The 57,671-nt window shown below is 72.5% G+C and carries 45 protein-coding genes, 1 tRNA gene and 1 pseudogene (2 of these 47 only partly in view); 23 read left to right on the forward strand and 24 right to left on the reverse strand.

The features are described from left to right. The 4 genes from nadE to asnB form a co-directional block, all read left to right on the forward strand. On the forward strand, nt 1–772 hold the 3' portion of the coding sequence (nadE, locus tag WMF17_RS19695) for an NAD(+) synthase (RefSeq protein ID WP_437650716.1). Its footprint begins 203 nt before the window's first position; the window shows 772 of its 975 coding nt (coding positions 204–975); the start codon falls outside the window, past its left edge; it ends in the stop codon at nt 770–772. Between the two features lie 307 nt (nt 773–1,079). Further along, complete coding sequence (locus tag WMF17_RS19700; RefSeq protein ID WP_061625355.1) at nt 1,080–1,340, forward strand: acyl carrier protein; 261 nt, start codon at nt 1,080–1,082, stop codon at nt 1,338–1,340. Nucleotides 1,341–1,361: 21 nt separating this feature from the next. Then, nucleotides 1,362–2,954, forward strand: a complete 1,593-nt coding sequence (locus tag WMF17_RS19705) for a class I adenylate-forming enzyme family protein (protein ID WP_437650717.1) — start codon at nt 1,362–1,364, stop codon at nt 2,952–2,954. A 1-nt stretch (nt 2,955) separates the two neighbouring features. Then, nucleotides 2,956–4,968, forward strand: coding sequence for an asparagine synthase (glutamine-hydrolyzing) (asnB, locus tag WMF17_RS19710; RefSeq protein ID WP_437603616.1), 2,013 nt, complete (start codon nt 2,956–2,958; stop codon nt 4,966–4,968). Nucleotides 4,969–5,016: 48 nt separating this feature from the next. Here asnB and WMF17_RS19715 read toward each other — a convergent pair whose 3' ends face one another. The 11 genes from WMF17_RS19715 to WMF17_RS19765 all read right to left on the reverse strand — a co-directional run bounded on the left by WMF17_RS19715 (nt 5,017) and on the right by WMF17_RS19765 (nt 18,283). Continuing rightward, nucleotides 5,017–6,237 carry a lipoprotein receptor gene (locus tag WMF17_RS19715; RefSeq protein WP_437603617.1) on the reverse strand — a complete coding sequence of 407 codons (1,221 nt, stop codon included), beginning with the start codon at nt 6,235–6,237 and terminating at the stop codon, nt 5,017–5,019. Beyond that, nucleotides 6,237–7,223 carry a PEGA domain-containing protein gene (locus WMF17_RS19720; protein WP_437603618.1) on the reverse strand — a complete coding sequence of 329 codons (987 nt, stop codon included), beginning with the start codon at nt 7,221–7,223 and terminating at the stop codon, nt 6,237–6,239. Before WMF17_RS19720 ends, WMF17_RS19715 begins: the two co-directional genes overlap by 1 nt. Before the next feature lie 36 nt (nt 7,224–7,259). Further along, nucleotides 7,260–8,813, reverse strand: a complete 1,554-nt coding sequence (locus tag WMF17_RS19725) for a protein kinase domain-containing protein (protein ID WP_437603619.1) — start codon at nt 8,811–8,813, stop codon at nt 7,260–7,262. Between the two features lie 236 nt (nt 8,814–9,049). Then, the gene (locus WMF17_RS19730; RefSeq protein ID WP_437650718.1) at nt 9,050–10,423 is read right to left on the reverse strand and encodes a tetratricopeptide repeat protein; all 1,374 of its coding nucleotides are present in this window, start codon (nt 10,421–10,423) and stop codon (nt 9,050–9,052) included. A gap of 83 nt (nt 10,424–10,506) precedes the next feature. Next, nucleotides 10,507–11,031, reverse strand: coding sequence for a hypothetical protein (locus tag WMF17_RS19735; RefSeq protein ID WP_437603621.1), 525 nt, complete (start codon nt 11,029–11,031; stop codon nt 10,507–10,509). Between the two features lie 66 nt (nt 11,032–11,097). Beyond that, complete coding sequence (locus WMF17_RS19740) at nt 11,098–12,093, reverse strand: collagen-like protein (RefSeq protein ID WP_437603622.1); 996 nt, start codon at nt 12,091–12,093, stop codon at nt 11,098–11,100. 365 nt (nt 12,094–12,458) lie between these two features. Continuing rightward, nucleotides 12,459–13,823 (reverse strand): M16 family metallopeptidase, encoded by a 1,365-nt coding sequence (locus tag WMF17_RS19745; RefSeq protein WP_437603623.1) that lies wholly within the window; start codon nt 13,821–13,823, stop codon nt 12,459–12,461. Beyond that, on the reverse strand, nt 13,820–15,262 hold the full coding sequence (locus tag WMF17_RS19750; RefSeq protein ID WP_437603624.1) for a M16 family metallopeptidase: 1,443 nt from the start codon (nt 15,260–15,262) through the stop codon (nt 13,820–13,822). Before WMF17_RS19750 ends, WMF17_RS19745 begins: the two co-directional genes overlap by 4 nt. A gap of 23 nt (nt 15,263–15,285) precedes the next feature. After that, nucleotides 15,286–15,933, reverse strand: coding sequence for a hypothetical protein (locus WMF17_RS19755; protein WP_437603625.1), 648 nt, complete (start codon nt 15,931–15,933; stop codon nt 15,286–15,288). A gap of 68 nt (nt 15,934–16,001) precedes the next feature. Then, nucleotides 16,002–17,804: a translation elongation factor 4 gene (gene lepA / locus WMF17_RS19760; protein WP_437603626.1), complete on the reverse strand. Its 1,803-nt coding sequence runs from the start codon at nt 17,802–17,804 to the stop codon at nt 16,002–16,004. 269 nt (nt 17,805–18,073) lie between these two features. Next, entirely contained in the window at nt 18,074–18,283 is a 210-nt protein-coding gene (locus WMF17_RS19765) for a ribbon-helix-helix domain-containing protein (protein ID WP_437493169.1), read from the reverse strand. 313 nt (nt 18,284–18,596) lie between these two features. Here WMF17_RS19765 and WMF17_RS19770 point away from each other — a divergent pair, with 313 nt between their 5' ends. The 3 genes from WMF17_RS19770 to WMF17_RS19780 all read left to right on the forward strand — a co-directional run bounded on the left by WMF17_RS19770 (nt 18,597) and on the right by WMF17_RS19780 (nt 21,656). Beyond that, nucleotides 18,597–19,364, forward strand: a complete 768-nt coding sequence (locus WMF17_RS19770) for a hypothetical protein (RefSeq protein WP_437603627.1) — start codon at nt 18,597–18,599, stop codon at nt 19,362–19,364. Nucleotide 19,365: 1 nt separating this feature from the next. Next, the gene (locus WMF17_RS19775) at nt 19,366–20,130 is read left to right on the forward strand and encodes a hypothetical protein (protein ID WP_437603628.1); all 765 of its coding nucleotides are present in this window, start codon (nt 19,366–19,368) and stop codon (nt 20,128–20,130) included. Between the two features lie 257 nt (nt 20,131–20,387). Next, entirely contained in the window at nt 20,388–21,656 is a 1,269-nt protein-coding gene (locus tag WMF17_RS19780; protein WP_437603629.1) for a pseudouridine synthase, read from the forward strand. Here the strand turns inward: WMF17_RS19780 and WMF17_RS19785 are convergent. Together WMF17_RS19785 and WMF17_RS19790 are read right to left on the reverse strand one after the other, a co-directional pair. Continuing rightward, nucleotides 21,568–22,731, reverse strand: coding sequence for an AAA family ATPase (locus WMF17_RS19785; protein WP_437603630.1), 1,164 nt, complete (start codon nt 22,729–22,731; stop codon nt 21,568–21,570). The genes WMF17_RS19780 and WMF17_RS19785 overlap by 89 nt on opposite strands. A 161-nt stretch (nt 22,732–22,892) precedes the next feature. Then, a tRNA-Gly gene (locus tag WMF17_RS19790) sits at nt 22,893–22,967 on the reverse strand. Nucleotides 22,968–23,380: 413 nt separating this feature from the next. Here WMF17_RS19790 and WMF17_RS19795 point away from each other — a divergent pair. Beyond that, nucleotides 23,381–24,610, forward strand: coding sequence for an FHA domain-containing protein (locus WMF17_RS19795; RefSeq protein WP_437581274.1), 1,230 nt, complete (start codon nt 23,381–23,383; stop codon nt 24,608–24,610). A 107-nt stretch (nt 24,611–24,717) separates the two neighbouring features. Here the strand turns inward: WMF17_RS19795 and amrB are convergent, their stop codons facing one another. After that, nucleotides 24,718–25,977: an AmmeMemoRadiSam system protein B gene (gene amrB / locus WMF17_RS19800; RefSeq protein ID WP_437603631.1), complete on the reverse strand. Its 1,260-nt coding sequence runs from the start codon at nt 25,975–25,977 to the stop codon at nt 24,718–24,720. A gap of 273 nt (nt 25,978–26,250) precedes the next feature. Between amrB and WMF17_RS19805 the strand changes: the two genes are divergently transcribed. Continuing rightward, nucleotides 26,251–26,853, forward strand: a complete 603-nt coding sequence (locus WMF17_RS19805; RefSeq protein ID WP_437603632.1) for a YkgJ family cysteine cluster protein — start codon at nt 26,251–26,253, stop codon at nt 26,851–26,853. A gap of 9 nt (nt 26,854–26,862) precedes the next feature. On the opposite strand, the gene WMF17_RS19810 is transcribed toward WMF17_RS19805, so the two are convergent. Further along, nucleotides 26,863–29,037 (reverse strand): RelA/SpoT family protein, encoded by a 2,175-nt coding sequence (locus tag WMF17_RS19810; protein WP_437603633.1) that lies wholly within the window; start codon nt 29,035–29,037, stop codon nt 26,863–26,865. A gap of 280 nt (nt 29,038–29,317) precedes the next feature. Between WMF17_RS19810 and hemW the strand changes: the two genes are divergently transcribed. Further along, nucleotides 29,318–30,562: a radical SAM family heme chaperone HemW gene (hemW, locus tag WMF17_RS19815; protein WP_437603634.1), complete on the forward strand. Its 1,245-nt coding sequence runs from the start codon at nt 29,318–29,320 to the stop codon at nt 30,560–30,562. Nucleotides 30,563–30,645: 83 nt separating this feature from the next. After that, nucleotides 30,646–31,587, forward strand: coding sequence for a pyridoxal-phosphate dependent enzyme (locus WMF17_RS19820; protein ID WP_437603635.1), 942 nt, complete (start codon nt 30,646–30,648; stop codon nt 31,585–31,587). A 123-nt stretch (nt 31,588–31,710) separates the two neighbouring features. Here the strand turns inward: WMF17_RS19820 and WMF17_RS19825 are convergent, their stop codons facing one another. Next, nucleotides 31,711–32,130, reverse strand: a complete 420-nt coding sequence (locus tag WMF17_RS19825; protein WP_437603636.1) for a response regulator — start codon at nt 32,128–32,130, stop codon at nt 31,711–31,713. 283 nt (nt 32,131–32,413) lie between these two features. Between WMF17_RS19825 and WMF17_RS19830 the strand changes: the two genes are divergently transcribed. Continuing rightward, complete coding sequence (locus WMF17_RS19830) at nt 32,414–36,829, forward strand: protein kinase domain-containing protein (protein WP_437603637.1); 4,416 nt, start codon at nt 32,414–32,416, stop codon at nt 36,827–36,829. A gap of 78 nt (nt 36,830–36,907) precedes the next feature. Here the strand turns inward: WMF17_RS19830 and WMF17_RS19835 are convergent, their stop codons facing one another. Then, nucleotides 36,908–38,098 (reverse strand): hypothetical protein, encoded by a 1,191-nt coding sequence (locus WMF17_RS19835; protein ID WP_437603638.1) that lies wholly within the window; start codon nt 38,096–38,098, stop codon nt 36,908–36,910. Between the two features lie 410 nt (nt 38,099–38,508). Beyond that, complete coding sequence (locus tag WMF17_RS19840; RefSeq protein ID WP_437650719.1) at nt 38,509–41,262, reverse strand: transglycosylase SLT domain-containing protein; 2,754 nt, start codon at nt 41,260–41,262, stop codon at nt 38,509–38,511. A 280-nt stretch (nt 41,263–41,542) separates the two neighbouring features. Between WMF17_RS19840 and WMF17_RS19845 the strand changes: the two genes are divergently transcribed. The 4 genes and pseudogenes from WMF17_RS19845 to WMF17_RS19860 all read left to right on the forward strand — a co-directional run. Continuing rightward, nucleotides 41,543–42,025 carry a MarR family winged helix-turn-helix transcriptional regulator gene (locus WMF17_RS19845; RefSeq protein ID WP_437603640.1) on the forward strand — a complete coding sequence of 161 codons (483 nt, stop codon included), beginning with the start codon at nt 41,543–41,545 and terminating at the stop codon, nt 42,023–42,025. 346 nt (nt 42,026–42,371) lie between these two features. Beyond that, the gene (locus WMF17_RS19850; protein WP_437603641.1) at nt 42,372–43,538 is read left to right on the forward strand and encodes a hypothetical protein; all 1,167 of its coding nucleotides are present in this window, start codon (nt 42,372–42,374) and stop codon (nt 43,536–43,538) included. A 189-nt stretch (nt 43,539–43,727) separates the two neighbouring features. After that, entirely contained in the window at nt 43,728–44,525 is a 798-nt protein-coding gene (locus tag WMF17_RS19855) for a CDP-alcohol phosphatidyltransferase family protein (RefSeq protein WP_437603642.1), read from the forward strand. 221 nt (nt 44,526–44,746) lie between these two features. Then, nucleotides 44,747–45,379 (forward strand): annotated as a pseudogene (locus WMF17_RS19860) (phosphatase PAP2 family protein); the annotation flags it as partial. A gap of 47 nt (nt 45,380–45,426) precedes the next feature. Here the strand turns inward: WMF17_RS19860 and WMF17_RS19865 are convergent. After that, on the reverse strand, nt 45,427–46,137 hold the full coding sequence (locus tag WMF17_RS19865; protein WP_437603643.1) for a cob(I)yrinic acid a,c-diamide adenosyltransferase: 711 nt from the start codon (nt 46,135–46,137) through the stop codon (nt 45,427–45,429). Between the two features lie 99 nt (nt 46,138–46,236). On the opposite strand from WMF17_RS19865, the gene WMF17_RS19870 reads away from it, so the two are divergent. After that, the gene (locus tag WMF17_RS19870) at nt 46,237–47,814 is read left to right on the forward strand and encodes a hypothetical protein (RefSeq protein WP_437650720.1); all 1,578 of its coding nucleotides are present in this window, start codon (nt 46,237–46,239) and stop codon (nt 47,812–47,814) included. A 75-nt stretch (nt 47,815–47,889) separates the two neighbouring features. Then, entirely contained in the window at nt 47,890–49,053 is a 1,164-nt protein-coding gene (moeB, locus tag WMF17_RS19875) for a molybdopterin-synthase adenylyltransferase MoeB (RefSeq protein ID WP_437603645.1), read from the forward strand. Nucleotides 49,054–49,144: 91 nt separating this feature from the next. On the opposite strand, the gene WMF17_RS19880 is transcribed toward moeB, so the two are convergent. Next, complete coding sequence (locus WMF17_RS19880; protein ID WP_437603646.1) at nt 49,145–49,477, reverse strand: hypothetical protein; 333 nt, start codon at nt 49,475–49,477, stop codon at nt 49,145–49,147. 267 nt (nt 49,478–49,744) lie between these two features. On the opposite strand from WMF17_RS19880, the gene WMF17_RS19885 reads away from it, so the two are divergent. The 5 genes from WMF17_RS19885 to WMF17_RS19905 all read left to right on the forward strand — a co-directional run bounded on the left by WMF17_RS19885 (nt 49,745) and on the right by WMF17_RS19905 (nt 54,208). Beyond that, nucleotides 49,745–50,113 (forward strand): hypothetical protein, encoded by a 369-nt coding sequence (locus WMF17_RS19885; RefSeq protein WP_437603647.1) that lies wholly within the window; start codon nt 49,745–49,747, stop codon nt 50,111–50,113. Nucleotides 50,114–50,312: 199 nt separating this feature from the next. Then, nucleotides 50,313–51,329 carry a tetratricopeptide repeat protein gene (locus WMF17_RS19890; RefSeq protein ID WP_437603648.1) on the forward strand — a complete coding sequence of 339 codons (1,017 nt, stop codon included), beginning with the start codon at nt 50,313–50,315 and terminating at the stop codon, nt 51,327–51,329. A 56-nt stretch (nt 51,330–51,385) separates the two neighbouring features. After that, nucleotides 51,386–52,405, forward strand: a complete 1,020-nt coding sequence (locus tag WMF17_RS19895; protein WP_437650721.1) for a hypothetical protein — start codon at nt 51,386–51,388, stop codon at nt 52,403–52,405. A 49-nt stretch (nt 52,406–52,454) separates the two neighbouring features. Then, nucleotides 52,455–52,670: a hypothetical protein gene (locus tag WMF17_RS19900; protein ID WP_437603650.1), complete on the forward strand. Its 216-nt coding sequence runs from the start codon at nt 52,455–52,457 to the stop codon at nt 52,668–52,670. A gap of 62 nt (nt 52,671–52,732) precedes the next feature. Beyond that, nucleotides 52,733–54,208 (forward strand): hypothetical protein, encoded by a 1,476-nt coding sequence (locus tag WMF17_RS19905; RefSeq protein ID WP_437603651.1) that lies wholly within the window; start codon nt 52,733–52,735, stop codon nt 54,206–54,208. A 6-nt stretch (nt 54,209–54,214) separates the two neighbouring features. Here WMF17_RS19905 and WMF17_RS19910 read toward each other — a convergent pair whose 3' ends face one another. The 4 genes in view from WMF17_RS19910 to WMF17_RS19925 are tightly spaced (at most 51 nt apart) and all read right to left on the reverse strand, a layout consistent with a single transcriptional unit that may run on beyond the window. Beyond that, complete coding sequence (locus WMF17_RS19910) at nt 54,215–56,089, reverse strand: ArnT family glycosyltransferase (protein WP_437650722.1); 1,875 nt, start codon at nt 56,087–56,089, stop codon at nt 54,215–54,217. Beyond that, nucleotides 56,086–57,072, reverse strand: a complete 987-nt coding sequence (locus WMF17_RS19915) for a hypothetical protein (RefSeq protein ID WP_437650723.1) — start codon at nt 57,070–57,072, stop codon at nt 56,086–56,088. The genes WMF17_RS19910 and WMF17_RS19915 overlap by 4 nt, the downstream gene beginning before the upstream one ends. 51 nt (nt 57,073–57,123) lie before the next feature. Next, a complete protein-coding gene (locus WMF17_RS19920) occupies nt 57,124–57,582 on the reverse strand; it encodes a hypothetical protein (RefSeq protein WP_437650724.1) in 459 nt (152 codons plus the stop codon). Next, nucleotides 57,582–57,671: the end of a hypothetical protein gene (locus WMF17_RS19925; protein ID WP_437650725.1), read on the reverse strand. Its footprint extends 840 nt past the window's final position; only the last 90 of its 930 coding nucleotides appear in the window; the start codon falls outside the window, past its right edge — the gene reads right to left on this strand; the stop codon is at nt 57,582–57,584. Before WMF17_RS19925 ends, WMF17_RS19920 begins: the two co-directional genes overlap by 1 nt.

The following is a 57,671-nucleotide window of genomic DNA, read 5'->3' on the forward strand; positions in this document are numbered from 1 at the left end:
GCGCGACACCTCGGACGACGCGCTCCGGCTCGGCAAGCTGCTCGCCGAGCAGCTCGGCATCGAGGCGGTCATCGAGAACATCAAGCCCGCGCTGACCGGCCTCCGTTGCTACGAGCGGCAGGACGAGGCGATCCGGATGGTCTACCCGGACTACAACGAGAGCTGGAAGTTCAAGATCACCCTGCCCTCCATCCTCGAGAGCGACCGGCTGAACGTCTCGCAGCTGACGGCACAGCCGCCCGGCGAGGAGCCGCGCGTGAAGCGGATGCCGCTGAACGCGTACCTGCAGCTCGTCGCCGCGACGAACTTCAAGCAGCGCATCCGCAAGATGATGGAGTACTACCACGCGGACAGGCTCAATTACGCCGCCGCCGGTACGCCGAACCTGCTCGAGTACGATCAGGGCTTCTTCGTGAAGCAGGGAGACGGCGCCGCGGACTTCAAGCCGATCGCGCACCTGTACAAGAGCCAGGTCTACGCGCTCGCCGAGTACATCGGCGTCCCCGCCGACATCTGCAGGCGCGCGCCGACCACCGACACGTTCTCGCTGCCTCAGGGGCAGGACGAGTTCTACTTCGCGCTCCCCTACGACAAGATGGACCTCTGCCTCTACGCCTACAACAACAAGGTCCCGGCCGCGGAGGCGGCGTCCGCCGTCGGCATCAAGCCGGAGCAGATCGAGCGCGTGTTCAAGGACATCGAGGCGAAGCGCCGGGTAGCGCAGTACCTCCACGCGCAGCCGCTGCTCGTCCGCGATCAGAGCCACGCCTGACGATCCGCGCCCCTCGCGCCACCCGGGCCAGCGTCGACGCCCGGCGGCGCTGCCCCGGGCGTGAAACCGGCCGGAAACAGCGCAGCCCGCGTCGACGATGAAACGTGAGATGCGGGACGCGCTCGCGCGAGACCGCTCCACGACGGACTCGCGACGAGACCGCGAGACCGCGAGTCGCGACTCTCACCTCGGCAGCGTCCCCCCGAGGGCGGACAGCGCCCTGCGGCGGTCTGCACACCGCAACGCCGCTCCGCCGAGTGTTCTCGACAGGAAAGCCTGGAGGGTGATAGACGTAGGAATTAACTCCATGAGCACTTCCAGCATCGAATCGACGATTCGCAACTTCCTGGTCGCCTCGTTCGGATACAGGGGCGCTACCGCCGATCTTGGGGCCGAGGTCCCTTTGCTCGATCAAGGGATCCTGGACTCGACGGCCGTCCTCGAGATCGTCCAGTTCCTCGAGCAGGACCTCGGCATCCAGGTCGCTGACGAGGAGATGGTGCCGGAGAATTTCGGCTCGATCGCCCGGCTCGTGACCTACGTCAACGGGAAGAAGAGCAGCAACTAGCCCGAACACCCCGGGGGGCGCATGAGCACGCAGCACACCGCTCGTCGCGATCCGCGCTCGGATCGCTTTCTCATCGACTCAGCGCTGCGATCGTTCGCGGCTTCACGCCCCGACCACGTCGCGCTGGTCTCCGAGGGGCGGCGGCTCACGTACCGCGAGCTCGACGCGCTCGCCGACCGCTGCGCCGCCCTCTTCCGCGAGTCGGGCGTGCAGCGCGGCGATCGCGTCATGATCGCGCTCGACAACGGCGTGGACGCGGTCGTCGCCTATTACGGCACGCTCCGGGCCGACGGGGTGCCGTCGCTGCTCGGCACCGCGATGCGACCCCGGCGCCTCGCCCAGGTGATGGAGCTCGCCGAGCCGCGCGTGCTCGTGGCGGCGCGCGGCATGCGCGACGGCCTCGCCGCCATGGCGGAGCTCCCGCCCGCCGCGAGGCCGGCGGCGACGTTCCTGAGCGGCACGGCGCCCCCGGCCGCGGCGGCCGGCCCCTCGCCCGAGGGGCGCGACCTGGAGGAGGCGCTGGCCGGCGCGCCGAGCGACGCCCCCGAGCGCCGCGCCATCGAGCTCGACCTCGCGACGCTCTGCTGGACGAGCGGCAGCACGGGCGAGTCGAAGGGGGTCATGCTGACGCACCAGAACCTCCGCAACAGCACCGCGGCGATCGGCGCGTACCTCGAGCACACGGCGGACGACGTGATCCTCTGCGTGCTGCCGCTGTCGCACACCTACGGGCTCTTCCAGCTGCTCGTGACGCACGCGTTCGGCGGGGCCGTCGTGCTGGAGAAGGGCTTCTCCATGCCGTGGCCCATCGTCCAGAAGATGGCCGAGGAGCGCGCCACCGGCTTCGCGGGCGTGCCGACGATCTTCGCCTCGATGCTGTCGCTCAAGAACTTCGCGAAGGCCGACCTGTCGGCGCTCCGCTACATGACGAACGCCGCGTACGGGCTCCCGGCGCCGCAGCTCCTGCGCCTCCGCGAGCTTTTGCCCAACGTCTCGTTCGTCGCGATGTACGGCCAGACCGAGTGCACGCGCGTCTGCTACCTGCCGCCATCGCTGGCGCTGGAGCGACCGTCCTCCGTGGGCATCGCGATGCCGAACGAGGAGCTCTGGATCGAGCGGGAGGACGGCACGCGGGCGGAGCCGGGCGAGGTGGGCGAGCTCGTCGTGCGCGGGCCGAACGTGATGCGCGGTTACTGGAAGAACCCCGACGCGACCGCGCGCGCGCTCCGGCCAGGGCCCCTCCCGGGCGAGGTCGTGCTCCACACCGGCGATCTCTTCAAGATGGATGAGGAGCGATACCTCTACTTCGTCGCGCGCAAGGACGACATCATCAAGACCCGCGGCGAGAAGGTGAGCCCCCTCGAGGTCGAGTCGGTGATCTGCAAGGTCCCTGGCGTGATCGAGGCGGCGGTCGTCGGTGTGCCGGATCAGGTGCTCGGCGTCGCGGTGAAGGCCGCCGTCGTGAAGGCCCCCGATGCCGCGGTGACGGCCGACGACGTCCGCAAGAAGGTGCGGTCCGAGCTCGACGAGTTCGCCGTGCCCAAGTTCGTCGAGTTCATGGATACGCTCCCTAAGACGGCGAGCGGCAAAGTCAAGAAGAGCGAGCTCATCTGATATGTGCGGTATCGCCGGCCTGATCAACCTCCGCTCCGACGCGCCGAACCCCGACCGCGACCTGGCCCTCAAGATGGCTCGAGCGCTGCGCCACCGCGGCCCCGACGGCTTCGGCATCTACCGCGATCGCCACGTCGCGCTGGCCCACGCCCGCCTGTCGATCATCGACCTCGACGGCGGGTGGCAGCCCATGGCCAACGCCGAGGAGACGCTCTGGGTCTGCTTCAACGGCGAGATCTTCAACTACATCGAGCTCCGCGAGGAGCTCACGGCGAAGGGCCACCACTTCCGGACCAAGAGCGACACCGAGGCGCTGATCCACGCCTACGCCGAGTACGGCGAGGCCATGGTCGATCGGCTGAACGGCCAGTGGGCGTTCGTCCTCTGGGACGTCAAGCGGAGGCGCGCGTTCTTCTCGCGCGACCGCGTCGGCATCAACCCGCTCTTCTGGACGGTCCACCGCGGCGTCCTCCGGTTCGCCAGCGAGGTGAAGTCGCTCTTCCAGGACCCCACCATCCCCCGCGCGATCTCCCGCGAGGGCCTCGACGAGGCCCTGACGTTCTGGGCGCCAGTCGCCCCGCTCACCTCGTACGAAGGCATCCAGCAGATCCCGCCGGGCGCTGTGGCGACGCTCGATCTCGATCGCGACGTGGCGCCGCGCGTCTCGATCCGCTTCCGGCCCGAGTTCCCCCACGGGCGCGCGCCTGGCGGCGACGAGGTCTCGCTCGTCTCGAGCGTGCGCGAGGCGGTCCGCGGCGGCTCGACGATCCGCCTGCGCGCCGACGTCCCCGTCGGCAGCTACCTGAGCGGCGGGCTCGACTCCACGATCGTCGCGGCGCTGATCGCGTCGAACCGCGAGGTTCCGCTGCGCACCTTCTCGGTCGAGTTCGCCGAGCGCGAGTTCGACGAGGCCGAGTACCAGCGCGCCGCCGTCGCGCACCTCGGCACGTCCCACGCCTCGATCCAGTGCAGTGACGCCGACATCGCCGGCGTCTTTCCGGATGTCGTCTACCACGCCGAGGCCCCGCTCCTGCGCACCGCCCCGGCGCCGTTGTTCATCCTGGCGCGCCTCGTCCGGCAGAGCGGGTACCGCGTGGTGTTGACGGGCGAAGGCGCCGACGAGTTCTTCGCCGGCTACGACATCTTCCGCGAGGACCGGGTCCGCCGCTTCTGGGCGCGCCACCCGGACAGCAAGCTCCGGCCCCAGCTCCTCCTCCGGCTCTACCCTTACCTGCAGCGGTCGCCGGTCGCGCAGGTCGAGATGGCCAAGGCCTTCTTCGGGCGGAACCTCGCGCAGACGGGCGACCCGTTCTACTCCCATCGCCCGCGCTGGGACGCCACGAGCCGCATCAAGCTGATGCTCGACCCCGCGATGCGCGAGGGCGTCAGCGACACCGCGGCCGCCGATCGCCTGAGGGAGCAGCTGCCCGCCGACTTCATGCGCTGGACGCCGCTCGCGCGCGCGCAGTACCTGGAGATCACGACCCTGCTCTCCGGCTACCTGCTCTCCTCCCAGGGCGAGCGCATGATGATGGCGAACTCGGTCGAGGGGCGCTTCCCGTTCCTCGATCCCAACGTGATGGACGTGGCGGACGCGCTGCCGGACGCGCTCAAGCTCCGCACCCTCGACGAGAAGCACGTGCTGAAGCGCGCGATGGGCGATCTGTTGCCGCCCGGCGTCCTCGCGCGGAAGAAGCAGCCGTACCGCGCGCCCGTCGTGCAGCCGTTCTTCGGGAGCGGGACGCCGGACTACGTGGAGATGTGCCTCTCGCCGGACGCCATCAAGGACGCGGGCATCTGGCAGGCGCAGCCCGTCGCGTCGCTCATCGCGAAGTGCCGCAAGACCGGCGGCAAGTCGATGAGCAACACCGACGACATGGCGTTCTGCGCGATCCTCTCCACGCAGCTCATGGCGCGGGACATCATCCAGGGTGCGCGGGTCGTCGCGGCCGCCGACGACATGTCGGGCCGGCTGGGCGTCGACGTCGACCGGCTGCGCGACGCCGCGGGCTGATCCAGCGCGCTCGACGTCGAGGCGAGGCTGCGCCGGGCGCGCTCCTTCTCAGCGGGGCAGCTTGCGCACCCCGCCGGCGCCCTTCTCCTCCACCCAGAAGACGAGCCCGCCGTGGAGCGCGATCCCGCGCGGCGCGCCGCCTCTGTACAGCACCTGCGGCCTCCCGCGGCCGTCCTTGCGCTTCCGCAGGACGCGGGGCGTCCCTTGATCGGTCCAGTAGACGTAGTCGTCGTTCCCATCCACGGCGATGCAGTCGGGGGACGGGTGCTCCACGTTGTCGTCCTCGGAAGGCTTCCAGATCGCCATCGCCTCCCGCGAGCCGTCCTTCGGCGCCCTCATCACGGCGGCTTGCAGGTCGGTGTCGTTGCTGCGCGGGCTGTTGGTCCAGTAGACGAACGCGTCGTCGACGGCGATGGCGTACGGGAACGGCTGCTCGTCCGCCAGCTCGACCGTGTCGCCGGTGTCTCGTCGCGTCCGGTTCACCGTGCCGCGCGCGCTCCGATCGACCCAGTACACGTGCTCCGCGTCGAGCGCGACGAGGTGCGGCGACGCCTCATCGTCCTCGTGGAACTCGTCGTTCGCCCCCTCGTCGTTCGGCCACGCGTCGAGCATCGCGATCTGGCCGATGAGGCTGCCTTTCCCGGGCACGCCGATGCCGCCCGCGCGCTGCGCCCAGAACACGTCGCTCTCGTCCGCCGCGACGCCGAGGGTCGCGTGGTTCGAGTCGTAGATCACCTTCGGCGTCTCCTGTCCCTCGCGGTCCACCCACATGATGTTCGTGTCGTTGAGGTTGGACCAGAAGACGCCTTGCTGGTTGACGGCGATCCCGTACGGAGCGTTCTGCCCGGCGGCGAGCAGCGTGACCGGCCCGCCGAGGGCCGGCACCTTCTGCACGCTGCCGTTCGCGCCCACGCCGGCCGTCCAGTAGACCTCGTCCTGGTAGATGACGAGGAGCCTCGCGTTCGCGCCCGCCGGGGTCGGGAACCCGCGCGCGATCTCGGTGACCCCGCTGCAGCCGCTCTCGCTGCACATCCCCTCGTCCAGGCACACCGCGCCGCAAGCGCCGCAATTCTGGGGGTCGTCATGCAGGTTCACCTCGCAGAACGTGTCGCCGTTGCAGTCCGCCATGCCCGTCGGGCACCCGGAGGACCCACCGGACGAGCTCGCGCCGGGCTCTCCCATCGTGAAGTCGCCGAGCACGCTTGTGCATGCAGAGGCGATCGCGACGGCAACGCTGAGCATCAAGCCGACCTGGAGCGCCTGGCGCATCAAAAACTCCCCTTCGCTCCCGCGGAGCCGAGCCCGATCACGGGTGTGATCGATATCCCGGCGCGCTGCGGCGACCTCGGCGCTGTCAGGAGAAGGAACGCCCCCGCGCCGACGCCCACGGCGCCGATCGCGAACCCGATCGTCGAGAGCGTGCCCATCGCGTGGTAGCTGTCGACCTCGCCCTGGAGCGACGGGTCGCACCGGCCGGCGGGGCAGCGCTCCGAGAGGTCGCCGTGCTTGCCGATCGCGAGCACGCCGCCCACCGCGCCGGCCGCGAGGCCGACGCCGCCGAGCCCCAGCGCGGTGATCCCGAGGACGGTGCGGCTGCTGCCGCCCGAAGGCGCGCCAGGGCCCGTGTCGGGCGACGGCGCGACCGGCGGAGGCGACGCGACCGACGGCGGCAACGCGACCGGCTTGAGCTCGAGCGCGACGGTCTCGCTGGCGCCCTCCGCCAGGGTCACCTTCACCTCGGCCGGAGCGAACCCCGCCGCCTCCGCGCGGACGGTGTGGTCGCCCGGATCGACCGGCCGCCGGACCCCGAGGGCGGCGCGCGGCACGGGCTCGCCATCGATCGTGACGGCGGCGGTGTCCGGCCCGCGCACCGAGATGAGCACCTGCGGGATCCGGGGCGCGAGCGCGTCGAGCTCCCGTTGAGCGTCCGCGATCGCCTCGAAGAACTGCTCGGGCGACTTCTCCGGCGCCCCCTCGCGGACGATGCGGCTGTACGACTCCTGGGCCGCGATCCACTGGCCCACGCCCACCTGGGCTCGAGCGACGCCGAGCAGCAGCGTCGGGGCGTGGATGATGGCGTCGGCGCGGCCGAACCGATCGAGCGCGGCGGAGAAGTCCTTCCGTTCGAGGGCCTCCTGACCCTCCACGGCGAGCGAGCGCGCCGTCGCGCGATCGGCGTCCGAGACCTGTGCCAGCGCGGCGGGCGCGCAGGTCAGCGCGAGCAGCAAGGAAGCGATCCCTAGTCGACGAGCCATACGAACAAGGTCTGTGCGAGATGCTGCGGGTGAACTTCAGATGCCGAAATCCGTCGGCTTCGGCTTGCGGCGCACGCTACCGGCCGGCGCCGGAGCACGCGGCTTCGCCTGAGCGGGGTGCCCCGCGGGAGCGCGCAGGCCGCTCCGGGGCGCCGCCGACGAGGCCGCGGGCGCCGACGAGGCCGCGGGCGCCGGCGCGGCGGCGCTGGCCGCCGAGGCGGGCGGCTCGGGCGCCGGCACCGGCGCGGAGGATGACGCCGCGACGTCGGGGCCCCGCGGCACACCGGACGCCGACGCCGTGGGAGCCGGCTGCGCGAGCGGCTGCGCCGGGGCGCCGGGGCTCGCTCCGCGCAGGACGAAGAACCCGATGGCGACGAGGACGACCGCGGAGGCCCCTGCAGCGGCGAGCACGCGCCCGACGACGGGCCGCCGGATCGGGGGAGACACCACCGAGACCAGCGCGCTGGCGGTCTGCGACCGCATCTGGCGGCCCGACATCGCGGACGCCGTCTGCGCCTCTCCCGGCGAGGCCACCGTCACGCCGGAGCTCGTCGAGATCCGCTCGGCCTCGGCCTCCGACGAGGCGACCAGCGTGGCCGCGTCGCCGAGCGACGGCGCGGCGCTGTCGGGCCCGGCGTCGAGGGGCGTCGCGCTCCCCCTCGAGCGCGGGGCGAACCCGAGCTCCACCGAGGCGCGCTCGCCGGGCGCGCGGAACGGGACGAGGCTCATCCTCGACTCGAAGCTGTCGCTCGCGATGTCGAGGGCGATCGCGAGCGCGTCGCAGAACTCCTTCGCGCTCTGGAAGCGGCCCTCCGGCTCGCGCGACGCCGCGCGGGCCCACCAGGCGTCGAAGCCGGGCGGCACGGGGGCGAGCTGCGACGGCACGGGCAGCGGCTTGACCATGATCTTGAGGAGCAGATCGCCGAACGCCTCGCTGTTGAACGGGAGATTGCCGGTCAGGCACTCGAACACCACGACGGCGAGCGACCAGAGGTCCGAGCGGTGATCGATGCGCTTGGTCCCTTGCGCCTGCTCCGGGCTCATGTACGCGGGGGTCCCGAGCAGCGAGCCGGTCTTCGTCGTGGAGGTGACGCGCGGCGTGCTGTCCTTTGCGATGCCGAAGTCGAGCACCTTGGCGATCTCCCGGTCGTCGTCCCGGACGAGGAAGATGTTGGCCGGCTTGAGATCGCGATGGACCAGGCCGGCCGCGTGGGCCCGCGTGAGGGCGCGCGCCACCTGCGCCGTGATCGCCATCGTGTCGTACGGGTCGAGCCGCCCCACCCGCTGGATGCGGGTGTCGAGGTCCTCCCCATCGAGGTACTCCATCGCGATGTACGGCGTCCCTTGCCACACACCGTGGTCCAGGATCTGCACGACGTGGGGGCTGCGGATCTGCGCTGCGACCTTCGCCTCCCGCTCGAAGCGGAGCCGCACCTCCTTCGAGACGCCCTGCGCGTGCATGAACTTGATCGCACACGGGATGTCGAGGCCCATGTGCTGAGCGAGCCACACCGAGCCCATCCCGCCTTGCCTGAGCGGACGCACGAGGCGAAAGCGATCGGCAACGGTGGTCCCCGCGGCGGGTGTCACGCAGCCTCCCAGACCTTCGGGAATATCACAGGTGGACGTCCAGGGTCACCTTTGCGCCGTGCAAAAAGGAACTGCTGGCCAGCGCAATTCGGTCGAGGCGCGCGTCGTTTGCTGCTGGTTGCCGTCGGTTCCGTCGATTGCCGTCGGTTCCGTCAGCTCGCCCGCATCGGAGGGCGCTATGCGATCGCGGCTTGTGCCACGCGTCACGAACCTCGCAGGACCTCGGGCGCGCGGCGCTAGCGAGAGCCCGAGCTCGCCGCGGGCGCCTGCGGGGACCGCCGCGCGCCGGACCGGGACGGAAGCGCGCTGCCGCCCCCCGCGGCGCCGAGCGGCGTGCCCGTCGTCTGCGCGAGCTGGCTGCCGCGCGGATCGTCCGGGAACGTGTCGAGGAACTTGCGCGCGTGGTGGCGCGACTCCTCGACGATGCCCGCGCGGTACGTCAGGAGCGCGACGTTGTAGCGCGCCTCGGCGTTCCTCGGATCGGCCTTCAGGGCGGCGAGGTAGCCCTGGCGGGCGCCGTTGTAGTCGCCGCGTTTGTCGGCGATGAGCGCGAGGTTGTACAGCACCTCGGCGTCGGAGGGATCCTGCTCGGCGAGCGGCGCGAGGTGCGCCTTCGCCCCGTCGAGATCGCCGGCGAGGATGGCCAGCGCGCCCGCGAGCAGCCGCGCCTTCCGGCCGGCGCCGGCCTCGATCGCGCGCTCCGCCTCGGCCCTGGCGTCCGGTAGGCGGCCTGCGCGCTCGTGCGCGAGGGCGAGCGCGTAGCGGAGCCGCGCCGGGTCGCCGCCCTCTTCGAGCGCGGCCCGCGCCTCGGCCTCTGCGCGCTCGGGGCGGCCGGCGACGGCGAGCGCCTCCGCCAGGACGGCGCGCGTGCTCTGCTGATCCGGGCATCGCTCGCGCGCTGCCTCCGCGTCGCGGAGGGCGGCGACGGCGTTCCTGGCGTGCAGCCTCGCCTCGGCGCGGAGCGCCAGGCAGGCGCACGTGGCCGGCGCTGCGGGCGCGGCGGCGACGGGGTGCATCTTCAGGCAGCGCGCCGCGACCCCGTCGAGCTCGTCGAGCTTGCGCCGCTCGAGGAGCGGTCTCGCGACCTCGTCGACCGCGCGCAGGTGCGCACCGTCGCGGCGCAGCGCCGCCCACCACATCCGCTCGCGCGACCCGAGCAGGGGCGCGGCCCCGAGCAGCTGGACGGCGCCGAGGCCGATCACGACGATCGCGGCCCCCATCCGCCGGTGCTTGAAGCTCGATCCGAGCCAGTGCTCCGCCGCGGCCGCGGCGAGCGTCGCGAGCGCCGCCCACAGCGGCACGCCGACGAGCGCGACCCCCTGCGCGAGCGGCGCGCGAGGCCCGCGGTAGTAGAGCGCGGCCGCGAGCGCCGCGGCGATCGCGAGCCACAGCAGCGCCGCTCCGTTCCTGGCGAGCCGCGTCTCGATCCGCGCGGCGAACCACGCCGACAGGCCGAGCGCCGCCGCGAGCGCGGCCGCCGAGAGCGCGCCCGAGAGCGCGAGCGCGGCCGATGGCAGCGGCTCGGGCGAGAGCCACGTGGGCGCGATGGCGAGGACCGCGAGGTGCAGCACGCGGCTCAGGTGCAGGGCGAGCTCAGCGAGCCAGGGCACGGCGTGACCTTAGCCCAGCGCCCGGCGCGGACCAAACGGCGGCGGAGCGGCGTCGCTGCTGCGAGGCCGCGGCGGCGGCGCGCTCACGGCAGGATCATCTCGACCTCGACGGCGACGCGCGTCCCGGGCGGCGGCACGCCGATCCCGAGCGGGATCAGCCGGAGGCACTGCGCTGCGTCGGGGCGCTCCATCCCTCGCACCTCGCTGATGCCGCGGGCGATCTCCTTCCCGGACTCGTCGAAGGTCATGTTGAAGAGGTATTTGGCGCGCGCCGGCGTTGGGCTCTTGCTGAGCGAAGGCTCCCAGCACTGCTTCACGAAGAGCGGCCGCCGCGCTTCGAGGGCCCTGATGGCGTCCGCCTGGACGCGCTTGTAGAGCGCGCCCGGCTGCTCCGGCGGGGCCGCGGCCGGCGCCGGGCGAGGCCGTGAGGGAGACGGCGCGTCCGCCGCCGGTACCGGTGGCGCCCTCATGGAGGCTGCCGCAGCCTCCACGCTGGCCGGAGGGGCCCCGGCGGAGGGCGCCGGGCGCTGGAGACCCAGGTAGAGACCCACCGCGATGAAGAGGCTGCCGAGCAGGATCGCCGCGGGGGTCATCAGCTCCTTCTGCATGGTGGAAATCGCGGGGCAGGCGCCGCGCAGGCCGTGGTGCGCGAGGCTGGGCTCCCAGCCCGGACCTTACTCCATGGTGACGACAGCGGAGGTGTACGAATAATCGTTGTTGGTCCAGAAGGGGCTCTCCGAGCTCCCGCAGAGACCGACGTTGTGCTGGCCGGGGGGCAGCAAGAGCACCGCGCTCAGCCCCATGCTGATGCTGGTGTTCGCCGGGACGCGGAGCGCATAGACGCCGGTCCCGGTCCGCTGGATATCGCCGAGCGGCACGAGCTGCTGGGAACAGATCCAGAGAAAGAGCCGATCCGCAGGGGACGCCGCGGCGCCGAGCGCCTTGTTCGACACGACGAAGACGCGCTGCCCCAGGTCGGTCACGTTCACGGTGGCAGGTGCAGCCAGGAACTGAAGCGTTGACCGGGGGTCGGCGCCCACGCCGGAGACGGAGGTGCTCGAGAGCACGCCGGGAGGCCCCTGTGCGCCGGCCGCCCCGGGCTCACCGGGCGACCCCGGCTCACCGGGCGGCCCCGGCTCACCGGGCGGCCCCGGCTCACCAGGCGGCCCCACAGGCCCGATCGGACCTTGCGCGCCCTGCAGACCCACGGGATCGCCGACCCACACGCCGCTGCTGTCGATGACGAGGCGGCCGCCGACAGCGATGGAGTTCGGCGTGATGTCGCCGGCGACGTTGCTGGCCTGGAGCGCGTACGGAACGCTCGCGATCCTGGCGCGCGGGCGCATCTCGGGGTCTTCCCCCACGGTGATCCCCAGGTAGCGTGCCGTGCCGTTGAAGACCGGCTTGTCGACGGGCGCGAGATCGCCGAGGTCGGCCGAGAAGTACCCGTGGTCGAACGTGATGGAGTGGACCTCGCTCCAGATGGGCACGGTGGCGTCGAGCGCATCGTAGAAAGCGAACACCACCTCGAGCGTGTCGTCGATGGGCTGGCCTGCCGCATCGAACAGGCGCCCCTGATGGGTGATCGTGATCGGGACCGCCGCAGCGGCGGTCCCGCTCAGCGCGGTCGCCGCCGCGAGGACCAGCGGGTTGATCGTTCGTGCCTTCATCGCGAGCTCCCGTCGTTCGCCCTCGCGAGCCGGCGCCGGGGAGCGCCGGGGCGCCCATCGAATGTCGCGTGCGGAACGATCGCGGCCGAAGGCGCCGAAAATCCTCGATCGCAGCGCGATCTCTGCCCTGATCTCGCGAAGAAGCAGCGCCTTCGATGCCGGCGGTCATGCGACGGTTGCGATCGCGCTCGCGGTCGCTCCGCCTTCGTCCGAACCGGCCACCCGGCGTCGCCATCGCCTGGGCCGCGCCGCCTCGGATCGGGCGTCCGCAACGGGCGTGCGCCCGGCGCTGCGGGGGCGCGCCCGTCGCGGGTGCGCCCCAGCTCCGTGCGTCGGCGATCCCGCCTGGGATCGACGACGCTCCGCTACTCGAGGTCGTGCGGCTCGACTTTCACCTCGGTCAGCCTCGGGATGGCCGCGGCGACCGCCTCCCCGATCTCCTCGTGCGTCCCGACGACGCCGATCACGAGATCGTCCTCCGAGATCCGGCGCCGCACGGCGGCGTTCGCGTCCGCGAGCGTGACCTCCTCGACCCGCTTCAGGTAGGTCTCGTGGTACCCCGCTGGCAGGTCGTACAGGATCTCCTCGAGCCTCTGGTGCACGCGCTTCCTCGCGGTGTCGATCTCGAACGCGTGGGAGCGGACGAGGTAGCGCTTCACGAACGTGAGCTCGTCCTCGGTGATCCCGTCGCGCCGCAGCGCCTCGAGCAGCCCGAGCTGCAGGGAGAGGCACGCGGCGGCGTCCTGCGCCGCGGGCGCGGTCCACATGGTGAAGGCGTCGCGGTGCCGATCGAAGCCCGCCCGCGACGAGGCGCCGTAGGACCAGCCACGCTTCGCGCGCACCTCCTGCATCAGCCGCGACGAGAAGGTGCCCCCGAAGACGGTGTTCGCGACCAGGAGCGCCATGTGATCCGGGTCGTGGGCGTCGGTGCCGAGCCCGCCGATGACCATCTGCGTCTGCGTCCGCTCGGACTTGTCGACGAACACGAGGCACCGCCCCGGCCTTGGGCTCGGCTCCGTCACCGGATCGGCGATCGCCTCGCCCTCGGCCAGGCCGGACAGGAGGCGCTCCGCGACCCGGTGCGCCTCGCTGGGCTCGATGTCGCCCGAGATGGCCACGATCGCGTTGCGCCGGGTGTAGTGCCGCGCATAGAAGGCCGCGACGTCGTCGCGCGTGATCTCCCGCAGCGTCGGGATGGTGCCCGCGATGCGGCGGCCGTAGGGGTGCCCCGCGAACAGCGTGCGCCGGAAGGCGCGGCTGCAGAGTGAGCGATCGCTGTCGCGCGCCTCGATGAGCTCGGCCTCGGCCTCGCGCAGGAGCCGCGCGAGCTCGGGCGGCGAGAACGTCGGGCGCGCGAGGAGCGTGGCCCCGAGCTCGATGAACCGATCGAGCGAGCGCTTGATCACCTCGAAGTGGACCGTCGTCGCGCTCGTCGCCACGTCGGCGCCGAACTCCCCGCCGAGCGCGTCGATCGTCTCCTCGATCTCGTTCGCGCTGTGGCCCTCCGCCCCGCGGCGGAGCATGCGCGCCGTGATCCGGGCGAGCCCCTCGCGCCCGACCGGGTCGTGCGCCGCGCCGGAGCCGAACGCGACAACGATGCTGACGATGGGGAGCGCGTGGCTCGTCTCCACGAGCACCGCCCCGTCGCGAGGCAGAACGCGCCCGGCCGACGCTCCCCTGCCCTGTCCCTCGGCGCCCCACGCGAGGCCGCTCTTCACGCTCTGGCTCACGATGCCTCCTCGCTCTCCGCGTCCGCCTCGTCCCCGTCGTCGTCGGTGCTCGATCCGTCCGGGATCACGTGGACCACGGTCCGCGCCGAGCTCACGAGGTAGCGCCGCGCCACGCGCAGGAGGTCCCCCACGGTGGCCCGCCGGTAGGCGGCGAGCCGCTCGAACAGGGCCGCGGGATCGCCGAGCACCGTCTCGTAGAAGCCGATCTGCTCGGCCTTGCCGGCGACCGTCTCGAGCCCTTGCAGGATCGAGAGCTCGATGCGCGCCTTCGCCCGGTCGAGCTCCGCCTCGCTGACCGGGGCGCGGCTCACCGCCTCCAGGAGCGGATCGAGGGCCGCGAGCAGCGCCTCGCCGGTGTGGGCGCCGCGGGCGCAGAGATAGATGTCGTACAGCGCGGGGTCGCGGAACGAGCCGACCCAGCCGCGGATCTCGCTCGCGATCTCCTGCTCCTGCACGAGCGCGCGGTGCACGCGCGACGACCGCCCGGCGAAGAGGATCTCGTTCAGCAGCACGAGGGGCGCGTGGTCGAAGTCCCCGAGCGCCGGCGAGCGGTAGCCCATCGCGATCTTGTGCGTGGCGGTCGGCTTCGCCACCTCGGCGCGGCGCTCCGCGACCTGCGGCGGCTCGGGGCACACGTCCTCCACCGGGAGCTTCGACGGCTCCTGCGTGCCGTAGTGGTCCTGCACTACCCGCAGCGCCTGCTCGAGCGCGACGTCGCCGACGACGACCAGCGCCGCGTTGTTGGGGGCGTAGTACGTCCGGTAGAACTCGAGGCAGTCCTCGGTCGTGAAGCCCTTGATGTCCTCCATCCAGCCGATGGTCGGCCACCCGTAGGCGTGCTCGCTGAACGCCTCTTTATAGAGCAGCTCGCTCACCGCCCCGTCGACGTCGTCCTCGACCCGCTGCCGCCGCTCGTTGGCGACGACCTCTTTCTCGCTCGACACCTGGGGGTCGCGGAGGACGAGCCGCGCCATGCGCTCCGCCTCGAGGCGGAGGGTGAGCTCGAGCGCGTCCTTCGGCAGGTTCGTGTGGTAGTAGGTCCAGTCGAGGAACGTCGCCGCGTTCGTCTCGGCGCCGGCCTCCTCGAGCATCCGGTCGAACGAGCCGTGGGCGACGCTCTCCGTCTCGCCGAACATGAGGTGCTCGAACAGGTGAGCGATGCCCGTCTTGCCCACGCGCTCGTGGCGCGAGCCGACGCCGAACCAGGTCTGCAGACAGACCACGGGCGCCGTGGCGTCGGCGAGCACGAGCACCTTGAGCCCGTTGCCCAGGACGAAGCGCTCGACGCGCATCGCGGGACCGAACGCGATGGTGGCGTCATGGCGCAGCCGGGCGAGCGGCGGGCGGTCGCGGTTCAGCTCGTCGAGCATGTCGGCGAGCGGATCCAGTCGAGGGAGCGCGTTGGCGCCGGGGACCGAGTAGGCAAGCGTCTCCTGCATGGCAGACGCAGCCCATACCACGCTCAGCGCCGCGGCGCTGCGTGGCATAGGACGTCGCTCGGATCTCGTGTCGACTGGTGGCACTCCCACAGGGCGTCGTGGCAGGAGACGACGAGGACCCCCGCGTCGTACGCCTCCCTGAGAGACGAGCCTGCCCGCTGCGCGAGCAGGTTCGACGGGGTACGCTCGGTGCACCCCTTGCCCATGTCGACCTCGATCTTCCTGTTCCCCTTGGCCGGCTTCACGGGGCTCGGCGGGGTCTTGCCTTTGTCCGCGGTGCGCACCGCCGTGGCGAGCTTCGGCAGGATCCGCTCGAGGTAGGCCTTGTCCACGAGGGGATCGGTCGGCTGCGGCGACACCATGGCGAGCGTGTACTGGATCGCCATCATCTGCTGCTCGGCCGGGGCGCTCGGCTGGATCGGCCCGCTCGACCCGATCGGGACCGGCCGCGGCGGCATCTCTCGCTTCGCGGTCTCCGTGGCCGCGGGGGGCGCCGCGGCGCTCTGGGCCGGCGCGGCGCTCGGCGCGGCCGGCGGCGCGGAAGCTGAGGCGGACGCCCCCGGCGCCGGGGCGCGCGGCTCGTCGCACGCGACGACGGCGAGGCCGAGGGCAAGGGCGAGGACAGGGTGCGCCGCGCGGCGATCGCGCGGACGGACGGGGGCGGGCTGCATGGGCGGCTTATACGGGCGGGGCGCGCGCGCCGCCACGCCCGCGTGCCGCCAGCGCCCTGCCCCGCGCCTCAGTCGATCTTCAGGATGGCGAGGAACGCCTCCTGCGGGATCTCGACGCTCCCGACCATCTTCATCCGCTTCTTGCCCTCTTTCTGCTTCTCGAGGAGCTTGCGCTTCCGGCTGATGTCGCCGCCGTAGCACTTGGCGGTCACGTCCTTGCGCATCGCCTTCACGGTCGTCCGCGCGATGATCTTCGACCCGATCGCCGCCTGGATGGCGACCTCGTACTGCTGGCGCGGCACGATGTCCTTGAGCTTCACCGCGAGGTCCCGGCCCCGGGCGTAGGCCTTGTCCCGGTGCACGATGACGCTCAGGGCGTCGAGCGGGTCGCCGTTCACCATCATGTCGAGCTTGATGAGGTCGTCGGCGCGGTACCCGACGAGCTCGTAGTCCATCGACGCGTAGCCGCGCGACACGCTCTTCAGCTTGTCGTGGAAGTCGAAGAGCACCTCGCTGAGGGGCATGTCGTAGGTGATGATCACGCGGTCGGACGAGGCGTACTGGATCGACTTCTGCTCCCCGCGCCGCTCCTGGCACAGGGCGAGGACGGCGCCGACGTACGTCGACGGCACGTGGACGGTCATCCGGAAGATCGGCTCCTCGATGCGCTCGATGAGGTTCGGCGGCGGGAGCTTCGCCGGGTTCTCGATCGACTTCATCGAGCCGTCGCCCAGGAAGCAGTGATAGACGACGCTCGGCGCGGTCGTGATGAGGTCGAGGTTGTACTCGCGCTCGAGCCGCTCCTGGATGATCTCCATGTGGAGCAGGCCGAGGAAGCCGCACCGGAAGCCGAACCCGAGCGCCTCGGACGTGTCGGGCTCGAAGACGAACGCCGCGTCGTTCATGTGGAGCTTCGACAGGGCGTCGCGGAGGTCCTCGTACTGGGCCGAGTCCGTCGGGAAGATCCCGGCGAAGACCATCGGCTTGACCTCCTTGAAGCCGGGCAGCGGGACCGTCGCGGGGTGGACCGCGTCGGTCACCGTGTCGCCGATCTTTGTGTCGACGACGCTCTTGATGTTGCCGACGAGGAAGCCGACCTCCCCTGGCCCGAGCTCGGTGAGGGCGGTCGCGTGGGGCGTGAACACGCCCATCTCCGTGACCTCGTAGTCGCGGCCGGTCGCCATGAAGCGGACCTTCTGCCCCTTGCGGAGGACGCCGTCGACGACGCGCACCATGACCACCGCGCCGCGGTAGCTATCGTACCAGCTGTCGAAGATGAGGGCGCGGGGCGCCGCGTTCAGGTCGCCCTTCGGCGCGGGGACGCGCTCGACCACCGCCTCGAGGATCTCGGCGATGCCGATCCCCGTCTTGGCGCTGGCGGGGATGGCGCCGGAGCAGTCGAGGCCGATGACGTCCTCGATCTCGCGGGTCGTCCGCTCGATGTCGGCCGAGGGGAGGTCGATCTTGTTGAGGACCGGGAGGATCGCGAGGTTGTTGTCGAGGGCGAGGAAGACGTTGGCGAGGGTCTGCGCCTCGACGCCCTGGGTGGCATCGACGACGAGCAGCGCCCCCTCGCATGCCTGGAGGCTGCGCGAGACCTCGTAGTTGAAGTCGACGTGCCCGGGCGTATCGATGAGGTGGAACCGGTAGGTCTGCCCGTCCTTCGCTGCATAGTCGAGCCGGACGGTCTGGGCCTTGATCGTGATCCCCCGCTCGCGCTCGATGTCCATCTTGTCGAGGAACTGCTCCTTCTGCTCGCGGGCGGTGAGCGCCCCGGTCGCGTCGAGGATGCGGTCGGCGAGCGTGGACTTGCCGTGATCGATGTGGGCGATGATGGAGAAGTTGCGGATGAGCTTGGAGTCAACGGGCATAGCGAGCTTCAGGGCGCGGCGACCTGACCAGCGTTAGCGACCGCAGCGCGCGGCCTCGACCGAGATGCGAAGGAGCGGACCTGAGGCCCGTGCCCCTCCGGGAACCGAACCGCAGCACGCGGCGCTGCCGGCGCCGAGGGAAATGGTGGACCGCGGCGTGCCTGCTCCTAGCGCGAGCAGCGCCGCAAAGCTATCCGCCCGGACAGCGCGCGGCGTCCAGGCGCATACCCTCCCCCGGCCTCTCAAACCCGGAGGCGCTCCAGCCTGGGTCATTTCTTCGGGATCGGCGGCGGGGGGGCCGGCGTGCTCTCCAGGGACATCTGCCCTGGCAGCACGTGCTCGTAGTGCTTGAGGATCATGTCGATCCCTTCGCGGATGTAGACCGCGATCGGGACCTTGGTGCGTTCGTGCAGGATCTTCAGCCGCTCGGCCTGCTCCGGCGTGATGTAGATGGTCGTCGAGACTTTCTTCCGCGACATGTCACGCCCGGGAGGGTAAACCCGCCAGTCTCGATGGGTACGACTGACAAGACGTTACCCTAGATGCCGGTACGTATGATGTCAATCGGAATGGCGCCGTCGCTCGGCGGGGCGCGGTCATTCATCCCGCACGCGGGCATCCCGCCACGCGGGCATCCCGCACGCGGGCCGGCGGGGTCGTCTCCCGTGGGCTTCTTGATGTGCGCGCGGACGGCGGTCTAGACTGCCGCCGAAGCTGGTCCGCGTCGGGGTGGCTCGCCCGGCGCGTCGAGCTTTGTCCCGAAAGTCCCGGGCCCGCCGGAGGAATCTCTTGATGACGCGATTCCCGCTCACCTGGCCGTCGCCCAGGTGCTTGCTCGTGGCCCTGATGACCGCTGCCGTCGCCTCCTGCGCGTCCTCGACGCCGGCGCCTTCGAGCGCGAAGAGCTCCACCGGCGAGCGGGACACGGCGATCGTCCACGAGCCCTGCGACAAGGACTCCGCCTCTGCGCAGAAGGTCGATGTGAACGGCGATCGGATGCCCGACATCATCCACGTGAAGAAGGACGGCCGGGAGGTCTGCCGGGTCGTCGACCTGAACCTGGACGGCGCGATCGACGCCTTCATCTACTACGACGGCAACGGGGTCGAGCGCCGGCGCGAGTCGGACTTCGACCGCGACGGGCGCGCCGACGAGATCGCGCACTACGAGCGCGGCGCCGTCGTGCTGAAGGAGCGCGAGACAAACTTCGACGACAAGCTCGACACCTGGGACTACTACGAGGGATCGCGCCTCACGCGCCGCGAGCGCGACTCCGACGGCGATGGAATCATCGACCAGTGGTGGCAGTTCAACAACCCGAACGACCCGAGGTGCGCGGTCGTGTCCACCGATCAGAACGCCGACGGCAAGCCCGACCCGAACAGCGTGGTTGATCTCTGCGCCGAGTCGTACGGCGCGCCGAAGGCGGTCCCCCCGCCTCCGCCGGGCAGCGCGGAGACCCCGGCCGGCGCCGCCCCGGCGACGAGCGCGGCGCCCGCGGGCTCCGCGCCCGCCCCCGCCAACGCCGCGAGCCAGCCGGCCGGCAAGAAGGGACCGTGACATGAGGAGACAAGCGCTCATCGCGCTCGCCGCGCTCGGCTTGCTCGGCGCGGCGTGCGGCTCGGATCCGGGGTTCGAGGGCGCGAAGGCGCCGAAGGTGGAGGCCGCCCGCAACGCCGACGGCAGCATCGACGATCGCTCGATGTGCGACTGGAAGGGCAGAGAGGATCGCGAGGCGAGCGAGACCGCGGGGCCGGGCGCGATCCAGCCCAACGTGCGGCGCGTCTGGCAGATCGTGGGCACCGGCGAGGACCGCCACCGGACGCTCGTCTGCCGCGAGATCGACACAAACTTCGACGGGGTGAAGGACGTCGTCCGCAAGTACAACGACAAGGGCGAGAGCCTGCACGAGGAGTCCGACTCGAACTACGACGGCCGGATCGACACCTGGCTCACGTTCGCCGGCGGGAGGCTGGCCGAGGTGAGGATCGACTCCGATCGCGACGGCAACCCCGATGAGTGGAAGTACTACAGCGGCGGCAAGCTCGCGCGCATCAAGCGGGACACGAACCGCGACGGCAAGCCGGACGTCTGGGAGATCTACCGCATGGGCCGGCTCGAGCGGATGGGCGTGGACATCGACGCCGACGAGCGGGTCGATCGGTGGGACCACGACAACGAGGTGAAGCGCCGCGTCGAGGAAGACGAGCGCAAGAAGGAAGAGGAGGCCGCTGCAGCGGCCGCGAAGAAGGCCGCGGAGGATCAGTCCGCCGCGGACAAGGCGAACGAGGCCGCGGGCGGCAGCGGCAGCGCGGATCCCCCCTAAGGACAAGAAATAGCGCGCGCCTCCTCCGACCGAGTGGAGGTCGATCTCGCCCGCCCGGCCCCGCCGGCGTGCTGCTCGCCCCGGTGCTCCTGCCGCCGCAGGCGCTCGCCGCGGCGGACATGCGGGCGCGCCGGCCTCGACGTCGGCCTCGGGCCTGAGAACAGCGCGGCACCAACGTTGGTCGACGCGGCGCGAGGGGCGTGCTTATCAGAGCCGCCGGCCGGCAGCGCAGCGTCGGCATAGGTCCCGAGCACACCATGGAAGAACGTCTGCAGAAGATCATCGCGCGCGCCGGCGTGGCCTCACGCAGGTCGGCCGAGGAGCTCATCCTCGCCGGGCGGGTACGCGTGAACGGCCACGTCGTGACCGAGCTCGGCTTGAAGGCCGACCGGCAGAAGGACCGGATCGAGGTCGATGGCAAGCGCCTCGTCTCCGAGGCGCCGGTCTACGTGGCCCTGCACAAGCCGCGGAACGTCGTCTCGACCTTGCGCGATCCCGAGGGGCGCCCGACGGTCGCCGACTACGTGCGCGGCACGGGCGCGCGGCTCTACCCCGTGGGTCGGCTCGATTTCGCGACCAGCGGGATCCTGCTCATGACGAATGACGGCGACTTCGCCAACGCGCTGCTCCATCCGCGCGGCGGTGTGCCGAAGACGTACGTGCTGAAGGTCCAGGGGACCATGAGCGACGACGACCTCACGCCGTGGCGCGAGGGCATCCGCCTGGAGGACGGCGTCACGCTGCCGGCCGAAGCGCGGCTGCTCCGCCGCGAGGGCGACAAGACGTGGATCGAGGTGACGCTCCGCGAGGGCCGCAACCAGCAGATCCGGCGCATGGGCGAGGCGAGCGGTTGGCCCGTGATGCGCCTGGCCCGGACGACGTTCGCCGGCGTGACCTCGGAAGGGCTCCGGCCCGGAGAGTGGCGCGCCTTGAAGGTGGACGAGCTCATCCACATCCGCGAGTCGTTCGGCGTGCCCAAGCGCATCCGTGGCGCGATGATGGGCGCGTCGTCCGGACCGGTCGACCATCGCCGCACAGCGGGCTTGGCCCGGTCGAGCGCGAAGGCGTCGCCTCGACCTGTGCCGGAGGCCGGCGGCCCGGCCGCGCGCAGCCGCGGGCCCGCGCAGCCGCGGGCTCGCACGAGGACCAACGCCGACGTCCCGAGCGCATCCGGCCCGGCCCCCGCTGGGCCGAGGGCTCGCTCAAGGACCAGCGCCACCGCGCCGACGGCGCCCGGCCCGGGCCCCGCTGGGCCGAGGGCTCGCTCAAGGACCAGCGCCACCGCGCCGACGGCGCCCGGCCCGGGCCCCGCTGGGCCGAGGGCTCGCTCCAGGACCAGCGCCACCGCGCCGACGGCGCCCGGCCCGGGCCCCGCTGGGCCGAGGGCTCGCTCGAGGACCAGCGCCCCCGCGCCGACGGCGCCCGGCCCGGCCCCCGCTAGATCTGCGCGAAACGCCCGCTCCGAAACGAAGCCTCGAGCAGCTGAGACACGCGCGCCTCGAGCTCGCGGGCGCGGGCGTCGTTGATGCCGGCAAGCGCCTGCTTGATCTCGCCGAGCGCCTTCAGCTGACTGAACAGCTGCACGTCACCGAGCGCGGCGCCGCCCGTGAGGATCTGCCGGATGCGGTCGATCTCCGCGGCGAGCGCCTCCACCCCGACGCCGAGCGCGCCGACGCGGCGGCGATCCGGGTGCTCGCGGAAGAACGCCTCCAGCACCGGCTGCACGATGCCCTCGAGGATCGCCGCCTGATCCTGGTTGTTCCAGATGTGTTTGAGCACGAAGAAGTCGCTCGCGTCCGTGGTCGGACGGCCGTCGAGGTAGGCGCTGGCGGCGAAGAGCTTGAGCATCTTCACGACCCGGCGGTCCGAGAGCGATATCCCCTCGGCGCGGATCTGGAACACCAGCCCCTTGTAGGCCGAGAGGAACGCGTCGCCGAAGTTCATCCGCGCGCCGAACCCCCGGCCGAGCTCGGCGAGCTCGCGCGCCGCGACGAGTGGGCGGAGCGGCTCGCCGGCCATGTGCCGGATCTCCTGCTGGATGCCGCGCTGGAGCAGCTCGCTGAAGTGGTAGGCGTCGAGGTTGTCGGACTGCACGCGCAGGAGGAAGCGGTCGAAGATCGCTGTCAGCGTCTCGTCGCCCGGCACCTCGTTCGAGGCCGCAAAGACGCTGATGAGCGGGCAGCGGATCACCTGCCCGCCGCTCGAGAACTTGCGCTCGTTCAGCAGCGTGAGCAGCGCGTTCAGGATGGCGCTGTTCGACTTGAAGACCTCGTCGAGGAAGACGATCTCCGCCTCGGGGAGCATTCCCGACGTGTTCCGGCGGTAGACGCCCTCGCGGAAAGCGCCGATGTCGACCGGACCGAAGATCTCGTTCGGCTCGGTGAAGCGCGTGAGCAGGTACTCGAAGTACTGGGCCTGCATCAGCTCGGCGAGCGTGCGGATGAGCGCGCTCTTCGCGGTCCCAGGCGGGCCGAGGAGCACGCAGTGCTCCCCCGCGACGACCGCGATCATGAGCAGGCGGATGATCTCGTCCTTGCCCAGGAACTGCCGCTCGAGGCTGTGGGCAAGCAGGCGCAGGCGCTCGTGGAGCGGAGCGGACATGAGGCGAATCCTCGTATCACAGGCCCGCCGCCCGGCGCATCGTCGCCGTAGCGCCCCGTGCGTTCCCGCGGCGCCCGCGCGCCGGGCAGTGGAACAAAAACACAGAGGCCGGTGGGTCGCACCGGCCTCGCTGGCTGCTCGCTGTCGCAGAGCCTATGTCGTGGAGCGGGAGACGGGATTTGAACCCGCGACGTCAACCTTGGCAAGGTTGCACTCTACCACTGAGTTACTCCCGCAGATGTCAATCGCCTGATTCAGGAAATCATCATCTGATGGCGCTTGTCAGAGAATTCCTGATTCGCGCCGGGTCATCACCGGAGGGCGTCTCCGTCGATGCGTGGCGGATGAGTACCAATCGGCGTGACCAGAGTCAAGCTCTCAAGAACAAAACCTTAAAACTTCCGTCGCCGGCAGGTTGCACGGCCGCTCTGGTCGAGTATTGTGTGGCCATTGCGAGCGAGGGGGCTCGCCAAGCAGCACCGCGCACGGTGCCGCTCACAAAAGCCTTCGCGTTCGCGACAGCGGCACCGTGTGGCGTGCTCTTACATCATAAGGGTGCCCGCCGCTCGGCGCGCTCTTGGTTGGCCTGGGTCGACCAGGCAGGTCCTTTGGACTTGGGGGGAGCATGAACGAACAGACTGCTTTGCGAGTGGACGTTGCGGAGACGCCGGCACCGGTCCTTCAGAAGGAGTACCGGTCCGGAGTCCACGCCAAGCGACAGGACGATGATGGAGGGTGGGGGCTCGTCCTGATCGGTCTCGACGCCCCGCCGCGGATCGTGAGCCTCATGGACGGCGCCGTGATCGGCAGCGCCGCGCGCGACGGGCGCATCGAGGGGAGCGGGATCGCGCCGGAGCACGCCAAGATCAGCGTCCGCTCGGACGGTTGTTACATCGAGGACATGGATACCCACGACGGCACGTGGGTGAACGGCGTCCGCGCCCGGCGCATCGGCGTGATGCACGGCGACGTGGTGCGCCTGGGCCAGCAGCTCGCGATCTTCGTGGAGCGGCACCTCGCGCTGTACGACGGCGCGCCGTCGCGGCTCGGGCCGCTCGTGTTCGGCTCGAAGCAGCGCAAGGACTGGATCGACCCGGTGATGAAGCTGGTGCAGTCGGGCTCCAGCGTCTGCATCGAGGGCGCGCCCGGGGTCGGCAAGCGCACGCTGGCCCGCCTCGCGGCCGCGGTGCGGGAGGGCCTGGGGGAGACCCTGGTCGTCGATGGCGGCGCCGAGACCAAGCCGGTCATCCCGCCGGGCGCGCGGCCGATGACGTGGCTCGTGCTCGACGCCGATCGCCTGCCGCGCCCGCAGCAGCTGGAGATCGCGCACTCGGTCGGCCGCTCGAACGGCGTCAGCATCATCGCGACGACGGGGCAGCCGCTCGATCGGGCGGCCGGCGACGGGCGCGTGGCGCCGTGGTTCGCGTCGCTCTTCTCCGGCAAGCGGATCACGATCCCGACGCTCGAGATGCGGCGCGAGGACGTGCCGCTCATCGTGCGCGACATCGCGGAGCGCAACGCGATCGGCCTCGATCGCTTCACCCCGCAGCTCCTGGAGGCGCTCGTCCGCGCCGGCTGGCCGGGCGGCGTGCCGCAGCTCGAGTCCGCCATCGTGACGGCGGCCCAGGCCTCGCCGGACGGCCCGCTCTCCGTCACGCCGATCGCGGGCTCGCTCGCGCGCGGCCCGCGCGTGAAGCCGAACCTCCCGCCGGCGACGGATCCGTCGCTCGCGCGCGCCCGCCTCGAGGACGCGCTCGCCCGGGCCAACGGCTCCGTCGCGTCGGCTGCGCGCGCCCTGGGCATGTCGCGGCAGGCGATCTACCGCGAGGCCGACCGGCTCGGCCTCGACATCGCGCGCCGCAGGGTCCCGCGCGGCTGAGCTGATCGCCGCCCCATGCCTGGGAGCCTCGCGGCGCGCCAGCGCCGGCAGGGGCTCTCGGCGCGCCTCATGACGAAGCGCGGCGCGCGCCGGGCAGGCGCGTACCTTCAGCCGTAGAATCCGAGAGACGTGTGGCTGACGATCGATCCCTCCTCGGGGTCGATGCACTGCTCGTAGTTCAGCAGCTCTCCGCGCGACGACGGCGGGAGCGCGCGGAGCAACGTGTAGATGGGGCCGAGGCCGCAGACGCGACGGGTGCCGAGGTCCTCTGCGACGTCGGCGAAGAAGCTCGGCGGATCGACCGACGTTGCGCGCTCGATCGAGGCGAGATCGCGATCGCGCAGCGTCATCCGCTGGCGTTCGCCGAGCGGCGCGGGGTCGCCGAAGCGCGGACCGACGTGGGCGAGGTCTGCCCCTGCGATCACGAGGACGCGGCCGGGGCGCCTCGCCAGGGCGTCGCGGAGCGACGTCAGGAACGACTCGGCGCCGTCGTCCTGCGCGGGGTCGCGGCGCCGCGCCTGGCACTCCGAGAGGCCGCAGAGGATGGGCACGATCGACGCCGCGCGGTCGCCGAGGAGGTGCCGGACGAACACGGCCTGGAACTCGATCGAGTGCTCGTTCTTGTGCAGGTACTGATCCTCGTGCACGTCGAAGCGGCTCGCGGCCGCGAGCTCCGCGATCATCTCGCGATCCGGATCGAGCGGGCCGAACGGCGTCGCGAACGTCTTCTCGCAGACGGCATACGGGCGCCGCATCGGGGCGTGCGACGTCCCGAGCAGAACGAAGGTGTCGACCTGCTCCAGCTCCGGCGCCGCCAGCGCCTGTTCCAGCGCGGCGTAGGCGTGCCCGTAGCCCGCCGCGGCGCGCCAGAGGTCCATGTGCGGCGCGCAGAGCCCGACCATGCGCTTCGGCGCGCCCTGCGCCACGGCCGCGCGCGTCCGCGGCCGCGCAACCCGGAGACACTGGCGCTCGATGAAATCGGCGAGCCGCAGCCGATCACCGTGGTACGCGCCGCCCGCGTGGGCAGCCATCCGGATCGGCGACGCGTCGAACGACCGCACGACCGTCCGCCGGCGCGCGTGGAACCGCGGGCTGTCGAGCATCCACGCGCGTTCCAGCTCGTCGGCCAGCTGCGCCACGTGGGCGGCATCCACCTGCTGCCCCGTCGACCGGGAGACGTCGCGCGCGATCTCGTCGACCGAGCGCCGCCCGTCGAAGCGCGCGAGCACCGCGGAGCTCGCGGCGGGCACGACGACGGCGGACGGCGCGATGCCCTCTGTGTCGCGCAGCATCAGCGCGCGCCCGTGGCGCTCATCCTGGATGACGATGACCTCCAGAGCGCGGAGCTTCGGGCGCAGAGACGACATCCATCGCGAGGATAGCGCGTGCGCGCCCGCCGCCCAGCTGCAGCCTCGCGCGCCCTGCCGCGGCGCCGACGGCCCCCCTCGGTCGCAGGGGGCGGCTCGCTCCGGAACGGACCGCCCTGGTGCCACGCGTCAGAGCTCCCATCAGGATCGCGGATTGCCGCTTCGCGGCGGAGCCGCGTGGCACTAGGCTCGTTCCGCGGAGCCCGCCCCGCCCCCGCCTCGCGCCGGCCGCCGTCGTGCGCGTGGGCGCACGAGAGCTTGCCCTGACGACGAATGCGCCGCACCGCGACCCCTGAGCCGCACGCCCGTGAAGCCGATCTGCTCGCCGAGCTCACGGCCGTGTACCGCGAGGCGGAGGAGGTCTTCCACGGCTGGACCTGCCAGGCCTCGACCGAGTGCTGCCGGTTCGGCGTCACGGGTCGCGAGCCGTATGTGACGTCCATCGAGCTCGCCGCCGTCCGGCGCGCGATCGCGGCCCGCGGCGGCCCGCGGGCGCTGCAGGGAATCGTGCGAGCCAGCGGGGCCGGTGCGCCCGAGCAGACCTCGTCCGCCGACGAGCCGAGCCGCCGGCGCGCGCTGCCGCAAGCCTCGGAGCGGCGGTGTCCGATGCTCACCGACGCTGGCCGCTGCGCGATCTACGCCGCGAGGCCGCTCGGGTGCCGCACGTTCTTCTGCGATCGCGCCACCGCCGGATCCCCCGTGCGCCACAACGACGTGACCCGGCTCGTCCGGAAGGTGCAGGAGGTCGCGGCGCGGCACGAGCCGGGCGGCGACCTCGGCCGTCCGCTCACCCGCGCGCTCGCTGACGCCGGCCCGGGCGTCGGGGGTGGACCGCCCAGGACGAGCGGCGCGGCGCGCGCTCGCCGCGGTCGCTGACGCGCCGGCTCAGGTCCGCTCGACGGCCATCACGCCGGGGATCCGCTGCAGGTGCCGGATGACGCTCTTCAGCTGCGCGAGGTCGGAGCAGAGGAAGGTGAACGTGTTCATCGCCCGGCCATCGTCGCCCGCCCGACAGGTCGCCTCGCTGATGTTGATGCCCTGCTCGTGGAACGTATGGCCCACTGTCGCGAGGATGCCCGGCCGGTTCGCCGTCATCACCTTGATCTGCACCGGGCGGTTGATCTTCGCGCGCGAGTCCCACGAGATCTCCACGCGTCGCTCGGGGTCCGTGTCGAACGCCTTGGCGCAGTTGCGGCGGTGGACCGTGATGCCGCGGCCGCGCGTGATGAACCCGACGATCTCGTCGCCGGGGAGCGGGTTACAGCACTTCGTGTAGCGAACGAGGACATCGTCGATACCGTTCAGGCGGATGCCGTGGCTGTCGCGCCCCGTGACCTTGCGGACGAGCGACTCGATGCGCCCCTCCTTGATCGACTCGGGCGGCGACGTCGGGGTGCCCTTCTCGTTCTCCTTGGGGGTGGGCGCGAGGAACTCGCACACCGCGCGGACGCTCACCTTGCCGTAACCGACCGCGATGAACAGCTCGTCGGCCGAGGAGACGCCGAACCGCTCCATGACCTTGCGCAGCTCGGCCTCGTTCTTGGTGAGGCGGCTCAGGCTCATGCTCCGCTGGTGCATCTCCTTCTCGAGGAGCTCGCGGCCGAGCTTGAGCGACTTCTCTCGCTGCTCCGTGCGCAGGTAGTTGCGGATCTTGGAGCGCGCGCGGCTGGTCGAGACGTAGTCGAGCCAGTCCTTCGACGGGTGCTGGCTCGGGTTGGTCATCACCTCGACGACGTCGCCGTTCCGGAGCTTCGAGCGGAGCGGGACGATGGCGCCGTTGACCCGCGCCCCCGAGCAGTGATCGCCGACCTTCGTGTGGATCGCGTAGGCGAAGTCGATCGGCGTCGAGCCGCGGGGGAAGACGCGCACGTCCCCCTTCGGCGTGAAGACGTACACCTCGTCCTGGAACAGGTCGACCTTGACGCTCTCCAGGAACTCGGCCGGGTCCTTGAGCTCCTTCTGGAACTCCATCAGCTGGCGGAGCCAGCCGAACCGCGCGGCGTCCTTCGGGTCGATGCCGCCGGAGTTGTTCTCCTTGTACTTCCAGTGCGCGGCGATGCCCTGCTCCGCCACGCGGTGCATCTCGTGGGTGCGGATCTGGATCTCGATCCGCTCGCGCCCAGGTCCGATGACCGTCGTGTGCAGCGACTGGTACATGTTCGGCTTGGGCAGCGCGACGTAATCCTTGAAGCGGCCGGGGACCGGGGTCCACTGCGAGTGGATGACGCCGAGCGTCGCGTAGCAGTCGGCGACCGACTCGACGAGCACGCGGAACGCGATGACGTCGTAGACCTGATCGAAATCGCACTGCTGCGCCTGCATCTTGCGCCAGATCGAGTAGAGGTGCTTCGCGCGGCCGGTGACGTCGACCGCGAAGCCCTGCTCCGCGAGCTTGCCCGCGAGCACCTTCGAGACCTCGTGGATGTACTTGTCGCGATCCTTCGCGGTCGTCTTGACCTTCTGCGAGAGGTCCCCCCAGGCCTCCGGCTCGACGTACCTGAACGACAGGTCCTCGAGCTCGCTCTTGAAGCGCGCGATGCCGAGGCGGTTCGCGAGCGGGGCGTAGATCTCCATCGTCTCCCGGGCGATCCGGTCCTGCGCCTCGGGTTTCATGAACTCGAGGGTTCGCATGTTGTCGAGGCGGTCGCACAGCTTCACGAGGAGCACGCGAATGTCGCGCGCCATCGCCACGAGCATCTTGCGGAAGTTCTCGGCTTGCCGGTCTTCCTTGGAGGCGAAGTTGATCTTCGAGAGCTTCGTCACGCCGTCGACGAGGAACGCCACCTCCTGGCCGAAGCTGTTCTCGATGTCGGTGGTCGTCGCGAGGGTGTCCTCGACGACGTCGTGCAAGAGCCCGGCGCAGACGCTCGCCGTGTCCAGCTTGAGCTCGGTGATGATCGCGGCGACGCTCGCCGGGTGGGAGAAATACGGGTCGCCGCTCTTGCGGGTCTGCCCCCTGTGAGCGTCAGAGCTGTAGGCGTAAGCCCGGGCGATGAGATCGACGTCTGCGGCGGGCTGATAGGTCCGAACGCGATCGACAAGCTCCGTCAACGTCAGCATGAAGAGTTCGGCGGGCGCAATGCGCCCCCTCCCTTTCGCACGCTAACACCGCGATCTAGACCCCGCAATTGTGTCACCATGCGCGTGCCCGGCGCCGTGCTGCGCGCCGCCGATCCATTCTCGTTTCTCGTTCTCGTGTTGGTTGCCTCAGCCGCGTCCGTCGGCTCGGTCGCGCCGGCTGCGCCGCTCGCCTCCACCACATCGGTTGCGTCGGCTGTTCGTCGCGTCCATCACGTCCGCCACGTCCATCACGTTCGTTGCATCGATTGCATCCGTTTTCATGGATTACATGGAGCCGATCACCGCCTACGTCCACTTCCCGTGGTGCCTCAAGAAGTGTCCCTACTGCGACTTCGTCTCTTTCGCGAAAGCGCGGGAGGCGATCGACCATCGCGGCTATGCCGACGCCGTGCTGGCCGAGCTCCGGAAGCGAGCGGATGCGCTGGGCGAACGCGAGTTGCGGAGCGTGTTCTTCGGCGGCGGGACGCCGTCCCTGTGGGAGCCGGAGGAGATGGGCAGGGTGCTGTCCGCCATCACCGCGGCCGCCGGCCGGCTCTCGCCAGACATCGAGGTGACCGTCGAGTGCAATCCGACCTCGCTCGATGAGCAGCGGGCCCGAGCGTTCCGAGCGATCGGAGTCAACCGACTGAGCGTCGGCGTTCAGGGGCTCGACGTGGAGCGCCTCCGGTTCCTCGGGCGCCTGCACGACCCAGACGGCGGCCTCGGCGCGCTCTCAGCGGCGCTCCGGTCCGGGATGCCGCGCGTGAGCGGCGACCTCATCTATGGTGTCGCGGTGGGAACGGCCGACGAAGCACGAGAGCAACGCCCCGAGCACGCCGCCGCCGAGGCGCGCGCGGTGGCCTCGACGGGGGTGACCCACATCTCGGCGTACAGCCTCACCGTCGAGCCCGGCACCTCGTTCGGAGAGCTGGCGCGGCGCGGGCGCCTGCCGCTCGCCGGAGACGATGGGGTGGCGGACACGTTCTTCGCGATCGACGAGGCGCTCGAGGCAGCGGGGCTCGTCCACTACGAGATCTCGAACTACGCGAAGCCGGGCCACGAGGCGCGCCATAACCTCGGCTACTGGCAAGGCATCGATTACGTCGGGCTCGGGTGCGCCGCCTACGGGACCGTGTCGCGCCCGGATCCGCGCTGGGGCCTGCGCTCGACGGGCGCGGAGGGCAGCGGCGAGGCGCTCGCGGTCCGGTACCGGAACGTCGTGAGCCCGGACCGGTACATGGCCGTGATGGCCGAGGGCGGCGCGGCGATCCCCGTGGAGAGCGACGAACGGCTCGACCCAGAGACGCGCCTGTCCGAGCGGATCATGCTCGGGCTCAGGCTGCGCGATGGGTTCGATCTGGAGGCCGCCGCAGCGGCGCTCGGCGTGGCGGCATGGCCCACCGCGCGACGGCGGGCCGCGGAGCGGCTCGAGCGCGCCGGCCGCCTCGATGTGGCCGGCGGGCGGCTCAGCGTCCCGCGGGCCGCCTGGGTCTTCACCGACGGCATCGCGGCCGACCTGTTCTGACGCCACGCCGCGATCGCGGGCGCGCGATGCGGGATGCGCTCGCGGTGGACGTCGGGCGCAGACCGCGCTCCGATGCTCGTCCCATGAGCGCCCTGCCGACGATCGAGGACATCCGTCGCGCCGCCGCGCGCCTCGCGCCGCACGCCCACGTGACCCCCGTCATGACCAGCCGGACGATCGACGGCATCGCGGGAGCGCGCGTCTTCTTCAAGTGCGAGAACCTCCAGCGGATCGGGGCGTTCAAGTTCCGCGGGGCGTGCAACGCGGTCCTGTCCCTCCCGGACGAGGAGGCACGGCGCGGCGTCGCGACCCACTCGTCGGGCAACCACGCCGCCGCGCTCGCGCTCGCCGCCCGCATCCGCGGCATCGCCGCGCACATCGTCATGCCCTCGAGCGCGCCCGCCGTGAAGCGCGCGGCCGTGGAGGGCTACGGCGCCCGGATCGTGACCTGCGCCCCCACGCTCCGGTCGCGCGAGGAGGCGCTCGCCAGCGTGCTGTCCGAGACGGACGCCATCCTGGTTCACCCGTACAACGACGCGCGCGTCATCGCCGGCCAGGGCACGGCCGCGCTGGAGCTCGCGAGCCAGGTGGAGGACCTCGACGTCGTGGTCGCGCCCGTCGGCGGCGGCGGGCTGCTCTCGGGCACCGCCATCGCGATCAGCTCGCTGCCCCACGCGCGCACGATCGGCGCCGAGCCCGAGGCGGCGGACGACGCGGCGCGATCGCTGCGCGAGGGGACCCTCCTTCCCTCGAACGACCCGACCACGATCGCGGACGGCCTCCGCACCTCGCTCGGCGAGCTCACCTTCGCGGTCCTGCGCGAGCGCGGGGTCGAGATCGTCACCGTGGGCGAAGAGGACATCGTCAAAGCGATGCGCGTCGTCTGGGAGCGGATGAAGATCCTCATCGAGCCGAGCTCGGCGGTCCCTGTCGCGGCGGTCCTGCTGCGCAAGATCCACGGAGCGCGGATCGGCGTCATCCTGAGCGGGGGAAACGTCGACCTGAGCAGGCTCCCGTTCGTCTGAGCGCGATCGCGCACGCGGCGCCGCGCGGGCGCACCGGCGCTCCCCGGGAGCCCGCGCCGACCGGCGGCGACCCTGTCAATTCGCCCTGGACAGCGCGCCGAAGAGGCGCCGGGCGCGCTCGGCTCAGCGGAGGTTCCGCGTCACGTGGAGCTGGTGCAGGCTCACCGCCAGGTCGACCTGGCGGCGCAGATCCGAGGCGATCCAGGGCTTCGTGATGATCCGGAACATCGCGCTCTCCCGGGAGATCTTCTGGATCTGCTCCACGTCGGTCGGCGCGCAGACGAGCACCGGCACGTAGCTCAGCCCCTGCCGGCGCAGCTCGCGCAGCAGCGCGAGCCCGCTGAAATGAGGCATGCGGTAGTCCGCGACGACCACGGAGGGCGGCTCCTTCACCGCCGCTGCCAGCGCGCGGCGCGGATCGCCGAAGGTGCGGACCTGGTAGCCGGAGCGGAGCGCCCGCTCCATGAGGTCCAGGTTGCTCTCCTCGTCGTCGACGGCGTAGAGGAGAGTTCCTTGGCCCCGACCACTCGAAGGTGGCGGCATGCTGCCGGAATGCGGGGCATTGCCCATCAAGCGCGAGGGTATCAGACCTCGTCCTCCCGCACCACGCGCTCAAGCCGAAGTAATCTCGGTTGCATGAATCACCCCCAGCGCACGACGGCGAAGCACGCTGCGCCTCGGGGCGGCAGGGGTGGGCGCCTCTGAGCCCCGGTCAGGCCCCACCCTCGCTGCCGCGGCCGGCCTGAGGCCGCGCGAGCGATCAACCTGAGCCGGCAGCAGCGTTCACGATCCACTCCGGCGGCGTTCGGCTGTAAGAGATGAAGAGATGTCCGCTCGCGATGGATTGCTCGAGGTCGGCGCGCTCGTGGACGGCCGGTATCAGGTGCTCGGCCATCTCGGCAGCGGCGGTCATAGCGTCGTCTACGACGCCCGCCAGATCGTGACCACCCAGCGCGTGGCGCTCAAGCTGCTGCGGCCCGAGGCGCTGCGGCGCTCGCGCGAGTCCGGCTCGCAGGAGGCGCGCTTCGAGCGGGAGATGCAGGTCATCGCCCAGATGAGCCACCCGAACATCGTCCGGCTCCTCGACGCCGGGCGCCTGCCCGAGGGCGAGCTCTACCTGGCGCTGGAGTACGTCGACGGCGAGACGCTGACCGCGCGCTGCCAGCGCACGAAGGGGATCGAGCCGAACGAGGCGAAGCGGCTGATGCTCCAGGTGCTCGACGCCATCGGCTTCGCGCACGAGCGCGGCGTCGTGCACCGCGACCTCAAGCCGCACAACATCATGGTCGCCGGCACAGGCAAGCGGACGCTCGTCAAGGTGCTCGACTTCGGAATCGCCGCGCTCATCGGCGAGGCGCGCTCCGCCGACTACCGCGCGCTCACGCCCACCGGCGAGTTCAACGGGACCCCGGCCTACATGGCCCCGGAGCAGCTCGTGCAGGCCACCCCGACCACGGCGGCGGACATCTACGCATGGGGGCTCACCTTTCTCGAGTGCCTGATCGGCGCGCCCGTGATGCACGAGGCGACGGTCGCCGAGGTCATCTTCCGCCAGCTGAGCCCCGAGCCGGTGCCCATCCCCCGCGCGCTCCGCGGCCACCCCCTCGGCGCGCTGCTCGAGCACGCGACCGCCAAGTCGCCGGCGCACCGCTTCCGGTCCGCCCGCGACGCCTACGAGCAGCTGGAGGGCTGCGACGTGTCGACGATCCCGTGGCCGCTGCCGCGCGACAAGGAGCGCGGCGGCTCGCTGGAGCAGCGGTCGATCGCGACGCGCGCGGTGCACCCGGCCGAGGCGGACCAGGAGACGCAGCTCGTGCCCTCCGAGCCCGAGCCGCCGCCGGGCACGCAGCGCAGGTCTCCCGAGCAGCAGCGGCAGGACGAGCGGCTCGGCGCAGCGCCGACGCTCGCGATCCCGGGCCGCAGCTTCGCGCCCGCCGAGCCGCCGGCGAGGCCGATCCGCAACGCGTCGATCCAGCTCGACACCGCCGAGAGCCCGCAGACGGCTCCGAAGCTCAGTTTCCGCCCGAGCGTCCCGCCCGGGACGCGCCCGGTGACCCTCACCGGCCGCGGCGAGCGCCGCCAGCTCACCGTGCTGGTCTGCGGGCTCGCGAGCGCCGAGCGCATCGCGGACACGGTCGACAGCGAGGCGTTCCACGAGCTCGTGCAGATGTACCAGGCCGCGTGCGCGCAGGTGATCGGGGCGCAGGAGGGGGTGTTCCTCCGCTCGCCCGGCGAGGAGACGGTCGCCTACTTCGGTCATCCGGTGGCGAAGGAGGACGACGCCCTCCGCGCCGTGCAGGCCGCGCTCGATCTTGTCGAGCACATGTCGCACCTGAACGCGCGGGAGCTCGTGTCCGTGCCCCTGTCGGTGCAGGTCGGCGTGCACACCGGGATCGTCGTCGTGGCGGACAGCGACGCCGTGCCATCGCTCGCCGGCCCGACCCTGAACGCCGCGACGCAGCTGAAGGCCCACGCCGAGCCGGGCACGGTGCTCGTCAGCCGCGCCACGCAGAAGCTCATCGAGGGCTATTACTACGTGGACGCGCTCGGCGAGATCAGCCCGAAGGGCGCGCGCCAGCCGCTCGAGGTCTTCGCGGTGCACGGGCGCACCACCGCGCGGGACCGGCTCGACGCGAGGATGCACCAGGGGCTCACCCCGCTCGTCGGGCGGGACAGCGAGCTCGACGAGCTCGCCGCCCGGTGGACGCGGGCCGCAGGCGGCGCCGGGCAGGTCGTGCTGATGACGGGCGAGGCCGGCATCGGCAAATCGCGGAGCGTGCGGGCCTTCCGCGACCGGCTGGCGGGGACGCCGCACCTCTGGCTCGAGGCGCGCTGCTCGCCGCAGCTCCAGAACAGCGCGTTCTATCCGGTGATCGAGCTGCTCAACGCGCTGCTCGCGGGCGACCGCGACCGCGCGAGCACGCTGAGCGGCTCGGCCGCGGTGCCGAGCGAGCGCGGCGAGGCGCTGGAGCAGGGCGGAGGCCGACTCGCCCGGCTGGAGCAGCTGCTCGCCGAGGCGGAGGCGGGGCCGCTCGCCGTGCCGCTGCTCGCCGCGCTGCTGTCGATCCCGACCGAGGGGCGCCACGCCGCGCCGGCGCTCACCCCGCAGCGCCAGCGGCAGGAGACCATCGCCTCGCTCCTGCAGCTCTTCCTCGGGCTCGCCGATCGGCAGCCGCTCGTGCTCACGACCGAGGACCTGCACTGGGCCGATCCGTCGACCCTGGAGCTGCTCGGCCGGCTGATCGACGAAGGGAGGCCGTCGCCGCTGCTGCTGCTCCTGACCGCGCGCCCCACGTTCGCGCCGCCGTGGCCGCTGCGATCGCACTTCACCCAGATCCACCTCGCCCCGCTCAGCGCCGAGCGGATGCAGGCGCTCATCCAGCAGCTGGCCGGCGCCTACGCCACGAGCGGCGCGTCGGCCATCCAGGCCCCGCTTCCGGACGAGGTGCTCCGGACGCTCGCCGAGCGCAGCGACGGCGTCCCGCTGTTCGCCGAGGAGCTCACGCGCATGATCCTCGAGTCGGCCTCCGCCAGGGCGGCCGCAGGCGAGTCGGCCAGCACGCCGAGCGCCTCGCGCGGGTGGATGGGCACGCTCGAGATCCCGACCACCCTCCAGCACTCGCTGACGTCGCGCCTCGACCGCCTCGGCCCGGCGAAGGAGGTCGCACAGCTCGGCGCGGTGTTCGGCCGATCGTTCGGCTACGAGGCGCTCGAGCTCTGCGCGGGCGGCGCGGGCGGCGAGCCGCTCCTCGTGGCGTCGAGCCCGGCGCCGCTGCGCGAGGCGCTCGCGCAGCTCGTCGACGCCGAGCTGCTCTTCCAGCGGGGGCGCCCCCCGCGCGCGACGTACACGTTCAAGCACGCGCTGGTGCAGGACGCGGCCTACCAGTCGCTGCTCCGCAGCACCCGGCAGGTGTACCACGCGCGCATCGCCGCCGTCCTCGCCGAGCGCTTCCCCGGGACGCCGCCCGAGCTGCTCGCGCACCACTACACCGAGGCCGCGCTGCTCGGCCCCGCCATCGCCGCCTGGCAGCGCGCGGGGGAGGCCTCGCTCATCTCGTCCGCGCACGCCGAGGCGATAAGCCACCTCCGCCGCGGGCTCGAGCTCCTCAAGCAGCTGCCTGAGACGAAGGAGCGGACGCGCGACGAGATCACGCTGCAGACGACGCTCGGCGTCCCGCTGATGATCACGCGCGGCTACGCCGCCCCGGAGGTCGAGGCGGCGTACGCGCGCGCGCACGCGCTCTGCCGCGAGGCGGGCTCCTCGCCGCAGCTCTTCCCCGCGCTGTGGGGGCTCTGGATCTTCTTCCACGTCCGCGGCGATTACGCGCTGGCGGAGCAGCACGGCGAGCAGCTGCTCGCGCTCGCCGAGAGCACCGGCGACCCCGGCATCTCGCTGGGCGCTCACCAGGCGCTCGGCGCGACGCGCTTCCTCCGGGGGCACCTCCACGAGGCCCGCGAGCACTTCAACAAGGTGCTCGCGATGTACGACCCCGCGCGTCACCTGCCGCTCGCCTTCCTCTTCGGGCATGACGCCGCGGCGTTCTCGCTGTCGCACCTCGCCTGGATCACGTTCCACCTCGGCGAGCCGGAGCGGGCCAAGGCCTCGATCGACGAGGCGATCGCGCTGTGCGAGGAGCTGAACCAGCCCGTGAGCCGCGGCTTCGTCGAGCACTTCGCCGCCGTGCTGTGCTGCCTGCTCGGCGATCTCGCCGGCGCGGAGGCGCACGCGCTCGTGCTCGGCAAGCTCTCCGAGGAGGTGGGCATGCCCCACTGGGCGGCGCTCAGCCAGATCGATCTCGGCTGGGCGACGGCGGCGCGCGCCGCGCAGGGGCCGGCCGGCGAGGCGGCGCGCGCGCGCTACGCGGAGGGCGCCTCGCGCATCCGCGGCGGACTGACGATGCTGATGGGCGTCGGCAGCCGCGTGTCGCTGACCTACTGGCGATCGGCGCTCATCGAGGCGGAGCTCGGCGCGGGCAACGTCGACGAGGCGAGCGCGCTGCTCGACGACACGCTGGCCTTCGTCGACAAGAGCGACGAGCGCTACTTCGAGGCCGAGCTCTACCGGCTCGCGGGCGAGATCGCGCTCGCTCGCGGCACACCGACCGCCGCGGAGGCGCGGGCGCGCGCCGAGGCCGCCTTCCGGAAGGGGCGCGAGATCGCCGAGCGGCAGGGCGCGCTCGGCCTGGTGACCCCGATCTTCGAGCGCCGCGGAGCGCGAGCCGATGCGGCGGGAGCTCGCTGAAGGAACCGTGAAGGGCAGCGCGCGCGGGGCGGCGCGACGCGGCGGCGGGAGATCCGGCAGGAGCGCCGTCGCGCGGCGCTAGAGATCTCCGTGGCTCGGCGGCGGCACCCGCCACGCGACGATCTCGGCGTGCTGCTCGCGGCTGAAGGGCCGCTCGAGGAGCCGCGGGCAGCACTGCCGCGAGCGGAACAGCTCGAGGATGTAGCTCATGCGCTCGTTCAGGGACGCCCAGTCCTCGGCGCCGCAGCCGTCCGTCGTCTGGTCGTGGGCGTCGTACTCGCGCAGGAGCTCGTAGAGCTCGCGATCCTCGATGGTCGCGAGCTCCGCGCAATGGAGCGGCAGGCCGGGCGGCGCGGGCAGGTCGTGGCCGAGCTCGAGGACCTCGTCCGGGAAGCGCATGGTCATCATCGCCTTCGTCGCGATCAGACGCCAGACCGCCTGCAGCTTCTCGATCTTGTCGAGGACCATGGACTGCAGCGCCTCGGGCAGGTACCGACCGCGCGGGCCGACCGTGTCGATCGTGCAGCGGACGGGCGCGTTGAGCGCCCGCGCGATGTACGTCTGGAGCCGCACCTGCTCGTGCAGCCCGACGCGCGCGTTGGCGAGGAGGATGAGCTCCGCCTTCTTGTCCTGATCCTCCGTGACCATCGCCTCGTGGTAGTGCTCCATGGCGCTGCGGAGCAGCCCCTGCCCCCCCTGCGGAGACGGCCCCAGCTGCAGCCCTTCCAGCAAGGCCGCGAGCTCGGCCTTCCCGGGTCGTGGGCAACCCCGATAGAGCTGGATCATGCGGGCGAACAGCGGCCCGAGCTCCCCGAACACCTTGAGGTTGCCGGCGGCGATGTCCGAGCTCAGCTCGCCGAGGATCCGCTCCGGCAGCTCCAGGAGCCCGATCCCTTGTCCCCACCAGGGCGCGATCAGCTCGATGGCGCTGATGCGCAGCGCGCTCCCTCGCTCGGGCTCACCCAGGCCGCGCCCCCTCAGGATGCGCGGCAGGAGCGCCTCCCGCTGTTCCTCGTCCGAGAGGATCAGCCACCGGAGCACCGACGGCACCTCCTCGTTGCGGATGAACGTCCCTGCAGTCTTGGAGGCCCACGTGGCGAAGGAGCACCAGTGGGCGTTGCCCCCGCCGAGCAGCTTCACGAGCTCGGCGGAGAGCTCGTGGTAGCACTGCGTGATGAGCAGGTTGCGCAGCACCGGCTGGCCCTCCAGCGCGATGATCGCGTGCACCTGGTCGAGCAGCGAAGGCAGCTCGGACGTCTCGGCAGGCATCCCCCTCGCAGCGCCCCGTGCCGAGCGTTCCACGACGCCGCTTCGCGTCGCGCGGGGCGCCGGAAGCGGCGCCTCCGCGGCCAACGAGGCCTCCGCGGCCAACGAGAAGGAGGGCCGATAGGCGGTGTCCTGGAAATGTGCGGCATGTTCGCTCGCTGTTACCGCGGACATCAGCGGCTTTGCAGGGGTCGTCATTCTCCCGTGCTATCTCCAATTGATGCCAGGTGTCCATACCTGTCCATAAGTCCATGGTGAGAAATGCGGGCTGGCACACCGGGTGAGGTTCCAGACGCTGAGTTCGTGCTGGGGAGTTGCTGAACGCGCGGCTCCTCTCGTGCTGGGTTGCGTTGGGTCGCGCGCCGCAGCGCAGCAACGTCCCAGCGTGGTAACGGCGCGCGCGCGGCCGTCGATCACGGAGATGGAGCGGGAGGCGAGGCGGGGGCGGTCGTCGCGAGGGGGGGTGCGCCGCTTTCACCGGGGCCGCCGCGGGGCCAGGTCGTGACGCTCACGCGGCGCTCGCGGGCGAAGGTCCGCGCGACCACGGCCCGCACGTCCGCCGGCTCGACCTCCTCGAGCGCGCGCAAGAGCCGCGGCAGGCTGCCCGGATCGAGCGCGGCGCGCAGCCGCAGATCCGTGATCGGCCGCGGGGACGCAGGCGGCGGCGCGACGGCGGCGCGGCGCGCGAGCACCTTCTCCAGATCGAGCTTGAGCAGCGCCTTCGCGAGCGACAGCTCCTTCCAGGTCGGGCCGGACGTCGCGAGCGACGCGAGCTCGGCGTCGAGGCGCTGCTCCAGCTCGGCGGCGTTGCGCGACGGAGCGGGCGTGAGCTCCACCGCCGCCACGCTCGCCTGCGCGCCGAGCGACAGCCGCCCCGTCACCGCGGACGCGAGCTGCCCCTCGGTCACGAGCGCCTTCGCGAGCCGCGCGACGCGCGGGCCGGTGAGGATCTCCATCGCCACACGGAGCGACGCCTCGTCCGCGCCTCCCTCCGGCGGCGCGATCCAGCCGTAGAGCAGCCGCGGCGCCGGCACCGCGTCCTCGATGACGATCCGCTCCTCGCGGGGGTGCGGCCCGATCGGCCGCTCCGGCTCCGCGACGACGCGCTGCAGCGAACGCGCGAGCGCCTGCTCGACCGCCGCGCGCGAGACGTCGCCCGAGAGCGAGATCGTCGCCTGGGCCGCGGCGCGCTCGCGCCGGAGCGACTCGGTGAGCAGGAGCTCGCTGGCCGCGCCCACGTCGGCGCGCGCCCCGAGCAGGGTGCCCTCGAGCGGGTGACCCGCGGGGAACAGCGCCTCCCCGAGCGAGAGCCATGACGGGCCGTACGGCGTCCGCTCGAGCGCGCGCCGCGAGGCCGCGCTGGCCTGCCTCCTGAGCTCGGCCACGCGCGCCGCGCTCGCCTCGCCGAGCAGCATCCTGAGCCGCGCCGCGACCAGGTCGACGCCGACCTCGAGATCCCGAGGCGGGACGGTGATCGCGACGCGCGCCTCGCTGGCCAGCGCCGGCCCCGCCGCGCCGGCGTCGCTCGCGGATCGCGCCGGGACCGCGACGGACGCGCTGATCGAGACGAGCGGCGCCGCGGGGTCCTCCCGCAGGTCGACCGCGATGCCGCTCGGGAGGCGAAAGCGCTGCACCTGCTCCAGGCCGAGCCCCGCGAGGAGGCCTATCTGCTTCTCGATCGCCGCCTCTCGGCCCTTGAGGGCGCGGCGCGCGCCCGGGCCCTCGGCGCCGTCGAACGGCGACGCCGGGACGAAGCGGCCGCTCCGGATGCCGAGCGGGTCGTCCTCGAAGGCAGGGCGAAAGCCGACGTCGCCGCCGATCATCACGATCGGGAGCTTCGCCTCCAGCGCCTCCGGGTTGCCGAGGAGCGGCATCGGCGCCGGCGCCTGGCCGGGCGGGATGAAGAGCGGGAGCCGGTTCCGGCCGAGCGACACGGGGCGGGGCGGCAGCGACGCGCCGTCCAGCGCGAGCGCGCCGCTCGCGCCGCGCGGCGGCAACGCGGCGGACACGCTCGACAGGCCATCGCCCTCCTCCTCGTCGAGCTCCTCGTGGTCGAGGTACGCCGGGAAGAGGGCCATCGCGCGCGCGACGCGATCCGCGGGGAGCGAGATCAGGTGGTCGACGCGGCCCGGCGGGACGCGGTCGCGCAGGAGCTCGGGGTTGTGCTCGCGCAGCACGGCCGTCGAGATGCCCGCGGCGCGCGCGATGGTGCGGAGCCGCGTCCCCGGCGGCACCGCGACCTCGCCGAGGTCGAGCGACGCGAGCGGCGCGATGTCGGGCAGGTCGAGCCCGAAGCGCGCGCGGTTCGCCGCGACGATCCCGAACGCCACGATCTGCGGCACGTAGTCCGCGGTCTCCTTGGGGATGGCGCCGGCCTGCGCGAGCTCGGCGACGCCGATGGGCCCGCGGGTCTCGGGATCGCGCGCCGCCGCGACCTTCGACAGCGCGCGGAGGACGCCCTCATGGCCGACGTTGTACGCCGCCAGCGCGAGATCCCAGCGGCCGAAGCGCTCGTACAGGTCGCGCAGGTGCGCGGTCGCGGCGTCGGTGGCGCGCGTGAGGCTCATGCGCGCGTCGATCCACTCGGACTGCTCCAGGCCGTAGGCCTCGCCCGTCCTCGGCATGAACTGCCAGAGCCCCGCCGCGCCGGCCGGCGAGACCGCCCGCGGATCGAAGCCGCTCTCCACCGCCGCGACCCAGAGGAGATCCTCCGGGAGGCCCGCCTCGCGGAGCGAGCGCTCGACGATCTCGCGGTACGCGCCGGCGCGCCGGAAGCGGCGCTGGAAGACGGCGCGCCCCTCGGCCGACTGGGCGAAGAAGCGGACGAACCGCATCGTGCGGCGCGTGAGGGGGACGTCCAGATCCGGCATCGCCAGCGTGGCCAGGGCCGCGCCGTCGGGGTCCTCGAGATCCTCGTCCGTCGCGGGCTGGAACTCGCGCACGAGCAGCGCCGTGACGACGGGCGGCGCGTCCCCGGCAGGCGGAGCGCACGCCAGCGCCGGCGCGACATCGGCCGGCGCCCGATCGAGCAGGCCGGGATCACGGAAGGCGCGGTACGCCGCCGAGAAGGACGCGCGCACCGAGGGCGCCTGGCCGACCGCCGCGCCAGAGAGGCAGATCAGCGCGCCGAGCCCGGTCCACAGAGCGGCTCGCCGTGCCCAGCTCATCACCGCCGATCTTGCGCCGAAACCGTCCGCGGGCGCTACGGCAAAGCGCGGAGACGGCGGCGGCGATGTGCGCTGCTCGACGGCGCGCCCCTCCCCGGGCGCGCCGCCCCTGCCCCTCGGCATCGCCGCCCCTCCCCCGCCCCTCCCCCGCCCCTCCCCGCCCGACCCGTCGCTCCCTGCGGCGCGCCTCGCGCCCGCTCCGCGGCCGCTCATTCGCCGGCCGGCCATCCCTGCGGCAGCACTAGCCACCTGCGTCCGGGCGAGCTAGCACGCGTCGACGATGCGCTCGTCTCAAGCCGCCCGTCCTGCAGAGAAGACCTCTCGGCTGGGCGAGGTGCTCGACTTCATGAAGCTCCTGTGGGCCGTCGATCACGGCCTGCAGTCGACGTCGAAGCGCATGGAGGCGAAGATGGGCGTGACGGGTCCGCAGCGGCTCGTCATCCGCATCGTGGGACGCTACCCCGGGATCTCCGCCGGACGGCTCGCCGAGATCATGCAGCTGCACCCGAGCACCCTCACGGGCGTGCTCAAGCGGCTGCAGCAACGCGGCATCATCGAGCGCCGGGTCGATCCGAAGGACGGCCGCCGCGCGCTCCTCGGCCTCACCGCGCGCGGACGCGAGCTCGACAGCCTCCGCACCGGCACGGTGGAGTCGGCCGTGCGGCAGGCCCTCAAGACGATGCCCCGGCGCAAGCTCGAGGCCGCGCAGGATGTGCTCTCGGCCGTCGCCGAGGCGCTGCAGCCGCAGCGGGCCGACGAGTAGCGTCGCCGGCCGGATCAGCGCGCGCGGCGCGCGTTTCAGCCCGGGCAGCGCGGATCGGCGAGCGCCTGGCAGCCGCGACGCGCCGGCGCCGCGTCGCGCGGAGCGAACGGTGCTTCGCGCCGGAGAGCGCAACGCGATCAACGCGAAGCGCACGGCTCCGCCGCGACCGGCCGACCCCGCGGACATCGAACGGAGGAGCAGCGGTCGTCCCGCACGGCAACCCGCTTCCCGCCGTCCCCGAGGCGGCGGGAGGCGCCGCGCCGGACCCGCGAACCGAGGCCTTCGACGCGGCCTCCGCCCGGCGCGCGCCGCGCCGAGGGCCTCTCATCAGCACGACGAGGGAACAATGAAGCACTGGGTTCTTGGCGCGATCAGCGCGGCGGTCCTCGCCGCAGCGTGGGGCTGCGGCTCCGGCGGAGGAAACGGCGGAGCCGACGCGGGAGGCGGCGGCGCAGGGACGGGGGGCGGCGGAGCAGCGACAGGCGGCGGAGGGAGCGGGAGCCAGGCCGCGGCCTGCACGATCACGGCCCGAGGCCTGGAGGTGAGCGGCGGCCGCGGGACCACGCCATCGATCGCATGGACCGGGTCGGGCTTCGCCATCGCCTGGCAGGAGTGCGGCGCCGACGAGGGCGACATCCACCTCGCGGTGGTCGACGCGGACGGCAACAGGCTGAGAGAAGAGGTGATCGAGGCAGGTCCGGGCGTCTCCAGCCACCCGAGCGTCCTCCGCGACGGAGAGGGCTTGCTCGTCCTCTGGCAGGCCGAGGACGGCACGGGCAGCATCGTGCGCGGCCGCCGCGCGACGCTGGAGGGCGTCCCCGACGGCGCCGCCTTCGAGCTGGTCCAGAGCGGCGCGGCCGAGTCCTGGCCCATCGCCGCCGCGGGCCAGGACGGGCTCGTCCTCGCGTGGATGGATGGGAGCGGGTCGCTGCTCGGCTTCCTCGACAGGGGCGCGCTGGGCAACGCGACGCCGCTGGACCAGGCGCAGTTCCCCGCGGTCGCGACCGACGGCGACAGGACGGCCCTGGCCTGGACGCAGGGCGACACGCTCGGCTTCGCCAGGCCGGGCCGGGGGAGCGCGCCGCTCGATCGGATCGCCCACCAGGGCGTCGATGCGAAGCTGACGCGCGTCGCGCTCGGCGGGGACGACGCCTTCGTCGCCTGGGAAGACACCCGCACGGGCACCGAGCAGATCCGCGCGGTCCGGATCTCCGCGCAGAACGAGGTGTCCCCCGAGGCCCTCGTCTCGCGGACCGAAGGCAGCGCGAACTGGCCGGCCCTCGCGTGGACCGGGCGCAACCTGGCCGTCGCGTACTACCAGTTCCGCGACGGCCCCCCGGCCGTCTTCGTGGCGCTGCTGAACCGCGATCTCTCGCCCGCCGGGGTCGACGTCAAGGCGAGCGGCGACGCGCCCGCCCGGTACCCTGCGCTGGCCTGGACGGGCCAGGAGCTCGCCATCGCCTACGCGGAGCAAGACCAGGGCATCCGCCTCTCGCGCGCCAGCTGCAAATAACCGGCGCCGCGCTCGCTCGCGCGCTCCCCGCCGCGTCGCCGCCGCAGGCCGATCGCCCGCGGCGGCGCCGCGGCAGGGGCGCCCGCGGCAGCGCAGGACGGCCGCCCGCGTCGGCCCGGATCGAACCCTGCAACCGCTCCCGGGGTGGCCGTTCTCCCCTGCGCCGTTGCGATCCTAATCTGCACAGCCGTGCTCGGCGCCTACGCCGTGCGCGTCGCGCGCCACGGCCGACCCGCGATGCCGCGGCTCGGCGCGTCCCCGGGGAGCGCGCTGCTCCCGGGCCCCGTGGTCGAGGCCTTCTACTGGTCGTTCCACGCCCCCGCGCGCGCGCTCGTGCGCCTCGGCGTCTCGCCGGACACCCTCACCTACCTCTCGCTCGCCCTGTCGCTCGCCTGCGCCCCGCTGCTCGCGATCGGCCGCTTCCGGGCCGGCGCCGCGCTGCTCATCGCCGGCGCCGTCCTCGACGCGCTCGACGGCATGGTGGCGCGCGAGGGCGGCAAGGCGTCGCGGGCCGGCGCCGTGCTCGACTCGTGCCTCGACCGCGTGTCCGACGCCGCGCCGCTCATCGGCCTCGCCGTCTTCTACCGCGGGCACGCCGTCGCGCTCGCGATCCCGCTCGTCGCCATGGTCGCCTCGTCGCTCGTGAGCTACGCGCGCGCCAAGGCCGACGTCTACCGGATCGCGCTGCCCAACGGGCTGATGCGCCGGCACGAGCGGCTCGCCTACCTCGTCGCGGCGCTCGTCTTCGGCCCGGCCGTTCCGGCCACGCCGCTGACCGGCGCGCATCCCTTCCCGATCACGCTCGCCTGCCTCGCCCTGGTCGCGGGCGTCGGGCTCGCCGCCGGCCTGCGGCTCATGCAGCGGACGCGCGCCGCCCTGGCGGCCGCCGACGCGGCGGAGCTGCCCGGGCCGAGGACGACCGCGCGCCCCGAGGGGGAGCGCCGGCGCCTGCTCGACAGCGGCAAGGCCACGAGCGCGCCGCTCTGATCATGCTCAGGCACGCGCGCGCGCTCTGGGGCCCCCTCTGGTGGCTGCCGGCGCTGCCGTGGGTCGCCTACGCCGCGCTCCTCGCGCGGCGCGGCGCCGCGCGCTGGGACCACCTCGCGGTGGCCGCCCTCGTCGCGACGAGCGCCTACGCGAGCGCGCGCTCGCGGCGGTTCTTCGTGAACGCCCTGCCCTTCTTCCTGCTGTTCCTCGCGTACGACGCCATGAAGCAGCTCGGCGGCAGGCTCGTCGCGCCGGACGACATCCTCGGCTGCGAGCTGCGCTCGGCCGAGCTCGCGCTCTTCGGCGTGGAGATCGGCGGACAGCGGCTCACGCCGGGCGATCTGCTCGCCCGGCTGGAGCGCCCCGCGCTCGATCTGCTCTGCGCCGTCCCGTACGGCGGCTACGTGCTCGTGATGGTGGGGCACTGGCTCCACCTCTACCGGAGCGACGCGCTCGCGGCGCGCCGGTTCGCCTGGCTCGCGTTCACCACGCACCTCCTCGGCATCGTCACGTACCGCCTGCTGCCGGCCGCGCCGCCCTGGTACGTGCGGGCCCACGGGTGCGCGATCGATCCGGCCGCCCAGAGCTCCCCCGCCGCGCTCGTGCGCGTCGACGCGATGCTCGGGATCACCTACTTCCGCGACCTGTACAGCCGCGGCGCGACCGTCTACGGCGCGCTGCCGTCGCTCCACGTCACCTACCCGCTCTACGGGCTGCTCGTGACCTTCCGCGCGGCGAGCGCGCCGTCCCTGGTCGTCCAGCTCGCCTACGCCGTGACCATGCTGTTCGCGGCGCTCTACCTCGACCACCACTGGCTGATCGACGCGCTGCTCGGCTACGCCTACGTCGCGCTCGCGTGGGCGATCATCCTCTGGACCTTGCCCGACCGGGGCGGCCCGGATCAGGCGAGATGTGCCTTGCCGCCGCTCGCCGAGACGTCGGGCTCCCAGAGGAGCTCCGGCGTGCCGAGGAGCGCGGCCGCCCAGCGGCTCCAGACGAAGAGCGCGTCGCTCAGGCGGTTCAGGTAGCCGACCGCCAGCGGATCGGCGTTGCCCCCCTGCGCGAGGCGCACGCAGCAGCGCTCGGCCCGGCGGCACACCGTCCGCGCCACGTGGAGATCCGTGTTGAGCCGCGAGCCGCCCGGGAGGACGAACGAGCGCAGCGGCGCCAGATCGGCCTGGCAGCGGTCCATCTCGGCCTCGAGGAGCTCGATCTCCGCCTGCGTCACGCGGGGCTGCTTCGGGTGCACGTCCTCCGGGAGCGTCGCGAGGATCGAGCCGAGGTTGAAGAGCTCGTGCTGGACGCGGAGCAGCGTGCGCCCGAGGTCCTGGAGCCGCTCGGCGCTCCCGGCGGGCGCGCCCGGGAGGAGCTCGATCAGCGTCTGCCGCGAGGCCCCGATCAGCGCGTTGAGCTCGTCGACCGTGCCGTAGGTCTCGATCCGCGCGTCGTCCTTCGGGACGCGCTGCCCGCCGACGAGCCGGGTCAGCCCGCCGTCCCCCTGCCGCGTGTAGACGCGGTTGATCGTGATCTTTGGCACGCTGAAGACGCGCCCCGCCTTGTCCTCGGCCTCTGCCCGGGGGGCACCCGTCCCGCGCGGTTCGTCGTTGCTCACGGGGATTTCACGTAGAGCGTGCGCGCGCGACGGTCAAGGAACCCCGCCGGAGGGGCGGCATTGACGATCGTCCGGGTGGAGTGGAACAGTCCTTTCCCTATGCGCTCCCCCGGACCGTCGCTCCGTCGTCCGTTTTCCCTCGCCCTCGTCCTCCTCGCCGCGCTCCCCCTCGCGGCCGGCTGCGCCGCCGAGACCGCCGCGCGACCCGCGCCCCAGCCCGCCGTCACGGCGGAGATGGCGCGCATCGCGGAGAGCCAGCGGCACTACGACGAGGCGAGCCGCGCGCTGTCGGACAAGCGGTACCCCGAGGCCCGCGCGCTGCTCGACAAGGCGAGCGGCCTCGGCGTCGACTCGCACCGGTTCCAGATCGGCGAGCTGCGCGAGAAGCTCGACCGGCGCGAGGCGAAGCTCCGGGCCAGCGAGGCCGCCGAGCTGCTCGATCGGCAGGACTGCGAGGGCGCGTTCGCCAGGCTGTCGGCGCGGATCGACGAGCTGAAGAGCGAGGCGTTCACGCAGGAGGCCCGGAAGCTCGTGGCCTCGCAGGCCGTGGCGTGCGCCAGCGGGAAGGTCGACGCGGCGACGACCGCCGGCAAGTTCGCGGACGCGCGCGCGTTCGTCGCGGCGCCGCCGACCAGGACGGTCCTCGGCGACGAGGCGGCCGATCGGCTCGCGGCGGAGCTCGACGCCACGATCACCGAGGCCCTCTACGGACAGATCGAGGCCGACATCACGGCCGGGCGCTGGGCGAGCGGGGTCGAGAAGCTCGACGCCGCCGTCGGGCGGGGGGACGCCTCCGAGGAACAGGGGCGCGCGGTGCTCGCGCGCGTCCGCGCGGCCGCGGCGCCGCGGCTGACCGAGCTCGCCGGCAAGGCGGTCGGCGCGCGGGACGCGGCCGCCACGCTGGAGCAGCTCGACGCGACCCTCGCGCTCCTGCGCTGGGACGCGCTCGCGCCCGACACGACCGATCTGCAAGGGATCAGCGCGGCCGACTTGCCGGGGAGCAGCGCGCTGCCCGAGCCGCTCGCGCGGAAGCGCGCGGCCCTGGCAGCGTGGGTCGAGGCGACGCAGGTCCGGATGAAGCCGATGAAGAAGCCCTCGATGCGCTGGTCCCACGGCACGGTCGCGGTCGCGCCCGCCGCCGACATCGACGGCGAGCCGAAGCGCAGCCTCCCGCCCTCGACCCCCGTCTGGATCCTCGGCCAGACAAAGGATCGCGCCCTGGTGACCGCGGTCGACCCCGGCACGGCCGTGCTCACGGCGGCGCTCGAGGTCGCGATCGGGTGGGTGCCGCTGCCGCGCCTCGCCCCGGAGCCGACCGACGACTGGCTGCCGCCGAACGATCAGCTGAAGGGCGAGCGCGTGTGGGGACCGCTCCGGGAGAAGCAGCCCACCTTCGAGCTCGGCGTCGTGAGCGACGTCCAGGGCGCCGACATCCTCGTCCGGCGGCTCGCGGACGACGTGGAGGTCGAGCTGTCGCGCAAGCAGCTCCGCAGCGCGCGCCTCGCCCCGGGCACGAAGGTGCTCGCCCTCTGCAAGTCCGAGAACGAGATGGCGACGATCATCGACGTGCCGCCCGCCGGCCGCGTCGCGCGCATCGAGTGCGCAGGGGGCATGCAGAAGGAGGAGCCGCTCGCCTCGCTCCGGTCAAGGCCCGATCTCCTGCCCCGCAGCCGCTAGAAAATCCGCCTCCGTCCGTCCGTCGTTGACTCGTAGCGCCACGCACCTAAGTCTCCCTATCTCTGAGGAGCCACGATGCCTACGACCTATAGCGACCTCATCTCCGACGTCCGCAAGTCCATCCGCGAGCTCTCGCTGAGCGAGCTCAAGCGCCGCCTCGACGACAAGGCCCCGATCGTGCTCCTGGATGTGCGCGAGAAGGAGGAGTACCGCGCCGGCTACATCCCGGGCGCGATCTCGATCCCGCGCGGCTTCCTCGAGATGCAGGTGGAGCAGAAGCTGCCGGACAAGGCGGCGCACATCGTGGCCTATTGCGCCGGCGGCACGCGCTCGGCGCTCGCCGCGAAGACGCTCCAGGAGCTCGGCTACACCAACGTGGAGAGCGCCAACCCGGGCTTCGTCCGCTGGAAGGACCTGAGCTACCCGGTCGAGCTGCCGCCCAACCTCACGGAGGCGCAGCGCGACAGGTACTCCCGCCACCTGCTCCTGCCCGAGGTCGGCGAGGCGGGGCAGGCCAAGCTGCTCGCCGCCAAGGTCCTCCTCCTCGGCGCCGGCGGCCTCGGCAGCCCGGCCGCCCTGTACCTGGCCGCCGCCGGCGTCGGGACGATCGGCCTCGTCGACGCCGACGTTGTCGACAACTCGAACCTCCAGCGGCAGATCCTCCACGCGACCTCGCGGGTGGGCATGCCCAAGGTCGACAGCGCCGAGGCGGCGATCCGCGACCTGAACCCCGACGTGAAGGTCGTGAAGTTCCAGGAGCGCGTCGACAGCTCCAACGTCGACCGCATCTTCGACCAGTTCGACATCGTCCTCGACGGGTGCGACAACTTCCCGACCCGCTACCTCGTGAACGACGCCTCGGTCTTCAAGAAGAAGCCGGTCGTGCACGGCTCGATCTTCCGCTTCGAGGGCCAGGTGACGACGTTCCTGCCGGGCGTCGGCCCCTGCTACCGGTGCCTCTATCCCGAGCCGCCGCCCCCGCACCTCGCGCCGAGCTGCCAGGAGGCGGGCGTGCTCGGGATCCTCCCTGGGCTCGTCGGCATGATCCAGGCGACCGAGGTGGTGAAGCTGATCCTCGGCCAGGGGACGCCCCTCATCGGCCGGCTCCTCACGTACGACTCGCTGCGGATGAAGTTCGGCGAGCTCAAGCTGCGCCGCGACAAGACCTGCCCGGCGTGCGGCGAGTCGCCGACCATCACGAGCTACATCGACTACGAAGGCTTCTGCATGATCGGCTGATCGGCGCGCTCTGGGCGGCGCGGGCGGCACGACGACCGAGCGCCCCGCGCCGCCCGCGCCGCCGCGCCGTCCGGCGAGGCCCTCCGCGATGTCACGAGGGGTACTGGACCACGGTGCTCTTCTCGGGCCGCTCGATGCGCTCCACGCGGCTCGTCACGACCTGCCGCTCCTGCCCATCGGGGTCCATCTGGGTGAAGTAGATGGGGGCGCCGACGCGCGCGTTCTGCGGCTCCGGGATCACGATCCCGTTCGGGTTGATCCGGACCGCGCCCTGGAGCTTCAGGTGCAGCGCGAGGTGGGCCGACCTGAACTTCCGCGCGGCCCGATCGCGCACGGCGACGCAGATCTCGTCGCGGACGTGATACTCGGTGTTGCGGGTGATGAAGACCCGGTGCCTGCGGCGGTCGTTGCCCGTGTAGCTCATGGTCGCTCCTTCGCGCCCTTCGGCGCGACGCGCATCCTGGCAAGGCGCGACGCACGTGGCCAAATTCGTCGCCGCCGCGCGGCCCCGGCGTCCCGCACACAATCGCGTGCCGCAGCAACTTTGTGCGGATCTCCGCGCGCTTCTGGGAATGCCGAGCGCGTCGGTGCCACGATCGCGATCTCAATGCCGCACAGCGAGCGTCTCCCCGGTCCCGGTCTGGCGAAGGTCAGGCGACCGCCTCTTTTCCAGCGGCGGCGCGTCGAGCTCGTGACCTGCTCGGCGGGGCGCCTCCACGCGCTGTTCGACGACGCCGACGTGGTGAGCGAGGGGAGCACCCGGAACGAGGGGGGCGCGCTCGTGTACTACGGGTCGACCAGCGTGCTCGTCGCGCTGCCGCCGGACGTGCCGCTCGCGGCGCCGCTCGACCGGGCGCTCGCGCTCGACCCTCACCTCCGGCTGCGGGCGCTCCGTGTCGCGCAGCGCGAGGCGGCCGCGCGCGCGGGGGGCCCGCTCGGGCCGCTGCACGCCGAGATCCGCTGCGGGCTCGCGCCGCGCGCGGCGGCGGTCGTGTTCGCGTTGACCGTGGACGTCATGGCGCGCGTGCTGGTCACCACCGACAGGACGGCGCACGCGTGATCGCCATGCCAAGCAAAGCTGCCCCCCTCGCACCGCTCGCCGTCGCGCCGCCGCGGCGAGCGCTCGCGATGTCCGCTGTGTCCCCTCTTGACGCGCGTGTCCACGTGGAGAACGGGAGCACTCCGGCGCGAGGCGGGGTACGCTCCCCGCGGCGCGCTCAGCCTCTGCCGATCCTCGGCGCGGAGCCCGCGACGCTGCGATGAGCAAGAAGGACCTTTCCGCCTCCGGCGATTCCGACAAGGTGATCCACGTCGTGTTCGGCCCCGGCGGGGGGCGGGTGTCGGAGCCCCCGCCCGCCCCGCGGACCGGCGAGCCGGAGGCGCCGCAGCCTGCGCCGGGCGCGCGCGAGCCGGTCACCGACATGTTCACCGGCACGGAGGTCGGGCGGCTGCTCGGCATCTCGCCCGGGCGACTGCGCTCGCTCGATCGCGCCGGCATCGCGTCGCCGAGCGGCCGCCGGCAAGGGCGGCGCGCGTACACCTTCTCGGATCTGATCGCCCTGCGCGCCGCGCGCGATCTCATCGCCCGCAAGGTGCGCCTGCGCGACGTCGCGCGGGCGATCGGCAACATCCGCGCCGCGCTCCCCAAGGTGACGCGCCCCCTCGCCGAGCTCCGCGTCGCCTTCGACGGCAAGGCGGTCGTGGTCCGGGGCGCGTCGGGCGCGTTCGAGCCGCTCACCGGGCAGATGGTGCTCGACTTCGAGGTGAAGGAGCTGCGCGACGACGTCGTGCGCGTGCTCCGCCCGAAGGTCGGCAGGGATCGCGCGCGCACGGCCTACGATCTCTACATGCAGGCCAGCCAGCTCGACGAGGATCCGGCGACGATGGATGAGGCCGAGGCGCTCTACCGCCGCGCGCTCGAGATCGATCCCTGGCTGGCCATCGCGTACACGAACCTCGGCAACATCTGCTTCCGGCGCAACGCCGAGGAGCAGGCCGAGGCGCTCTACATGAAGGCGCTCGAGCTCGACGCGGCCCAGCCGGAGGCGCAGTACAACCTCGGCTACGTCATGCTGGAGCGCGGCCGCGCGCCCGAGGCGATCCGGTACTTCCGCGGCGCGATCGAGAGCGATCCGCGCTTCGCGGACGCCTATTACAACCTCGCGATGGCGTACGAGCAGATCGGCGATCCGACGAAGGCGCGCCCGTGCTGGCGGAGGTACCTGGAGATCGAGCCGACCGGCACGTGGGCCGAGATCGCGCGCCGGCACCTCTGAGCCGCGCGCCGCGGGTTGGACCTGGAGGCCCTCTTTTCCGGCATACTGCGGGCCTCATGGATCAGCAGGGCGCACCGCTCGGCGCGGCAAACCACCCCCCTGGCGGCTATCCGCCGGGAGGAGGCCCACCGGGCGGCCACGGCCCTCCTCCCGGCGGCCACGGTCCTCCGGGCGGCCACGATCCCCCCGGCGGCCACGGTCCTCCGGGCGGCTACGGCCCTCCTCCCGGCGGCTACGGTGGTCCGCCTCCGCACGCGTTCGGCGCCTCTCCGGGGGGCTTCGGCGGCGCGCCGCTCAGGCCTCCGCCGAGGCGGTCGAACCTCGGGCTGATCCTCGGCATCGGCTGCGGAGCTGTCTTCCTGCTCTGCATCCTCGCCGGCGCGGTGGTCATCTATTTCTCCACGGGCGTCACCGCCCGCGAGATCGCCAGGCTGCCTGAGCCGCTGCCCACGGCCCCGACCGCCGACCGCCCCGTCGACGCGGCCGCGGAGCGAGGCGTGCACCGCGCCGAGATCCGCGATCTCCGGACCTTCGCCGCGCGCGCCGGCAAGCTCCAGCATTTCGTCGGCGAGATCCACAACACCGGGACGGTCGCCATCGGCTCCCCGAGCGCGAAGGTGACGCTCTACGACGCCGGCAACGTCGCCCTCCTGAGCGGCGACTGCGCGACCCAGGTGCGCCTCTTGCCGCCGGGCGAGAAGGTCCCGTGCGCGTTCGCGTCGCAGCGTCCCCCCGGGCTCGCCGCGTTCAAGGCCGAGATCGCCCCCGCGGCCCCGTCGTTCCGGGGGAAGCTGGCCAAGCTCAGCATCGCGGACACGAAGTTCACGCCGACGCGCGGGCAGAGCCCGTACCAGGTGGCGGGCAGGATCACGAACGAGTCCACCTTCACGGCCCGGTCCGTGCTCGCGATCGTCTCGCTTTACGGCGCCGACGGGAAGATCGTCAGCGTCGGTCAGATCGCCGTGGCGGGCGGCGATCTCGCCCCGTCGGCGAGCGGCGACTTCGCGGCGAGCATCGTGGATGTCGCCGACGCGCCCGCGACGTGGCAGGTCTTGGCGGTCGGATACAGCGAGTGAGCGCGAGCGGCTGTCGCGGCGCGCTCCAACCGATGGAGAGGTGAATGAGATGAGCGACGTGGGATCGGCCCGGCGGGCCAAGGACGAGCTCAAGGCCAAGATCGCCGGCGAGCCGTGGTGTGTTGGCGTCGGGGTAGAGCGAGAGGACGGGGTCGGCTTCATCGTCCGCGTCAGCGTCCGGTCGGGAGGGGCTGCGGCAGCGCGCGCGGCCATCCCGGAGCGGATCGGCGGCGTGCTGATCAAGGTGATCGAGAACGACCCCTGAGCACGGCCGATCCGCGCTCTCCGTATCGCCAGGCCGCGCAAAACGTGTAAGCTGCGCGCCTCGTGAACGAGCGCAATCTCTCCCGCCGACTTTCCACGAGCATCGTTGATGCGCTGAAGGCTCACGGACACATCCTGGTGGCCAGGGGCGGCGCGACCGCGCTCGCGCGCGAGCTCGAGGACAAGATGTCCGCGGACATCGCGGCTATCGCTCCCCGGCTCGATCCGTACGCCCTCGTCGACGGAGAGGTCACGACCACGTTTGGCACCGACGAGCTCGACGACCGGGTCGAGGAGCTCGTCGCGAGCCTCACGAGCACGCTGATGGAGTCCGAGCACGTCGAGGACATCTTCACCGAGGACAACGTGATCAAGCGCGACGTCTTCCGGGTGATGCGCGACGCGCTGCTCGGTCCGCGGCCCGAGCTCGGCATCGAGGACGACGGTCCGGTGCAGGTGCGGCTGGACACGCTCGGGTACGTCGCCTCGACCGTCGGCAAGCGCGCGCCGGTGGAGGTCTTGCGCGAGTCGCTGACGCGCGCGGCCCAGAGCGCCGGCGGCAAGCTGACGGCCTACGATGCCGAGCTCCGCGAGGCGACGTTCTCGCTGGAGAGCAGCGACCCCGACGCCCGGCTCGAGATCGAGGAGGCCGTGGCCGACGAGCTCTCCGATCTCGTCGAGGCGAGGGTGGTGACGCTCCCGATGATGGAGCGCCGCTTCGAGCTGCAGCGCAGGATCGACCCCGGAGCGCGCGGCGGCCTGCGCCAGCGGATCGACGCCATCGCCTCGAGGATGCTGCGCGAGGGCGGCTGCGCCGCGTCGTGGGAGCTCGCGGGCGACCGCGTCCTCAGGCTCAAGCTCACCCCGCTGTCCGAGCAGGACGCGCTCGAGGTCGACAGCCACATGACGGAGCTCACGCACGAGATCGGGGCGCTGCTCGGCGAGCCGCTCGACGAGCTCGGCGCGACGGGCCCCTCGGCCATCGCTCCGCTGCGCGGCGATGCCCCCGCCTCGCGGCGCCGCGAGCCTCCGCCGCAGCCGGCGGGCGCGGAGGACGACGACCTCGAGGACGAGGATCTCGACGACGAGGGCCTCGACGACGAGGACGAGGGCCTCGACGACGAGGACGAAGGCCTCGACGACGAGGACGTCGAGGACGAGGCGGACGACGATGACGCCCTCGAGGACGAGGATCTCGAGGGCGAGGCGGACGAGGACGAGGCGCCCTCGAAGGGGCTCGCCGCGCGCGGGAAGCCTCGCAAGCCGGCCGAGCCCGAGGTGGAGCGGCCCGCGTCGAGCAAGCCCAAGGCCGCGGCGGTCCGGGCCGCGAAGAAGGAGCCGGCCAAGAAGGCTGCCGCCGCGACGAATGGCGCCGCGACGAAGAAGGCGCCCGCCTCGGCGGAGAGGGCCGCGACGGGGAAGACCGCGGCGAGCGCCGCGAAGAAGGCGGCGAAGGCTCCGGCGAAGAAGGCCGCGCCCGCTTCCACGAAGAAGCCGGCGAAGGCTCCGGCGAAGAAGGCCGCGGCGAAGAAGCGCTGATCGCGCTCAGCGGGCCCGGTGGTTCCGGTAGACAAGGATCACCGGCACGCCATCGAGCCCGGCGACGTGATCCGGGCTCGTGGTCCCGAACGCGACCCACGCCTGGTACGCCTGCCCGAGCATGTGCTTCTCGTGGTGGTAGAGGGCGAAGTCCGCGTCCGCGACCGCCCCCACCCCGCGGATGTCCTTTCGCAGCCGCCCGTCGCGCAGCAGCATGTCCCACGCCTGGCCGGCGGTGTCGTGGATGTACACCGTCCCCCGGGGCGGGACGTGCTCGTTGAGGTAGTCCACGACCGCGCCCGTCGTGTAGCCCCAGAAGGAGCGGTTCAGCCCGAGGCTCGCCCCGCCGGGCGCGCCGCCGACCAGCGGCGTGTAGCTCGAGAGCGCCCACGGATGCGCGTGCAGCGTCTCGGCGATGGGCGCCGCGATCACCGCCGCCCCGAGCAGCGCCGGGACGAGGGGCCCGCGCGCCGCACGCGCGAGCGCGGCCCCCTGCGCCCCGCGCGCGGCGACGCCGGACGGCGCGCCGGCGCCGCGCCGGGCGAGGAGCAGCGCGCGGAGCCCGACGCGCGCGCGCCTCACCGCGGCGGAGAACGCGGCCCCGGCGAACAGGGCGATGAACGGGTAGGCCGTCATCCAGTGCTTCGTGCCGCCGAAGATCGGCGTGCTCGGGGAGAGCCACGCGCCGTAGACGGCGGCGATGGCGAGGAACCAGAGGAGCGCCGTGCCGCCGGGGTCGTGCGACGGCGGCCGGAGCCGCGCGGCGAGCGCGCGCGCCGCGGCGAGCGCGGGCCTCCCGCTGGCCGGGGCGAGCCGCGCCGCCGCGCGCGCGAGCGGGTAGAGCAGGCGCTCGCGCGCGGCCGCGCACAGCCCCGCGACGAAGAGGCAGAGCGTCACGACGGGCACCGTCGCCGCCGTCATCACGGGCGCGTAGGCCCTCGGCATCGGCGGCGTCCAGTAGTTCCGGCCGAGGAACTCCATGTTGTAGTAATCGTGGTTCAGGTGGAACGACGCGTACTCGCGCAGGCGCGGGAGCGGTTCGCGCCAGATCCACGGCCAGAGCGCGTAGAAGACGAGGGGGCCGATCGTCGCCATCGCGGCGAGCGCGGCGACCGATCGCCGGGCCCCTCGCGGTGGCTCCGGCGCCGCGGCGGGGGCGTTCGCCGGCGCGGCCTCCGCCTCCAGCGCGGCCTCCGCCCTCGACGGGTGCGCGACGATCCGCTCCCTGAGCTCCAGGGCGACGGCGTGCGTGACGCAGACGATCGGCAAAAACCACGAGTTGTGCTTCGTGTCGAGCGCGAGGCCGAAGGTGATGCCGGTGAGCACGGGCCACAGCGCGCCGCCTTCCCGCAGCGAGCGCCAGTACGCATACGCGCACAGGGCCCAGACGGTCACGATCGGCGCGTCGAAGCACGCGAGGTGCGCGTGGTAAAAGTACCGCGGCAGCATCGCGAAGAGCACGGCCGCGGACGCGCCGGCGAGCCGATCGCGCGCCTGCGTGCCCCAGAGGTACACGAGCGCGACGCCTGCGCCCGAGAGGACCATCGCGGGGAAGCGGTAGCTCGTCCCCTCCATGTCGAAGAGCCCGAGCCGCTTCTGCAGGAGCAGGTTCGACAGCGCGAAGAGCGACTTGATGAGGCCGGGGTGCTCGTGGTTCACCGACCACGCCGCGTCGACGATCGCCGGATCGAGCGCGGCGCGCGGCGCCTCGATCAGCGCCTGGAACCACGCGCCGTAGCGGCTCGCGGCGTGGAAGTAGAACCCCTCGTCGCGCGCGTAGCCGAGATCGCCCGCGGTCGCGAGCAGGAGGGCGACGTACGCCGCCGCGAACGCGAGCGCGATCAGGCCGTCGGCGGGCGCGAGGGGCGCCGTTCGCTTCATCGGGTATCTGCCTCGAAGCAGTAGTGGCGGTGCGTGTAGTCCGCGGACCGCACGGCGAGCTCCACCTCGGCGCTGGCCGCGCCCGCGTGGGCGCCGAGCGGGAACTCGAACGCCGCCCACCCGTCGCCGTCGGCGTGCGTCGCCTCGCCCACGGTCTCGCCGTTCACGCGCACCGACAGCGTGACCGGCGCGCCGCGCCGCTCGCGCTCGATGATCCAGTACATGCCCGCGTGCCCCCGGATCACCGAGCCGAGCGGGACGTCGCGGAAGCGCGTCACGATCTCGCCGTCCCTCGGCGGGTGCGACCAGATGCACCGGCGAGGGCGGAACTCCTCGTCCGCGATCACCGTGACCCCCACGTTGAAGAACGGGCCGCCGGGGCACTCGAAGCGCTCGGCGGGGAACGTCGGGTGGCCGCCGAGGCCCCCGGCGGCCACCCGCGCGCGCGGATTCCAGCGGCACGCGGCCGGCGGATCCGTCACGCGCACGTCGGCCGACGCCGGCGCGATGTGATCGACGAAGTCGTAGACGACGCGCGCGGGCGCCGGGTTCACGAGGCGCCGGAGCACGAAGCGGCCGTGCTCCTGCCGCGCCTCCTCGCGGAAGCCCGCGAGCTCCTCGGCGCGCTGCCCGAGGACGCTGATCTCGACGGCGGCCGCGTAGCGGCTCTCGTCGGGCCGGGCCGCGTCGCGCAGCGGCATCAGCTCGTCCCCGAGCGCGCGGCGCGCCGCCGGATCCGCCCACGCGGGCGCCACGACCACGAGGTCCCCGGGCTGCTTCATCGCCGCGAGGGGCGCCTTCACCTCGCGCCACGCGTCGAACGCCGGAGCCCTCTCGCTGAAGTGGACGTGCATCGCGAGCTCGCCGAGGCCGAGCGCGGGGAGGCCGACGAGCGCGAGCAGGCCCAGGGCGCGGAGCCGCCCGCGCGCGCTCTTCGATCTGCGCGCGGGCGGGGTCGTCTGGTGCGGTTGCGCTGGGGTCATGGGGCCCTCCAGGCGAGCCGTGGGTTCCTGCCGGCGGCCTTCGCCACCGGGCTACGGTCCGGGCCGGGGGCTCAGACCAGCCGGCGTCTCTTGCCGGATGTCCAGCAGGCGGAGAACCCGAGTGAGGAGCAGTCGATACTCGTCGAGGCGTTCTGGATCGAGGCTCGGCTCCGCGCTGAACCGGATGCCGACGCCGTCGATGACATCGACGAACGGCAAGAAGGCGTTCGCCAGCCGGCGACCGAACTGGTCGAGGGCAACCTGGACGTGCCCGCGGTCGACCTGGTCGCGAACGACCACGTCGAGGAAGCTCCTCACGCGATTACCGCCGGGTCGCAGATCGCAATCGCGGAGGATCAGCATGCCCGGGAGCTCCTCGGCCACCAGCTCGACGCGCGGGCTGTCCCAATCGATGGCGGCGGCCCCCTCCTCTCCGTGCACGCTGAGGAAGGCGTTGATCCCTTCGCGAGGCGGGGCCGCGGAGACCACGCGCTGTGCCGTGAGGTACATCAGTTCGCCCTTCGGAACGTATTGCTCTCGCCGACGGCGACGTCCTTGTCCTCGAAGGCGAAGTGTCGGGCGGGCGGCGGCGCGCCGAC

It is taken from the genome of Sorangium sp. So ce362 (assembly GCF_051519845.1).
In the GTDB taxonomy this organism is placed as follows: Bacteria; Myxococcota_A; Polyangia; order Polyangiales; family Polyangiaceae; genus Sorangium.

Coding starts and splice junctions, on each gene's coding strand:
- WMF17_RS19700 (WP_061625355.1), top strand. CDS start 1,080: ATGAGCACTTCCAGCATCGAATCGACGATTCGCAACTTCCTGGTCGCC.
- WMF17_RS19705 (WP_437650717.1), top strand. CDS start 1,362: ATGAGCACGCAGCACACCGCTCGTCGCGATCCGCGCTCGGATCGCTTT.
- asnB (WP_437603616.1), top strand. CDS start 2,956: ATGTGCGGTATCGCCGGCCTGATCAACCTCCGCTCCGACGCGCCGAAC.
- WMF17_RS19715 (WP_437603617.1), bottom strand. CDS start 6,237: ATGCGCCAGGCGCTCCAGGTCGGCTTGATGCTCAGCGTTGCCGTCGCG.
- WMF17_RS19720 (WP_437603618.1), bottom strand. CDS start 7,223: ATGGCTCGTCGACTAGGGATCGCTTCCTTGCTGCTCGCGCTGACCTGC.
- WMF17_RS19735 (WP_437603621.1), bottom strand. CDS start 11,031: ATGCAGAAGGAGCTGATGACCCCCGCGGCGATCCTGCTCGGCAGCCTC.
- WMF17_RS19740 (WP_437603622.1), bottom strand. CDS start 12,093: ATGAAGGCACGAACGATCAACCCGCTGGTCCTCGCGGCGGCGACCGCG.
- WMF17_RS19750 (WP_437603624.1), bottom strand. CDS start 15,262: ATGCAGGAGACGCTTGCCTACTCGGTCCCCGGCGCCAACGCGCTCCCT.
- WMF17_RS19755 (WP_437603625.1), bottom strand. CDS start 15,933: ATGCAGCCCGCCCCCGTCCGTCCGCGCGATCGCCGCGCGGCGCACCCT.
- lepA (WP_437603626.1), bottom strand. CDS start 17,804: ATGCCCGTTGACTCCAAGCTCATCCGCAACTTCTCCATCATCGCCCAC.
- WMF17_RS19765 (WP_437493169.1), bottom strand. CDS start 18,283: ATGTCGCGGAAGAAAGTCTCGACGACCATCTACATCACGCCGGAGCAG.
- WMF17_RS19770 (WP_437603627.1), top strand. CDS start 18,597: ATGACGCGATTCCCGCTCACCTGGCCGTCGCCCAGGTGCTTGCTCGTG.
- WMF17_RS19775 (WP_437603628.1), top strand. CDS start 19,366: ATGAGGAGACAAGCGCTCATCGCGCTCGCCGCGCTCGGCTTGCTCGGC.
- WMF17_RS19780 (WP_437603629.1), top strand. CDS start 20,388: ATGGAAGAACGTCTGCAGAAGATCATCGCGCGCGCCGGCGTGGCCTCA.
- WMF17_RS19785 (WP_437603630.1), bottom strand. CDS start 22,731: ATGTCCGCTCCGCTCCACGAGCGCCTGCGCCTGCTTGCCCACAGCCTC.
- amrB (WP_437603631.1), bottom strand. CDS start 25,977: ATGTCGTCTCTGCGCCCGAAGCTCCGCGCTCTGGAGGTCATCGTCATC.
- WMF17_RS19805 (WP_437603632.1), top strand. CDS start 26,251: ATGCGCCGCACCGCGACCCCTGAGCCGCACGCCCGTGAAGCCGATCTG.
- WMF17_RS19810 (WP_437603633.1), bottom strand. CDS start 29,037: ATGCTGACGTTGACGGAGCTTGTCGATCGCGTTCGGACCTATCAGCCC.
- hemW (WP_437603634.1), top strand. CDS start 29,318: ATGGATTACATGGAGCCGATCACCGCCTACGTCCACTTCCCGTGGTGC.
- WMF17_RS19820 (WP_437603635.1), top strand. CDS start 30,646: ATGAGCGCCCTGCCGACGATCGAGGACATCCGTCGCGCCGCCGCGCGC.
- WMF17_RS19825 (WP_437603636.1), bottom strand. CDS start 32,130: ATGCCGCCACCTTCGAGTGGTCGGGGCCAAGGAACTCTCCTCTACGCC.
- WMF17_RS19830 (WP_437603637.1), top strand. CDS start 32,414: ATGTCCGCTCGCGATGGATTGCTCGAGGTCGGCGCGCTCGTGGACGGC.
- WMF17_RS19835 (WP_437603638.1), bottom strand. CDS start 38,098: ATGCCTGCCGAGACGTCCGAGCTGCCTTCGCTGCTCGACCAGGTGCAC.
- WMF17_RS19840 (WP_437650719.1), bottom strand. CDS start 41,262: ATGAGCTGGGCACGGCGAGCCGCTCTGTGGACCGGGCTCGGCGCGCTG.
- WMF17_RS19845 (WP_437603640.1), top strand. CDS start 41,543: ATGCGCTCGTCTCAAGCCGCCCGTCCTGCAGAGAAGACCTCTCGGCTG.
- WMF17_RS19850 (WP_437603641.1), top strand. CDS start 42,372: ATGAAGCACTGGGTTCTTGGCGCGATCAGCGCGGCGGTCCTCGCCGCA.
- WMF17_RS19870 (WP_437650720.1), top strand. CDS start 46,237: ATGCGCTCCCCCGGACCGTCGCTCCGTCGTCCGTTTTCCCTCGCCCTC.
- moeB (WP_437603645.1), top strand. CDS start 47,890: ATGCCTACGACCTATAGCGACCTCATCTCCGACGTCCGCAAGTCCATC.
- WMF17_RS19880 (WP_437603646.1), bottom strand. CDS start 49,477: ATGAGCTACACGGGCAACGACCGCCGCAGGCACCGGGTCTTCATCACC.
- WMF17_RS19890 (WP_437603648.1), top strand. CDS start 50,313: ATGAGCAAGAAGGACCTTTCCGCCTCCGGCGATTCCGACAAGGTGATC.
- WMF17_RS19895 (WP_437650721.1), top strand. CDS start 51,386: ATGGATCAGCAGGGCGCACCGCTCGGCGCGGCAAACCACCCCCCTGGC.
- WMF17_RS19900 (WP_437603650.1), top strand. CDS start 52,455: ATGAGCGACGTGGGATCGGCCCGGCGGGCCAAGGACGAGCTCAAGGCC.
- WMF17_RS19910 (WP_437650722.1), bottom strand. CDS start 56,089: ATGAAGCGAACGGCGCCCCTCGCGCCCGCCGACGGCCTGATCGCGCTC.
- WMF17_RS19915 (WP_437650723.1), bottom strand. CDS start 57,072: ATGACCCCAGCGCAACCGCACCAGACGACCCCGCCCGCGCGCAGATCG.
- WMF17_RS19920 (WP_437650724.1), bottom strand. CDS start 57,582: ATGTACCTCACGGCACAGCGCGTGGTCTCCGCGGCCCCGCCTCGCGAA.